The following is a 57,671-nucleotide window of genomic DNA, read 5'->3' as shown; positions in this document are numbered from 1 at the left end:
GCCTCGACGCGCCGTACGCCTACCCCGCACCCAAACTCCTCGCCCACGGCTTCCCGGAGGGTTACGAGGAGGGCCTGATCAGCGAACTCCGCGCCTCCACCCACCAGTTGACCGGAAACGAATGGACCCAGCTGGAGGACTGGAAGGGGTACGGGGCGTCGGTGAGCGGCGGGTTCAGCGGGTCGGCCGTGAGCCTCGCGGACGGCGGCGAGGTGGTCGGCATGGTGTGCGCGATGGAGCCCGTACGGATGGTCTCGGCGCACGTCCTCGCCCGGTCCTGGCCACCGCTGGCCGAGCACGTCCCGACCCCGGGCCACGACCCCGGTGAGAAGCGCGCGCTGGCCGCGCTCGTCGCGCGCGTGCCCGACGGAACGGCCGACCCGGACCGGCTCTTCGGGCAGGCGGTGGGACCGCTCGGGCTCGCGCCGCCGGACGGCGGGTTCGCAAACGTGTGGGAGGCGGTGTGGCATCTGCTGGCCGAGTCGGCACCCCGGGCGGGCGCCTTCCCGCTCGCGGAGTTCGCCGTACGGCTGGCGACGGCGGTCGACGAGGGGCCGTCGCCGGACGCCGCGCTCGGGCGCGAGCTGCGCGCCTGGGCGCAGGCGTACCGGGCCCGCCGCGACGCCCCGGCCGGCGGCGCGGGCGGGCCGGGCCGGGCGCCCGACCTCGGCTGGTCGCCGGTCCTGGTCGACATCAACCGCAGCGGCGAGGGCAGGAACGCGCTCCTGGTCGAGGTGTACGCGTACCGGGACGGCACCCGCAGGCTCGTCGACGCGACCACCGTCACCGGCGAGAAGCAGCTGCGCGACTGGGTGCTCGACCGGGTCGACGACGCCTTCGGCGATCTCGACGACCGGGGCCGGGCGCTCGTCGCCTTCGCGCTGCCGCGCACCTGGCTGAACAAGCCGGTCGACCAGTGGGTGCGCCGCAAGGGCATCGAGCCTCCGCTCGGCTGTGTCTCGCCGGTCGTCGTGATGGACCGGCTGCGCCGCCGCAACCCCAGGCTCCAGTGGACCCTGCGCCAGATGTGGGACGTCCTCGACGGCCGCCGCACCTCTCCGGTGCACCGCATCGAGTGCGGCGCGGCGCCCCGGCCGGACAAGCTCTCCGTACAGCTCCAGGATGTGTACGGGCCGGTGGGGTTCGCCCGGCCGCCGGACCCGGGACGCGCGGCGACCGGCCCGCACGGGGCCGCGCTCGACGCGCCCTCGCCGATCGTGCTGTGGCCGCACACGGGCTGCGCCGGGGCGTCCTGCGACGGCGGCTGCCGGGGCAGCGGCTTCCTGGACGCGCTGGCCGAGCGGCTGACCCGGCTCGCACCCGGCGAACTGCCCGGCCATGTACTGACGTTGCGCAAGGAGGCGTTCGTGCACGACGAGGACGCGCCGCACTGGGCGGCCGGGCTGACGCTGGTCTGGGAGGACCCGCGCCGCTTCCCGCCCGTCACCCCGCCCGACCGCTCCCCGCTGAGCTGAACGACTGGAGCAGCCCGAGATGTCCCTGTGGCCCGTGTACACCGGCGGCGGCGAACCGCACGCCGGGATCGGTCAGTTGCCCCCGCCGCCGCCCTGGCGCGCCTTCAACGGCACACCGCTGCTGCCGCCGCCGTCCGAGGACCCGGACGACGCGTCCGCGTCACCGGACCGCACCCACCGGGCCGAGACCTACGTCGTCACCGACCGGAGCGTCGAACTGGTCAACGCGGCCCTGTACCTGAGACGGCCGCTACTGGTCACCGGCCCGCCCGGCAGCGGCAAGTCGAGCCTGCCGTACGCGGTCGCGCGCGAGCTGATGCTGGGGCCGGTGCTGCGCTGGAACATCACCAGCCGCAGCACACTGACCGACGGGCTGTACCAGTACGACCCGCTGTCGCGGCTGTACGCGTCACGGGAGACCGAGGCGTTCTCGGGGAGCGGCATCGAGGACCATCTGCGGCTCGGCCCGCTCGGCACGGCCCTCCTGCCGTACCGCGACCCGCGCGTCCTGCTGATCGACGAGATCGACAAGGGTGACCTGGACCTGCCGAACGACCTGCTCAACGTCCTGGAGGAGGGCCAGTTCGAGATTCCGGAGCTCGTACGGACCGCTCACCACACCCCCTACGCCGAGGTCCTGATGTCGGGCGGCGACTGGCGGACACGGGTGCACCGGGGCCGGGTGCGGTGCAACGCCTTCCCCTTCGTCGTCCTCACCAGCAACGGCGAGCGCGAGTTCCCGCCCGCGTTCCTGCGCCGATGTGTGACGCTGGAGCTCCGCCAGCCGGACGAGAGCCAGCTCAAGGCGATCGTGGAGGCGCATCTGGGCGAGCTCGACCAGGACGCCCTGGAGCTGGTCGACCGTTTCCTCCGTCGCGCGTCCGGCGGTGAACTGGCGACGGACCAGCTGCTCAACGCAGTGTATCTGACGCGCACTTCGGGGCTTACGGGAACCTCCCGCAGCCGGCTCGCCGAGCACCTGATGCCGTATCTGAGCCAGGGCTTCGAGCCCGGCGAGCCACGGCCCGACGACGCCGACGACTTCTGATGACTTCCGACGAGCCGGACGGTCCGGTTCCTTCCGGGCGGCGGTCGACGGACGCCCTGCGGCGGGTGCTCGGCGCGGCGGGCACCGGCGTGCCCACCGGCCAGGAGATCGCCGAACTGCTGTGGCTGGCCCAGCACATGCGCCCGGAGCCCGAGGTCCGCACCGACGGCGAGCGGCTGCCGCCACCGCGTTTCCCCGAGGACACCCCGCGGCCCGACGCCCCGGCCGCCGACGAGCCACCACCGGCCCCCGCCGAGCGGCCCGACGCACCGGAGCGCGTACCGCTGCGCACCCCTCCACCCGGCCGCCCCGCGCCCGCGCCGGAGCGCGGCGGCGAGCACGCGCCCTTGTTGGCGCCCGCGCCCCCGATGCTGGCGCATCCGCTCGCGCTCCAGCGTGCCGTACGCCCGTTGAAGCGGCGGGTGCCGTCGGCGCACGAGCGGGAGTTCGACGAGACGGCGACCGCGCACCGGGGCGCGCTGTTCGGCGCGCGCCCCGAGTGGTGGCTCCCGGTGCTGCGGCCCCGGCCGGAGCGCTGGCTGCATCTGCGGATCGTCTTCGACGCGGGCCCGACGATGACGATGTGGCGGCCGCTGCTGCGCGATCTGCACCGGGCATTGGCGCAGACGGGCGCGTTCCGTACGGTCGAGACGCTGCCGCTCACCACGGACGGCGGCGTTCCGGTGCGCCCGGCCGCGACGAGCCGCACGGCCGTCCTGGTCCTCAGCGACTGCATGGGCCCGCAGTGGCGAGCCGGTCCGGCCGGGCGCCGCTGGTACCGCACCCTGCGCGGCTGGGCCCGCACGCTGCCGGTCGCCGTCGTCCAGCCACTGCCCGAACGGCTCTGGCAGTACTCCGCGTTCACCCCGACCGCCGGCCTCCTGAGCGCCCCGGGCCCGGGCGCGGCGGGGGCGAACCTGACCTTCCTGCCGTACGACACGGACGCGGCCCCCGCCGTCCCCGGCGCCCTCCCGGTGCCGGTCCTGGAGCCCGCCGCGCGCTGGCTGGGGAACTGGGCGGAGCTGGTGGGAGCGCGGGGCGGGGCCCAGGTGCCGGGCGCGGCGGCCCTGTTGGGGCCGTCGCCACCACCGCCCGCCGAGGCCCGCGAGGCACCCGCGCCCGACCTGCCCGCCGACGAACTCGTCCTGCGCTTCCGTTCGGTGGCCTCCCCGGCGGCGTTCCGGCTCGCGGCGCATCTGGCGGTGGGGTGTGCGCATCTGCCGGTGATGCGGCTCGTCCACGCGGCCGTGGAACCGCACCCGCAGCCGCAGCATCTGGCCGAGGTCGTCCTGAGCGGCATGCTGACGGCGCTGCCGGGCCCGGCGGGCGCGTACGAGTTCCGGCCGGGCGTACGCGACGTGCTGCTCGGCACCCTGCCGCACACCGCCCACGTCCGCACGGCGGGCCTGCTGAGCCGCGTGAACGCCCGGATCGAGGCGCTGGCGGGCGCGGTCCCGGGCGAGTTCCGCGTCCTGGTGGCGGCGCACGGGGGGCCGGTGGGGGCGGTGCCGGGCGACCCGTTCGCGCTGGTCAGCCGGGAGAGCGTGCGGTTGCTGCGGGGGCCTCGGGAGGCGGGAGGCGGGAGGCGCGTGCTGGTGGGGCGGACTCTTCACAACGGGGACGACCTGCGCCTGGTCACCGAACTCGTGCACGCGCCGACGCTGAGCGAGGCGATGCGCGACCACCCGAACGGGTTCCCGGCCGACGTTATCGCGCGCACCGGCCGGGATCTGCTCTCCGCCCTTGAGGACATGCACCAGCTGGGCATCGCGCACGGTCAGGTACGGGCCGAGAACGTCCTGCTCTCGCCCGACCGGGGGGCGCTGCTCTGCGAGCCGGGGGCCTCGGCACCGGGCGTCACGCCCACACCGGAGGACGACCTTCTCGCGGTCGGAAACCTGCTGTACGACATGGCTCTGGGGGCACCGTTCACCGCCGAGCGGCTGGCGACGGAGCCGGTCGAGATCAACCCGGGCGCGGTACGCGCCGGACAGCTGCCCGCCGCCCTCAACGCGGCGATCGCCCAGCTTCTGGACGAGTCCCCCGCGGTACGCCGCCGCGCCGCAGCCGCACTCCTGGCCACCCCCGCCGACGCCCGCCGCGTCTACCGGCTCCTCGGCCCGCCCGAGGCGTGGGTCAACGGCGTCCCGTCCCCCGACGGCGACGGCCCCGAGCTGCGCATGCTGTGCGCGCTGGTCCTCTCGCGCGGCAACCGGGTGAGCGGCACCGAGCTGTGGGAGCCGGAGTGGACGCAGGACGTCCACGCCGTCGCCGCCCGTCTCGTCCGGCAGGGCCATCCCGTCCAGGAGGGGCCCGACTCGACGTACCACCTGCTGCTCCAGGGCATCGACGTCGACCTCTTCAGCGTCGAACAGCTCCTTTCCCAGGCCGAGACGGCCCAGGGCCAGGGCGACCACACGCTGGCCCTGGAGCGGTACGAGACCGCGCTCGGGCTGTGGGCGGGCGAGCCGCTGGAGGGGATGTCCGGCGAGTGGGCGGACCTGTGGCGCGGGGAGCTGGCCGAGCTGCTGCGGACGCTCGCCGAGCGGCGGGACGTGCTGCGCAGCGCCGTGCCGCGCCCGATGGTGGTCATCGAGGTGACGTCGAGCGCCGACGGCAACACGGTCCCCGTCCCCGTCGCGCTGATCCGCATCGTCGAGGAGGTGTTCGGCGTCGCACCCCAGGTCCAGGAGTTGTACCGCGCGACCTACCTCCTCCTGCATCCCGACGGCACGGCGTCGGCCGCGCTGGACCGGCTCGTGCGGTGGCTGCCCCTCGCGCTGCCGAGCAGCGTGCAGAGGGCCGAGCTCGAACCCCTGAGCCTGCGCGCCCTGGTGCAGCTCGATGCGGAGTTCATCCGGTCGAGGTATCTCATGGGCATCCCGCCGGAGCCCCGGGAGACGCCTTTCCCCGGCACGGTCGACGTCTGCGTGCCGGACGCGCTCCACCGCCTACTCGACGAACGCGACGCGGACCAGTACGAGCGCTTCGAGGACGGCGGATTCGTCATCTGGTTCCGGCGGGTCGAAGCCGCCGGGCCCCACACAACCGTCCTCCGGTTCCCCCTCCCCAGTGCCGTCGACAGCCTCGCGTTCACCGCCGACGCGCACGTCACCTGGCGGTCGCAGTACACGCGCGACGGCTCGCGGGCGGAGGAGGTCGAGCGCTGGCTGAGCAGCGAACTCGCCCCCTCGCTGCGCGGCTACGGGCTCGCCCGGCTCGCCGAGGCCCAGGCGTGGGTGGACGAGTACCTGGGCGGTCCGGCGACCTCGCGTCGCAGGCTCGACTTCGTCGCCCGCGTCACGCTGGGCCCCTCACTCGCCCCCCTGCGCACCCTCCTCGCCCCCGTACGCAAGGTCCTCGTCGACCACGACGGCACTCTCGCGCGGCCCCACGCGCGCGAGGCGGTCCGGGCGCTCGTCGGTTCCGGCCGTCAGGTCATCGTCGTCACCGGCGGTACGGAGGAGCCCGTACGCGATGCCCTCGGGCCCGGCCTGGCGGACGTCGCCGTCGACATCCGGGCGCACACCCGGATGGGTGAGGACGCCGTCCTGCAGTCCGTCAGGACCGTCGCCGGGTCGCTGGTGATCGGCCGGATGCCGCACGCCGCGGCCACGGCCGTCCGTCTCGGCGTGCCGTTCGTGGGGCTGGCCGACGATGCCGCCTCGGCGGCGGATCTGCGGGCCGCGGGGGCCACGCTGGTGACCACGTCACTGGGGGCGATCACGGGTGCGCTTGCTGACGCGTGAGCGCGAGCGCTGGCGCTGGCGCTGGCGCTGGCGCTGGCGCTGGCGCTGGCGCTGATAGCCGGGTCCTTTGACTAAGTGACCCGGCACCTACCCCTTGTCCCGGCCCTGCGCGTCCCGTCCCCCGTGCAGCCGGGACTTCACGTCGTCCGGGGGCAGGAAGCGCGACCACCGTTCGGGGTACTCCGACGGCATCCCGGGGTCGCCGAAGTCGAGGTCGTCGGGGTCGTCGGGGTAGGCCGCGCGGGCCTGGGCGGCGCGGGCGACGATCTCGGCGGCCTGGGCGGTCTTGACCCGTTCGTTGGCCGCACGCGCGGCCGCCGTCGCCACCGACGGCCACACGCGGTCGATCGCCGCGTTGACGGCCGCGCCCACCAGGACCGCGAAGGCCGACACGCCGATCCACAGGAGGACGGCCACGGGCGCGGCCAGCGAGCCGTAGATCGTGGGGCCCTCGACCGTGTTGGTGAGGTAGATCCGCAGCAGGAACGACCCGAGCACCCACATCGCCAGCGCCACCAGCGCCCCCGGCACGTCCTCGATCCACGGCGAGCGCACCGGCACCGAGACGTGGAAGAGAGTCGTCAGGAACGCCACCGAAAGGAGGATCATCACCGGCCAGTACAGGACGCTGATCAGGTCCGTCCCCCACGGGACGAGCTCGACCACCCGGTCCGGCCCGACCACCGCCAGCGGCAGCACCAGCGCGCCGATCAGCAGCGCCGCGATGTACAGGAGCAGCGAGAGCATCCGGGTGCGCACGATGCCCCGATGGCCGTCGAGGCCGTACATCACGGTGATCGTGTCGATGAAGACGTTGACCGCCCGCGAGCCCGACCAGAGCGCGAAGGCGAAGCCGAGGGAGACGATTTCCGGACGTTTTCCCTTGGTGACGTCCGCCAGCAGCGGCTCGGCGAAATCGTGGACGCCCCGGTCGGAGAGGACCGACTGGGCGGCGGTGAGGATGTTCGAGTTGATGCTGGCGACGGTGTCCGTGTTGGTCCAGCCGTCCACGTATCCGAGCAGCGCGATGAGGCTGAGCAGCAGCGGGGGCAGCGAGAGCAGGGTGAAGAACGCCGCTTCGGCCGCGAGCCCGAGGATGCGGTACTCGATGCACGAGTTGACGGTGTCCTTCAGGAGCAGCCAGGCCATCTTCCGCTTGGAGACGTTGCGGTAGAGGACGCGGGCCCGGTGGAGTCGGCTCGGGGCCCGGTGGAGTCGGCCCGATGGCCGCTCGGGTGTTTCATTTGCTGGCTGCACCTCCTTACCGTATCGGCATGGCAGCCACCACCCACACAGTGACCAACCAGGCTCCGCCCCTGGTGGGATATGACGTCTTCACGTCCGACCGCGCTCTCGCCGAGGGGGTGGAGCGGCATCTCGCGCCCGAGCTCGTGGACGGCGCGCGGGACGAGCTCAGCGCGCTGGGGCGCACGGCGGGCTCCGCCCAGGCCCAGGAGTGGGGGGTGCTGGCGAACGAGAACCCGCCGAAGCTGCGCACCCACGACCGGTACGGGAACCGGATCGACGAGGTCGACTTCCACCCCAGCTGGCACCGGCTGCTGGGACACGCCGTCTCGGCGGGGCTCACGGACGCCTGGGGGCGGCCGGGCGGGCATGTGCGCCGCGCGGCCGGGTTCCTGGTGTGGACGCAGGCGGAGGCGGGCCACGGGTGCCCGCTGTCGATGACGCACGCGGCCGTCCCGGCGCTGCGGGCCGACCCGGCGCTGGCCGCCGAGTGGGAGCCCCGGCTCACCTCCCATGTGTACGAGGAGGGGCTGCGGCCCGCTTCCCAGAAGGGCGGGGTGCTCTTCGGGATGGGCATGACGGAGAAGCAGGGCGGCAGCGACGTCCGGGCCAACACCACCCAGGCCAGGCCGCTCGGGGACGCGGGTGAGTATCTGCTCACCGGGCACAAGTGGTTCTGCTCGGCGCCGATGTGCGACGGGTTCCTGGTCCTGGCGCAGGCGCCCGGGGGTCTCACCTGCTTCCTGGTGCCCCGCGTCCTGGAGGACGGCACCCGCAACACGTTCCGCATCCAGCGGCTCAAGGACAAGCTCGGCAACAGGTCCAACGCGTCCAGCGAGGTCGAGTTCGACGAGACGTGGGCGCGCCGGGTCGGCGACGAGGGGCGCGGGGTGCGCACCATCATCGAGATGGTGGCGGCGACCCGGCTCGACTGCGTGGTCGGCTCGGCGGCGCTGATGCGCCAGGGCGTGGCGCAGGCGATCCACCACGCGGCGTACCGCAGCGCGTTCGGCGGGCTGCTCATCGAGAAGCCGCTGATGAAGAACGTACTGGCCGATCTGGCCCTGGAGTCGGAGGCGGCGACCACGCTGGCGCTGCGTCTCGCGGCCGCACAGGACGCCGTCCAGAGCACGGATACGGAACAGGAGCGGGCGCTGCTCCGGCTCGCGGTCCCGGCCGCCAAGTACTGGGTGACCAAGCGCTGTACGCCGGTTGTCGCCGAGGCGCTGGAGTGCCTGGGCGGCAACGGCTACGTCGAGGAGTCCGGGCTGCCCCGGCTGCTGCGCGAGTCCCCGCTCAACTCGATCTGGGAGGGCTCGGGCAACGTCCAGGCCCTTGACGTACTCCGGGCGCTCCAGCGCGAGCCGCAGGCGCTCGACGCGTTCCTCCAGGAGGTCGGCAAGGCGCGCGGCGCCGATCACCGGCTGGACGGGGCGATCAAGAACCTGCTGACCGAGCTCGCGGACCTGGACGGCATCGAGGCCCGGGCGCGCCGCCTGGTCGAGCGCATCGCACTGGTGCTCCAGGGCTCGCTCCTGGTGCGCTGGGCGCCCGCCGAGGTCGCGGACGCGTTCTGCGCCTCCCGGCTCGGCGGTGACTGGGGCAGCGCCTTCGGGACGCTGCCGCACACGCTGGACCTGGGCGCCGTGGTGGAGCGGGCGCGGGCCCGGGTCTGATCCCGGGACGACCGCGAGAGGGACCGGAACGTCCGTCGGGGGTGGTGCTGCGCCGACACGGCACCACCCCCGCACTCCCATGCGCCCTCGCGGGCCATGACGACCGGACGTCCGGTGTTCCACCACCTTCGTACACACGCACGGCTGTTCGCGAGAGTTGCAAAGGGTTGCAACCTTGTGCGGCATATCGCCGCGCGCGAACGCCGGGGCGGGCACGATGAATTCGTGACATCCGCGTTCGACTCCCCCTCGGAACGCCGGTGTCGACAGGAGGACCCAGTGCCGCACACCAACGCCCTCGACCCCGCACGGCTGGCCGCGATGGACGTACGGGAGGCCACCCGGCTGCTGAAGGCCATGCGGGCGGCCGCGCTCGCCGGACGGCCCCCGAAACCCGCGCCGCGCGCGGAGATCGACGCGTCGTGGCGCCGGGTGCTCGGCCACGGCGTCGACCCGGACGGCGGCAAGACCGCCGGGCTGCTCTCCCTGGCGGAGGTGGAGCGGCGCCGCAACGCCTCGCCCCTCAAAGAGGTGCTGCCGGTGCTGCGGGACGCGCTGGTCACGGTCGCGGACGCCGCGCAGCACATCATGGTCGTCAGCGACGCCGACGGAATGCTGCTGTGGCGCGAGGGCCACGCCTCCGTCCTCAAGAAGGCGGACGCGCTGGGCTTCGAAGTGGGCGCCGACTGGAGCGAGGGCGCCGTCGGTACGAACGGGGTGGGCACCCCGCTGATCACCCGCCGCCCGATGCAGGTGTACTCGGCCGAGCACTTCGTCTCCAGCCACCATGCCTGGACCTGCGCGGGCGCGCCCATCGTCGACCCGCGCGACGGGCGGCTCCTGGGCGTCGTGGACGTCAGCGGCCCGCTGTCGACGATGCACCCGGCGACCCTGTCGTTCGTCACCTCCGTCTCGCGCCTGGCCGAGGCCGAGCTGCGCGCCCGCCATCTGAGCGCGGTGGAGCGGCTGCGGACGGTCGCGGCCCCGGTGCTCTGCCGCGTCGGCGGCCGGGCGCTCGCGGTGGACACCAACGGCTGGACGGCGGCGGTGACCGGTATGCCGCCGGTGGACCGGCTGCCGCTGCCCAAGTCGTTCCGGGCGGGGCGGGTGTGGCTGCCGTCGTTCGGCATGTGCGCGGTCGAGCCGCTGCCGGGCGGCTGGCTGGTGCAGGTGGTGGGCGACGAGGCGCACGCGGACGCGCTGCCCACCAAGGTGGTGCTCGATCTGAGCCGCCCGCGCCGCTGGTCGGTGACGGTCGCCGGGGACGCGGGCAGCTGGGCCCAGGAGCTGAGCCCGCGCCACGCCGAGCTCCTGTACGTACTGGCCCTGCACCGCACCGGCCGCACCGCCGCCCAGCTGGCCCACGACATCTTCGAGGACCCGACGAGGACGGTGACGGTACGGGCCGAGATGTCCCGGCTGCGGCGCCACCTGGCCGAGGTGCTGGCCCACCGCCCGTACCGCTTCGCCGAGGACGTCGAGGTGGAGGTGATCCGCCCGGCCAACCCGGCGGCCCTGCTGCCGCACTCGACGGCCCCGGCGGTACGGGGCGCCCGGGACCATCCGCACTGACGCGTCGCCGCACTGACCTGCGCTTGAACGCCGGGCCGCCGCCGTGATTCGGTGACGGCATGAACATCCCCGTCACCACCTGGTCCCTGGAGCAGACGTCCCCGGCCGACCTGCGCCCCGCCGCCGGGCCCGCCTCGGACCTCCGGATCGTCCGCGCCGAGGTGCCCTCGCCGGAGTTCAGCCGCTTCCTCTATACGGCGGTGGGCGGCGACATCCGCTGGATCGACCGCCTGTCGTGGTCGTACGCGACCTGGCAGGAGTTCCTGTCCCGGCCGGGCGTGGAGACGTGGGTCGCGTACGAGAACGGCACGCCGGCGGGGTACGTCGAGCTGGAGGCGCAGGACGAGGGCGCGGTGGAGATCGTCTACTTCGGCCTGATCCCGGCGTTCCGCGGCCGCCGCATAGGCGGCCACCTCCTCTCGTACGGCATCGCCCGAGCCTGGGACCTGGCCACCCGCTGGCCGGACCGCACCCCGACGAAGCGGGTATGGCTGCACACCTGCTCCCTGGACGGCGAGCACGCGATGGACAACTACCTGCGACGCGGCTTCCGGCTCTTCGACACGAAGGTGACGGAGGAGGCGGAGGTGGCGGCGCCGGGGCCTTGGCCGGGGGCGCTCGGCTAGGTTCTCCTAGGTTCTCCGGTTGAGGTGTTCGTGGACGAACCGGCGCAGGGGGGTGCCGATGGCGGTGGCGCGGAGGGTGAGGGTGCGGGCTCGCTGGACGAGCACGGTACGGGCCGCGAAGACGGCCCCGGCGATCGCGGCCGCCGCGACGGCGCCCCACCAGTCGTACCAGGCGAGGACCGCGTAGGGGCCGATGGTCGCCAGCAGGACTCTGACGACCGGCGGAGCCGCCCAGGGGTTCCTGAGCACGTCGGCGACGATCAGCCAACTCCACCCCCCGATGCCCAGTACCAGCACGGCCCACCCCGACCAGCTCGGCCCCCACAGCGGCCCGCCGAAGCCCTCGTACGGCGCCTGGACGGCATACACCGCGCGGATGGCAGCGCAGCCGGAGACGGCCAAGGCCACGGCGAGGATGAGCCGATAGTGCCAACTGCGAGCGAAGTAGTAGTGCGGGTGCTCGACGGGGTCGTTGACCCGTTCCCACTCAATGGTGTGGGACGTGCCCTGCTGGCACAGGACGACGATGGCCTCGGCTCGCAGCCAGGGCGGAAGCAGATGGAGAACGCGCCGCTGCGCCAGGGGAAAACCGACCTGTTCCAGGAACCGCTCCCCCAGTTCGAGCGACCGCTCGGACAGGGGGCTCGCCACCAGCAGCCCAGCGATGTCGTCCGGGCCGACTGTCGCCTCCCCGCGCCCCACCTCGTCCACCAGTGTCCGGTCATCCGTCGCCCAGGACGCGTTTCGCTCTTCGTCGGGGAGCCTCGCGAGGCTCAGCGCGGCGAGGACGCGGGGGTCGATCCGTACCCCGGCGGGCGGGTCCCCTCTGCTGACCACGGACGCGATGTAACTGACCAGCTCCATGATCTCCCCGTCACCGTCGGCCGTGAAAGGCTTCCACACCCACGGGTACTCGGGCGCGTAGATGACATGTTGCCGTCGCACGGCCCGCAACGCCTCCTCGATGTCCGGGTCGCGCATCATGTCACCGAGGCGGAACGCGGCCTCCTCTCTGAGGACTTGGTCGGTCGACCGCACCATGGCGTCCCAGAGCTCCACAGCGGCCCGAGGTGTCCACACCGTCCACAGGGCGCGCATCGCCTCCGCCTCGTGCGGCGCCAAGCGCCCCAGCACGGGGACCGCCAGATCCCCCATGTCCGCGAGCGCCGCCCAAGCCCCCGGCACCGTGCGCACCAGCGCGGCCAGGCGTTCCGCCGCGCGCGTGACGTTGGTGGCGGCGAGTGCGGCACACGCCGCGTCCTGCCGTCCGGCGCGTCGGCCGTCGGCCGCGAAGACCGAGAGCATGTCGAAGACCGCCGCACCCCGTGACCGCCGGTCCCCCGCCACCGCCCCGAACGCGGCGATCACCGCCTGTCGGTCCGCGCCCGTCTCGCGGCCCAGGCGGTCCCGGAACATGTTCACGATCTCGTCGGCCAGCGCGTCGTCCACCACCTGCGCGTCCGCCAGGCACTGGAACGCCAGCACGGGGTCGAGGGCGAACACCGCCCGTACGACCTCCGTGCAGTCGCGGGCCTCCGCGCCGCACCACAGCCGTACCGTCTCCCGCCACGCCGCCGGGTCGCGGCGGTAGCGCTCCAGCAGGCCGGACGGGTCGGCGGCGAGGTGGCTCGCGGCCAGGTACTCCTGCAACGTCAGATGCGCGAACTGGTACCGCTCCCCGTTGTCCACCGCCAGCAGCAGCCCGCTCCGCTCGACGATCTCCTCCAGCACCTCCTGCGCCCGCTCGATGGGACGCCCCTGTTCCGCGAGCGTGTCCCGTACATGTGCGAGGACGTCCTTCTCCGGCAGGGCGAGGCGGTCGTGGACGTCCGACGGGATGTCCTGGGCGGCCAGCGCCAGGCGCTGCAGGACCGCCTTCTTCACCGGGTGCGAGAAGCGGGCCTGCCGCTGGCGGTCGCCGAGCAGGCTGTCCGTCACCTGCTTGTAGAAGTCGGCGCGGGTGTGCGGAAGCACCTGGTCCGTGCCCGCGTACACATTGCTGTAGAGGTACGCGATCATCGTCAGGAGCAGCGGGTTGCGGGCCAGCGGCATCAGCTGCGGGGTGTCGCGCAGCGCGCCGAGCAGCTGCTCCACCGTGTCGGCCGCCAGGTGCTGCGGCCAGGGCCAGCCGTGCAGGAAGCGGCGGATCAGCCGCTCGTCGAACTCCTGGACCCGCAGCGTGCGGTCGACGTCCTCGTTGAACTCGCCCCGGTACACCGCGATGCGGCAGGTGATCACGGTCCGGCACTTCGCATGGGTCCGCATGAACTCCCGGATCGCGTCCGCGACCCCTTTGCGCTGGGCCGTCGCGACCTCGTCCAGACCGTCGAAGTACACGGCGAGGCGGCCCTCCGCGAGGGCCCGGTCGATCCACTTCCCGGCACCCGGGAAGTCATGGTCCGCGAAGTGTTTCACTATGTGGTCACGGAGATCCCCCTTGTCCAGGTTCACCTCGTGCAGCTTCAGCAGTACGGGGACGTCGACGAGCTCCCCCAGCTCCGCCTTCGGCGGGCGGTGGCGGCCGTACCAGGTCAGGCGCGGCGGGCCGTCGGGGCGGTAGCGCTCACGGCACCAGGCGAGCACGGTGTGGCGCAGCAGCATCGTCTTGCCCGCGCCCGGCACGCCGAGCACCACGGCGCGGCGGGACTCGTGGAGCGACGCCGCCGCCTCACTCTGCTCGGCGCCCGCGCCGAACCCGGACGCGGTGCGCAGCGGCACGTACACCGAGGCCATGTCCATCGCCTGCGGGTCGTCGACGCGGAAGGAGACGGCGAAGCGCGCGTTGCGCCCGTACGTCTTGGCCGTGTAGCGGCGCAGGGCGGTGCGGGCGAGCAGCGCGCTGCCGGCGAGGCGGTTGTAGAGGAGGGCCGCCGCCTTGTCGACGAGTGTCCTGAACCAGTCCTTCAGCTTGAGTACCAGCACGCCCAGGACGAAGGCCCCCGCCGCCGGGATCCATGACCGAAACTGCTCCCCCATGAGCGTGCCCCCTCGCCCGTGCGCCTCCCCGGCAACAGGCAGGATAGGAGCGGGGCGGGTCCCGCGTCCGGCATACGGCCGAGGTGACCCACAACACACCGTCTCACCCATCGGGACATTGTTGTCCACCATATGGATAGTGGTGGACTGGCCCGAGATGGCCGTGACACGCTTCCGTCATGTCCGGAACTGGAATCGCCTTGGTGAGTCGACGACACGTCGATCTCGGCCGCATGTCCAGCGCCATCTGTCCGGCCCGCTGAGAGACCCAGCACCGCCGCCCCAGTTTTGCTCCACAGTTCCTGCGCACCGCCGCGCCCGCAGCGCGAGTGTGCAGGTCAGAGCCGCCCTCCTGCAGTCCCGAAGGACGTATCCCCATGGCCGCCACCCCTGATAAGCCCGCCCCCGCCACTGCCCGGCGCAAGCCGGGACGCCACCGTGGCGAAGGACAGTGGGCCGTCGGTCACTTCACGCCGCTGAACGGGAACGAGCAGTTCAAGAAGGATGACGACGGTCTCAATGTGCGGACACGTATTGAGACGATTTACTCCAAGCGCGGCTTTGACTCCATCGACCCCAATGACCTGCGCGGACGTATGCGCTGGTGGGGTCTGTACACCCAGCGCAAGCCCGGGATCGACGGTGGCAAGACCGCGGTCCTGGAGCCGGAGGAGCTGGACGACAAGTACTTCATGCTGCGGGTGCGGATCGACGGCGGTCGGCTGACCACCCAGCAGCTGCGCGTCATCGGCGAGATCTCCCAGGAGTTCGCGCGCGGCAGCGCGGACATCACCGACCGGCAGAACATCCAGCTGCACTGGATCCGCATCGAGGACGTCCCGGAGATCTGGGACCGCCTGGAGGCCGTCGGGCTGTCCACCACCGAGGCCTGCGGCGACTGCCCGCGTGTCGTCATCGGCTCGCCGGTCGCCGGTATCGCCGAGGACGAGATCATCGACGGCACCTGGGCCATCGACGAGATCCAGCGGCGGTACATCGGCAGCAAGGAATTCTCCAACCTGCCGCGCAAGTTCAAGTCCGCGATCTCCGGTTCACCGCTGCTCGACGTGGTGCACGAGATCAACGACATCGCGTTCGTCGGCGTCGAGCACCCCGAGCACGGGCCGGGCTTCGACCTGTGGGTCGGCGGCGGTCTGTCCACCAACCCGAAGATCGGCGTCCGGCTCGGCGCCTGGGTCCCGCTGGAGGAGGTGCCGGACGTCTGGGCGGGCGTGATCGGCATCTTCCGCGACTACGGCTACCGGCGCCTGCGCACCAGGGCCCGGCTGAAGTTCCTGGTCGCGGACTGGGGCCCGGAGAAATTCCGCCGGATCCTGGAGGACGAGTACCTCAAGCGCGCCCTGGTGGACGGCCCCGCGCCCGCCGAGCCCACGCAGCGCTGGCGCGACCACGTCGGCGTGCACCGGCAGCGGGACGGCCGTTTCTACGTCGGCTTCGCCCCGCGCGTCGGCCGCGTCGACGGCGCCATGCTGACGAAGATCGCCGAGGTCGCGGAGGCCCATGGCTCGGGCCGGGTCCGTACCACGGTCGAGCAGAAGATGATCGTCCTCGACATCGAGGAGACGCAGGTCGAGTCGCTGGTCGAGGCCCTTCAGGCGCTGGACCTGACCGCCCGGCCGTCGCCGTTCCGCCGGGGCACCATGGCCTGCACCGGGATCGAGTACTGCAAGCTGGCGATCGTCGAGACCAAGGCGCGCGGCGCCGCGCTCATCGACGAACTGGAGCGCCGCATCCCGGACTTCGACGAGCCGATCACCATCAACCTCAACGGCTGCCCGAACGCCTGCGCCCGTATCCAGGTCGCGGACATCGGCCTCAAGGGCCAGCTGGTGCTCGACGACGAGGGCAACCAGGTCGAGGGCTACCAGGTGCACCTGGGCGGCGCGCTCGGCCTGGAGGCGGGCTTCGGCCGCAAGGTCCGCGGCCTGAAGGTCACTTCGGCCGAGCTGCCGGACTACGTCGAGCGGGTCCTCAAGCGCTTCGAGGCGGAGCGCGAGACCGGCGAGCGGTTCGCCACCTGGGCCGCGCGCGCCAGCGAGGAGGCCCTGTCGTGAGCGAGCGAGCGGCGCCCTTCTACTGCCCGTACTGCGGCGACGAGGACCTCCGGCCGTCCGAGGAGGGCCACGGGGCGTGGGAATGCGCGAGCTGCAACCGCGCATTCCAGTTGAAGTTCCTCGGGCTCCTCGCCCGGGGTCTTCGACTCAACGACGGTGGAAGGGAAGAGATATGACGACCACTCAGGCAAGGGAGCTGTCGGCCGACGAGCTGAAGGCGCTCGCCGAGCAGGCCGGGCGGGACCTCGAAGAGGCGTCCGCGCCGGAGATCCTGCGCTGGGCGGCCGACACCTTCGGCAAGCGCTTCTGCGTCACCTCCTCGATGGAGGACGCGGTCGTCGCCCATCTCGCCTCGCGCGCGATGCCCGGCGTGGACGTGGTGTTCCTGGACACCGGCTACCACTTCCCGGAGACCATCGGCACCCGGGACGCGGTCGCCGCCGTCCTGGACGTCAACGTCATCACGCTGACCCCGCGTCAGACCGTGGCCGAGCAGGACGCCGAGTACGGCCCGAGGCTGCACGACCGCGATCCGGACCTGTGCTGCGCCCTGCGCAAGGTCAAGCCGCTCGAAGAGGGCCTGGCCTCGTACGCGGCGTGGGCCACGGGGCTGCGCCGCGACGAGTCCCCGTCCCGGGCGAACACCCCGGTGGTCGGCTGGGACGAGAAGCGGCAGAAGGTCAAGGTCTCGCCGATCGCCCGCTGGACGCAGCACGACGTGGACGCGTACGTCGCGGAGCACGGCGTGATCACCAACCTGCTGCTCATGGACGGCTACCCGTCCATCGGCTGCGCGCCCTGCACCCGCCGCGTCGCCGAGGGCGAGGACGTGCGGTCCGGACGCTGGGCCGGACGCGACAAGACCGAGTGCGGGCTGCACGGATGACGAACACTCAGGAGAACCACGTGAGCGGCGCCGGCACCGCGGCCACCACCACCGGAGCCACCGTGTGGCTCACCGGGCTGCCCAGCGCGGGCAAGACCACCCTCGCGTACGAGCTGGCGGGGCGGCTGCGCGCGGAGGGCCACCGGGTCGAGGTGCTCGACGGCGACGAGATCCGCGAGTTCCTCTCGGCGGGCCTCGGCTTCAGCCGCGAGGACCGGCACACCAATGTGCAGCGCATCGGCTTCGTCGCCGAGGTGCTCGCCTCGCACGGCGTCAAGGCGCTGGTGCCGGTGATCGCCCCCTACGCCGACAGCCGCGACGCGGTCCGCAAGCGCCACCGGAGCGAGGGCACGCCCTATCTGGAGGTGCATGTCGCCACCCCGGTGGAGGTCTGCTCCGTACGCGATGTGAAGGGTCTGTACGCCAAGCAGGCGGCCGGCGAGATCAGCGGTCTCACCGGGGTCGACGACCCCTATGAGGCGCCCGAGTCGCCCGACCTGCGGATCGAGTCGCACCAGCAGAGCGTCCACGAGTCCGCCGCCGCGCTCCACGCACTGCTCACCGAGAGGGGTCTCGCATGACGACGACCGCCGCCGCCCTGGCCGAGGGCACCGACAGCCCGTACGCGCTCAGCCACCTCGACGCCCTGGAGTCCGAGGCGGTGCACATCTTCCGCGAGGTGGCGGGCGAGTTCGAGCGGCCGGTGATCCTCTTCTCCGGTGGCAAGGACTCGATCGTCATGCTGCATCTGGCGCTGAAGGCGTTCGCCCCCGCGGCGATCCCCTTCAGGCTGCTGCATGTGGACACGGGACACAACTTCCCCGAGGTCCTTGAGTACCGCGACCGTGTGATCGCCGCACATGGGCTGCGCCTGCATGTGGCCTCCGTACAGGACTACATTGACCGCGGTGTGCTGCGCGAACGTCCCGACGGGACGCGCAATCCGCTGCAGACCGTGCCGCTGACCGAGGCCATCCAGCAGCACCGCTTCGACGCCGTGTTCGGCGGCGGGCGGCGCGACGAGGAGAAGGCGCGCGCCAAGGAGCGGGTGTTCTCGCTGCGGGACGAGTTCTCCCAGTGGGACCCGCGCCGCCAGCGCCCCGAGCTGTGGCAGCTCTACAACGGCCGGCACGCGCCGGGCGAGCACGTCCGGGTCTTCCCGCTCTCCAACTGGACCGAGCTGGACGTGTGGCAGTACATCGCCCGCGAGGAGATCGAGCTGCCCGAGATCTACTTCGCGCACGAGCGCGAGGTGTTCCAGCGCTCCGGCATGTGGCTGACCGCGGGCGAGTGGGGCGGGCCCAAGTCCGGCGAGCACGTGGAGAAGCGCCTGGTGCGCTACCGCACGGTCGGCGACATGTCCTGCACCGGCGCCGTCGACTCCGACGCGACGACGCTCGACGCCGTGATCGCCGAGATCGCCGCCTCCCGGCTCACCGAGCGCGGGGCGACGCGCGCCGACGACAAGATGTCCGAGGCCGCGATGGAAGACCGCAAGCGCGAGGGGTACTTCTAAATGACCAGCACCACCGAGCAGTCGGCCGAGCTGGCCGAGCTCTCGGCCACCACCCTGCTGCGCTTCGCGACCGCCGGGTCCGTCGACGACGGCAAGTCCACCCTGGTGGGCCGGCTCCTGCACGACTCCAAGTCGGTCCTCACCGACCAGCTGGAGGCCGTCGAGGCCGCCTCCGCCAGGCGCGGCCAGGACGCCCCCGACCTGGCGCTGCTCACCGACGGCCTGCGGGCCGAGCGCGAGCAGGGCATCACCATCGACGTCGCCTACCGCTACTTCGCCACGCCCCGGCGCCGGTTCATCCTGGCCGACACCCCCGGGCATGTGCAGTACACCCGGAACATGGTGACCGGCGCCTCCACCGCCGACCTCGCCCTGGTCCTGGTCGACGCCCGCAACGGCGTCGTCGAGCAGACCCGGCGGCACGCCGCGGTCGCCGCCCTGCTGCGCGTCCCGCACGTGGTGCTCGCGGTCAACAAGATGGACCTGGTCGGGTACGAGGAGAAGGTCTTCGCGGCGATCGCCGAGGAGTTCACCGCGTACGCGGGCGAGCTGGGCGTCCCGGAGATCACCGCGATCCCGATCTCGGCGCTCGCCGGCGACAACGTGGTGGAGCCGTCCGCCCACATGGACTGGTACGGCGGCCCCACCGTCCTGGAGCACCTGGAGACGGTCCCGGTCAGCCATGACCTCACCGGCTGCCACGCCCGCCTCCCCGTGCAGTACGTGATCCGCCCGCAGACCGCCGAGCACCCCGACTACCGGGGCTACGCGGGCCAGATCGCGGCCGGCACGTTCCGCGTCGGCGAGTCCGTGACCGTGCTGCCCTCGGGCCGTACGACCACGGTGTCCGGGATCGATCTGCTCGGCGAGCCCGTGGACGTCGCCTGGACGCCGCAGTCGGTGACGCTGCTCCTTGAGGACGACGTCGACATCTCGCGCGGCGATCTGATCGTGCCGAGCGGGGACGCGCCCGCGACCACCCAGGACGTGGCGGCGACCGTCTGCCATGTCGCCGACCAGCCGCTCACGGTGGGCCAGCGCGTCCTGCTCAAGCACACCACCCGGACGGTCAAGGCGATCGTCAAGGAGATCCCGTCCCGGCTCACCCTGGACGACCTCTCCCAGCACCCCGAGCCCGGCCTGCTCGTCGCCAACGACATCGGCCGGGTGCGGATCCGCACCGCCGAGCCGGTGGCGCTCGACGCGTACGCCGACTCGCGCCGCACCGGCTCCTTCCTGCTGATCGACCCGGCGGACGGCACCACGCTCACGGCCGGCATGGCCGGCGAGTCGTTCGCGACGGCCAAGGCGACGGTCGCGGCGGACGAGGACGGGTGGGACTTCTGATGGCCGACGTGTACGCCACGTTCGCCAAGGAGGGCGGCCGCGTCGGCAGCGGCGCCCTCGGCAGCGGACAGGGCGGGGTCGGGCGATGTGCGCGATGACGTACGCGCACCGCTCGCGCGCCCAGCGGCTCCACCCGCACCGCCGTTTCAGACGAAGACGAAGACCCGCCGACTTCCCGGCCAATACCCTTGCCCCCAGGGGTAGTTGACCGCCGGGCCAACGAGAGGAACCCTCCCGTGCCTGCCATCCGCTCCCAGCTCCTGCGCCGCGGCGTGGTCGCCGCCGCCGCTCTCCCCGTGCTCCTCGGCACGCTGGCCGCGTGCAGCTACGGCTCCGAGAAGAAGTCCGACGGCCAGAACGCCGGGGCCGTCGCCGACGGCAAGAAGCTCTCGGCCGACAGCGTGAAGATCGGCTACTTCCCGAACCTCACCCACTCCACCGCGCTCGTCGGCGTCCAGGAGGGCTTGTTCCAGAAGGAGCTGGGCGGCACACAGCTGAAGACCTCCACCTTCAACGCGGGCCCCTCGGAGATCGAGGCGCTCAACGCCGGTGCGATCGACATCGGCTGGATCGGCCCCTCCCCGTCGGTCAACGGGTACACCAAGTCCAAGGGCCAGAACCTGCGCATCATCGCCGGTTCCGCCTCGGGCGGGGTGAAGCTGGTGGTGAACCCGGAAAAGATCAAGTCCCTGGACGACGTCAAGGGCAAGAAGATCGCCACCCCGCAGCTCGGCAACACGCAGGACGTGGCCCTCCTCAACTGGATCGCGAGCAAGGGCTGGAAGGTCGACGCCCAGAGCGGCAAGGGCGACGTCTCCGTCGTCCGTACGGACAACAAGATCACCCCGGACGCCTACAAGTCCGGCTCCATCGACGGGGCCTGGGTGCCGGAGCCGACCGCGTCCAAGCTGGTCTCGCAGGGCGCCAAGGTGCTGCTGGACGAGGCGGACCTGTGGGCCGACAAGGAGTTCGTGATCACGAACGTCATCGTGTCGCAGAAGTTCCTCAAGGCCCACCCGGACGTCGTCGAGGCGGTGCTGCGGGGCTCGGTGAAGACCAACGAGTGGATCACGGCCAACCCGGACAAGGCCAAGGCGTCCGCCAACACCGCCCTGAAGACCCTCAGCGGCAAGGCGCTCCCGGCGAACGTCCTCGACCCGGCGTGGCAGTCCATCAAGACCACCGACGACCCGCTGGCCGCCACCCTCGGCCTTGAGGCCGACCACGCGGTCAAGGCCGGTCTGCTCAAGAAGCCCGACCTGGACGGCATCTACGACCTGGCCCCGCTCAACAAGGTCCTCAAGTCCCTGGGCCGGCCCCAGGTCGCCGACGCCGGTTTCGGCCCCAAGTAAGTCCGCAACCGCACCAGTTCCCAGGAGGTGACGACCATGGCCACAGCCCTCGCCAAGGCCGAGGACCGCGAGACGGTCCAGTACGCCGCCCGGATCGGACACGTATCGAAGTCCTTCTCCGGACCGGCCGGCCCGCAGCTCGTGCTCGACGACATCACCCTCGATGTCGCGCCGGGCGAGTTCGTCACCCTCCTGGGAGCCTCCGGGTGCGGCAAGTCGACCCTGCTCAACCTGGTCGCCGGGCTCGACAAGCCGACCTCGGGATCGATCGAGACGCCCGGCGGCAGGCCCGCCCTGATGTTCCAGGAGCACGCGCTGTTCCCGTGGCTGACGGCGGGCAAGAACATCGAGCTGGCGCTGCGCCTGCGGGGCGTGGCCAAGGCGGAGCGGCGCACCCGCGCCGAGGAGCTGCTTGAGCTGGTGCGACTGAACGGCGCGTACGGCAAGCGGGTGCACGAGCTGTCCGGCGGTATGCGCCAGCGGGTGGCGATGGCCCGCGCGATCGCCCAGGACAGCCAACTGCTGCTGATGGACGAGCCGTTCGCGGCCCTCGACGCGATCACCCGCGACGTGCTGCACGACGAGCTGACCCGCATCTGGCGCGAGACGAACCTGTCGGTCCTGTTCGTCACGCACAACGTGCGCGAAGCCGTCCGGCTCGCCCAGCGCGTGGTACTGCTCTCGTCCCGGCCCGGCCGGGTGGCCCACCAGTGGACCGTGGACATTCCGCAGCCGCGCCGCATCGAGGACTCCGCCGTCGCGGAGCTCTCCGTAGAGATCACCGAACAACTGCGTGGGGAGATCCGCCGCCATGGCCAGCACTGAGACCGACACGGTCGAGGAGTCCCCGGACCGCGAGGCCCAGGACTCCGGGACCCGCGACGACCTCGCGGGTCTGGAGGCGGGTCTCGACGCGCTGGACACCGTGCAGTGGCACCGCACGCCCGTGCGCGAGGTGCTGCTCAAGAAGGTGCTGCCGCCGCTGACCGCGATCGCGCTCGTCCTGGTGGTCTGGCAGGGCCTGGTGTGGGCGAAGGTCACCGACGACACCAAGCTGCCCTCGCCGTCCGCTGTCTGGTCGGGCCTGCGGGACCTGTGGCTCCAGGGCACCCTGCTCGACATCGTGTGGACCAGCATTTCGCGCGGTCTGCTCGGCTTCCTGCTCGCGCTGGCGATCGGCACCCCGCTGGGTCTGATCGTGGCCCGGGTGAAGTTCGTCCGCGCGGCGATCGGCCCGATCCTGTCCGGACTCCAGTCGCTGCCGTCGGTGGCCTGGGTGCCCCCGGCGGTGATCTGGCTGGGGCTCAACAACTCGATGATGTACGCGGTGATCCTGCTCGGCGCGGTGCCGTCGATCGCCAACGGTCTGGTCTCCGGCGTCGACCAGGTCCCGCCGCTCTTCCTGCGCGCGGGCCGCACCCTGGGCGCCACGGGGCTGCGCGGCACCTGGCACATCGTGATGCCCGCCGCCCTGCCCGGCTATCTGGCGGGTCTGAAGCAGGGCTGGGCGTTCTCCTGGCGTTCCCTGATGGCCGCCGAGATCATCGCCTCGTCGCCCGATCTCGGCCTGGGGCTCGGCCAGTTGCTGGAGAACGGCCGCAACAACTCCGACATGCCGGGCGTCTTCCTCGCCATCTTCCTCATCCTGGCCGTCGGCATCGCCATCGACCTGCTGATCTTCAGCCCGCTGGAGCGCTATGTGCTGCGCAGCCGCGGTCTCCTGGTGAAGGGCTGATCCCGATGTCCGCCCCGGTCCTCCTCGTCATCGCCCACGGCAGCCGTGATCCGCGGCACGCGGCGACCGTGCACGCCCTGGTGCGGCGGGTGCGGTCGCTGCGGCCGGGGGTGCGCGTGGAGACCGGCTTCCTGGACTTCAACGCACCGGCCGTACCGCAGGTGCTGGAACGTCTCGCCTTCGAAGGGGTACGGGACGTGGTGGCGCTGCCGCTGCTGCTGACCCGCGCCTTCCACGCCAAGGCCGACATCCCGGCCGTGCTCGACCAGGCCCCGGCGCGCCTCGACATCGCGCTCGCCGATGTCCTCGGCCCCTCCCCGCTGCTGCTCGCGACGCTGGAGCGGCGGCTGGACGAGGCCTTCGGGCGGGCGGGGCTCGCCCCCGCCGACAAGCGCTCGACCGGGCTCGTCCTGGCCTCGGCGGGCTCCACCGACCCGGAGGCGATCGCAGTGATCGCTGAAATCGCGCGGGAGCTGCGGCACACCGGTTGGTGCGCCGTGCGACCTGCGTTCGCCTCCGCTGCTCTGCCCCGTACGCAGGACGCCGTACGGGAACTGAAGGCGATGGGTGTACGAAAGGTCGCCGTCGCCCCGTACGTCATCGCCCCCGGCTTCCTGCCGGACCGCATCGCCCGGGGCGCCGAGGACGCGGACGTCCTGGCCGATGTCCTGGGCGCGGCCCCGGAGGTGGCCCGGCTGCTGCTCGTACGGTACGACGAGGCACGGCTGCGGGGGCGGCGCCCGCAGACACTCAGCGCCTGACCGTGCGGCTGCGGGAGCGGGCGGGCGGTCCGGCGGCGCTCGGTGGCTGCCGCCGCACGCGTGCGGCCGGACGGTGCAAGGCCGCCCACCACGGCTTCACCCCCTGACCAGTTCCTCCCCGAGCGCCGTGCGCGCGTACTCCACGCCCCGGCCGCGCCGGGCCCGGTGCAGCAGCCCCGCGTCGTAGAGCACGGACAGGTGCTGGCTCACCGCGCCCGGGGTGACATCGAGGCGGCGGGCGAGCTCGGTGGTGGTGGCCGGTTCCGTGAGCAGGGTCAGCAGGCGCGCCCGGGCCGGGCCGAGCAGCCGGACCAGGGCGCGGTCACTGACCGGCGGCGGTGTCTCGCAGAGCGTTCCCCGGCCGTGCGCCGGGTAGTTGAGCACCGGCGGAAGGGTGGCGTCGACGGTGGTCATGGCGCCGCGCGCGAACGTCGTCGGGATCAGCACCATGCCCCGGCCGGCCACCTGGATATCGGCCGCGGGCCACTTGTCCGGGACCGGGTGCCGCAGCCGCAGCACGCCGGCGCGCCAGGTCAGCCGCTTGTCGAGGTCCGAGAAGAGCCCGGCCGCCCCCTGCTCGGCCAGCACCCGTGACTGATGCGCGAGATCGGCCTCCAGGACCGCCCTGACCCTGGGCCACCAGTCGGGGGCGAGGCATTCGTGCCAGTACTGGTCGAACGCCGAGGCGATCCGCTCCAGAAGGGCGGCCGGGTCGGCGAGCCCTTCGCCGATGACCGGCGGGAGCTCCGCATCAGGGCCGAACGTACGCCGGAAGTCCGGCTCGATCACCTCAAGCGGCGTGGCCCGCAACTGCGCCAACTGCTCGGCGAACGACGGCCGTACCCGCTCCGGCCGAGGCGTGAGGAAGTCCGGGATGAAGCCGTGCGGGGCGATGAGCGCGGCGAACAGCTCGGTGTCCTGACGCTCGTACGACGGCCTCAGCCGACGCAGCCACGGCCGCTGATGCGGGAACCGGGAGACGTCCCACCAGCCCCACAGCGAGAAGACCGTCTCCTGGAAGGGCGAGTACGCGAACGACGTACTGGCCAGATCCCCCACACCGAACCTGAACTCGATCACTCCCGGCCGCCCCCCGCGCCCCGACCCTTTAGCCGGAGACTAAATGAATGCCCCTGGCCTGTACACAGCGGGTTGAGTGGCCGCATGACCGCCACCACGGGGACCCGCCCCCGCTCCACGGCCGGATCCGCCGTCCTGCCCACCGAGCCGGCGCTGCGCCGCCTCGCTCTGATGACCGGCCTCAACTCCTTCGGCAACGGCCTCTTCTTCCCGGTCAGCGTGCTCTACTTCACCCGCATCTGCGGCATCGGGGCGACCCAGGTCGGCTTCGGCCTGACCATCGCCGGGCTGTTCGGCGTCGCGGCCGGCATCCCGGCCGGGCGCGCCTCGGACCGCTGGGGCAGCCGCCGGGTGATCGCGGTGCTGTGGCTGGGCAGCGGAGTGGCGATGGCCGGGTACTCCCTGGTCCACGGGTACGCGGGCTTCCTGGTGGCGGCCGTGTGCTTCGGTGCGCTCAACCAGGCCGGCTGGGGCGTAAAGGGCGCGCTCTTCGCGGACGTCCTGCCCGCCGCGACCCGGGTCGAGGCGCGCGGCTATCTGCGGATGGTCACCAACGTGGCGATGGGCCTGGGCGGCGCGATCGGCGCGGTGGCCCTCCAGCTCGACACCCGGGGCGCCTATGTCGCCCTGATCCTCTTCGACGCGGCGACCTTCGTGCTCCCCGCCGTTCTCGTCCGTACGCTGCCGCTCAACGAGGCCGCCACGGCAGCGCGCGGCGCGGACGGCAAGGCCGACACCCCGGCCGGGAGCCGCTGGCGGGCGGTCCGCGACCTGCCGTATCTGACGGTGACCATGCTCAACGCCGTCACGATGCTCCAGTTCAGCCTCCTTGAGGTCGGCATGCCGCTGTGGATCGCCGAGAACACCGAGGCCCCGCGCTGGACGGTCGCGCTGGTGATGATCGTCAACTGCGTGCTGGTGGCGCTGCTCCAGGTGCGCGCCACCCGGGGCGTCTCGGACGTGGCGGGATCGGTACGGGCGATGGGCCGGGCGGGGCTGCTGCTGGGCGCGGCCTGTGTGGTCTTCGCCCTGTCCGCCGGGCTCTCCCCGATGTGGGCGGTGGCCGTGCTCGCGGCGGGCTCGGTGATCCAGGTGTTCGGCGAGGTGCTGTCCTCGGCGGGCGGCTGGACCCTGGGCTACGAACTCGCCGACTCCCGCGCCCACGGCGTCTACCAGGGCGTGTTCAGCTCGGGCGCGGCCGCCGCGATGATGGCTGGCCCGGCCCTGGTCACGGTCACGGCGGTGGGCCACGGCTTCGCGGGCTGGGCGTTCCTGGCCGCCCTGTTCGCGGCGGCGGGCCTCGGCATCCGCCCCGCGGTGCGCTGGGCACAGCGGGACGGGGAGTGGCGGGGGGAGAAGGCGGGGTGAGGCGCCCCGCGAGGGGCGCGGGGCCACCGAGCGTCAGTCGAAGTTCAAAGACCCCGTACGGGTGCGCTTCAGCTCGAAGAAGTCCGGGTACCCCGCGATGACCCGGAAGCTGTCGAAGAGGCGCGCCGCCTCCTCACCGCGCGGGATCGAGCTCAGCACGGGCCCGAAGTAGACCGTGCCGTCCAGGTGCATGGTCGGCGTACCGACATACCCGTCCGCCTCCGGGTCCTTGCCCGCGTCGTGGCTGGCGCGGACCGACTCGTCGTACGCCGGGTCGTACGCGGCGTCGGCGAGCTCGGCGGGCAGGCCCAGCTCCGCGAGGGATTCGGCGATGACCGCGTCGAAGTCCTTGTTCTTCTGCTGATGGATCCGCGTGCCGAACGCGGTGTAGAGATCCCGCAGCACCCCGTCCCCGTGCGCCTGCGCGGCCGCGACCGCCACCCGGACCGGCCGTATCGAGTTGTCGACCAATTCCCGGTACCAGTCCGGGAGTTCATTGCCGATGTTGTGCAGATACAGGCTCATCACCCGGAACCGAAGGTCGATGTTCCGGTGCGGCTCGACCTCCAGCATCCAACGGGAGGTGATCCAGGCGAACGGGCAGGCGGGGTCGAAGTAGAAGTCGACGGTGGTGGCGGTGTTGTCCGTGGTGTTCATGGATAGACCGTAGCCGCACAATGGCGCGGACGTACGGGCCATTTACGCATCGCCGGACTGGGCCACTTCGGGACCCGGATCCTCCGGATCGGACCGGCCGAACGGCGTCGCCTGATGGAAGTAGAGCAGCCACCCCGCATCCGTGTGCCGCCACAGGGAACTCCGGTGGGCGAGCTGTCCGTTGTACTCGGTGTCGAAGGTCAGATGCACCAGGTCGGGGGCGAGCTGCACCCCGTTCATATGGGAGGTGGTGACAGGGCGGACCCAGTTGGTGACCTCACTCGCGGGCACGGCGAGGATCGACGCCCGGTCCCACCGCCGCCCGGACGCGCCGAACTCGGTGAACTCCGGATGCAGATACGCCCCCATCAGCTCGGGCGAGGCGCGGACATCGGGGTCGAGCAGCCGCAGCTCGCCCTCGATGGCGGCGTCCACGGCCGGGGTGAACCCGTCGGCGTGGGCGGGCTCGGGCTCGGGATCCGCGGACGGCGTGGGCTCAGCCATGGGTCATCTCCACGAGCGCCTTCACGGTGTTCCAGTTGCGGGAGGTGGCGTCGATGCCCTTGAGGACGGACGGCTTGTTCAGCGCCTCCGCCAGCTTGGACCTGCCGAGCCCGTCGGGCGCGTAGAGGTAGAGGACCTGGTCGCCCAGCCGGAACTCCTCGGGCGCGAACGCCTTCGGGTCGATCCCCGCGAAGCGCTCCGGCTCGGCCGGGCCGGAGAAGAACGTGGCGTGCAGCTGCTTGCCCTCAAGCTCCTCGGCGGGAAAGGGGCAGGAGTCGGCGACGGCCTTCAGATAGCTGCCGGTGCGCACTATGCAGGCGACCTCGAAGCCGAAGCGCTTCGCGATGGCCCGCTCCAGGTCGGCGGCGAGCGCGTCCGTGTCGTCGGACTCGCTGCTGAAGACGGCGTTCCCGCTGTTCAGATAGGTGCGTACGGCGCCGTGGCCCAGCTCGCCCAGCAGCGTTCTGAGCTCCGCCATCGGGACCTTCTTGGCGCCGCCCACATTGATACCGCGCAGCAGTGCGGCGTACATCGTCGTCATGCGCACACGATAGGACGGCCCCCGTGCCTCGTGGGGGATGGCACGGGGACCGCCGGTCACGTCTGCCGGGGAACGGTTACTCGACGATCTTCAGCAGCTTGTTCGGGGTTCCCGCGCCCGGGTTGGAGATCTTGTCCGGGGTGGCGCCACCGGTGAGCGCCGCCGAGACCTGGGCCGGGGTGGCGTCCTTGTGGCCCGCGAGGTAGACGGCCGCCGCGCCGACCACGTGCGGGGTCGCCATGGACGTGCCCGAGATGGTCTTGGTGGCGTTGTCGTCGGTGTTCCAGTCGGAGGTGATGTCCGAGCCGGGGGCGTAGAGGTCCACGACGGAGCCGAAGTTGGAGAAGTCGGACTGCTTGTCGTCCTTGGTGGAGGAGGCCACGGTGATCGCCTCCGGCACCCGGGCCGGCGAGCCCTGGCCCGCGTCGGTGGACTCGTTGCCCGCCGCCACGGCGAAGGTGACACCGGAGGCGATCGCCTTCTGCACGGCCGCGTCCAGCGCCGGGTCGGCCGAGCCGCCGAGGCTCATATTGGCGACCGAGGGGCCCTTGTGGTTCTTGGTGACCCAGTCGATGCCCGCGACGACCTGGTCGGTGCTGCCGGAGCCCTGGTTGTCGAGGACGCGGACGGCGACGATCTTCGCCTTCTTGGCGACACCGTGCGCGGCTCCGGCGATGGTGCCGGCCACGTGCGTGCCGTGGCCGTTGCCGTCGTCGGCCTTGTCGTTGTTGTCCACCGCGTTGAAGCCGTACGAGGCACGGCCGCCGAAGTCCTTGTGGCTGATCCGGACGCCGGTGTCGATGACATACGCGGTGACACCGTCGCCCGCGCTGTCCGGGTAGGTGTACTTGCCGTCACCGGCGGTCTCGGCCTGGTCGATCCGGTCCAGCCCCCAGGACGGCGGGTTGGCCTGCGTGGCCTCGATGTGGAACTTCTTGTTCTGGACGACCTTGCCGACGGCCGGGTCGGCGGCCAGCCGCTTGGCATCCTTCTCCGAAAGCCCGCTGGCGGAGAAGCCGTTGACCGCCGAGTAGTCGCGCTGGAGCTTGCCGCCGTACTCGTCGGCGAGCTTCTTCTTGGCGTCCGGGGAAGCCTGCCCGTCCATGAGGACGATGTAGCTTCCGTCGATGGCGCCCTTGGCGTCGAGCCCGTAGACCGTGCCCTCGGCCGGCGCGGCGCCGGCGAGCTCGGACGTCATGACCGTCACTCCGGCCGCGGCCGCCACGGCGGTTATCGCGGCAGTGAGCTTAAGACGGCTTTTGCGCTTGTGAGTTGCCATGAAGAGGGTTCTCCTCGTCATTCTTTGTGGGGGGTTTGCTTACCGGACGGAAAGTTTCCGGGGCTGCCTCGAAACCCTTGCCGATTGATGAGCACAGATCAAGGGCTCCAGGCAGCTGTGACTTAGGCAACAAGGCTTCGTAATAAAAATTCGGCCAGGCCGGGGCAACTCGGGCCTTGTGCAGGCTTGGTGGATACTCTGTGTTGATACGGAACCGGAACGTCCTCCTCAATCGGCTTTACGTGTAAGGGGCTTCAATCCGACTTCTAGGGGATTCCCCCCCACCGCAAGGAGTAGATACCGGGCCACCGGTTCACCGAGAAGCACGACGAGACGGCCGGATAGTGCCCCTAACGTCGTAGGGGGATGGCGGCGAGAGGCTGCCACCGCTCGACAGGGGGGCTTGCTCGTCATGGTCAATGGGGTCACAAGAGTGCGCGGCGTGGCCGCGCGGGCCGGCGGCTGGAGCGCCCGGCACCGCTGGGCGGCAGTGGTGATCTGGGTGCTCTTCGTCGTCCTCGCCATGGGCATCGGCTCGGCGACCGGACGGGTCAACGTCAAGGACAACCAGCTCCCCGGCGAGGTCGGCCAGGCGCAGAAGATCATCGATGACGCGGGTCTCAAGGAACCGGCCGGCGAAACCGTCTTCATCCAGGCGACCGACAGCACGACGAAGGCGACCGACCCGGCGTTCCGCTCCGCCGTCGACGCCGTGATCAAGGCGGTCGACGGCACCGGTCAGGTGACCAAGGTGACCTCGCCGTACACCGCGAAGACCCTCTCCAAGGACGGCCGCAGCGCGCTGGTCCAGTTCGACGTGCGCGGCGACGCCGACACCGCGCCCGAGCGAATAGCTCCCGTACTCGACGCGGTGAAGAAGGTGCAGGGCGAGCACCAGGGGCTGCGGATCGAGGAGATCGGCAGCGCCAGCATGGGCAAGACGTTCAAGGACGCCTTCGGTGACGACTTCAAGAAGGCCGAGTACTCGGCGGTGCCCGTCGCCCTCGGCATCCTGCTCATCGCCTTCGGCGCCCTGGTCGCGGCGCTGCTCCCGGTCGCCCTGGCGCTCACGGCGATCATCGCCACCATGGGTCTGATGGCCATCGTCAGCCACCTCCAGGCGATGAGCGACACCGCCAACTCCGTGATGCTCCTGGTCGGTCTCGCCGTCGGCGTCGACTACTGCCTCTTCTATCTGCGCCGCGAACGCGAGGAGCGCGCCGCCGGCCGCGACGCCCAGACGGCGCTGCGCATCGCGGCCGCGACCAGTGGACGCGCGATCATCGTCTCCGGTGTGACCGTCTGTGTCGCCATGGCGGGCATGCTCTTCACCGGGCTCGCCGAGTTCGAGGCGATGGGTCTGGCCTCCCTGATGGTCGTCGCGGTGGCGATGGTCGGCTCCGTGACCGTGCTGCCCGCCCTGCTGTCACTGCTCGGCGAGCGCGTCGAGAAGGGCCGGCTGCCGTTCCTCAACCGCATCAAGCGCGGCAAGCGCGAGCGCGACCGCAATGGCGAGAGCCGGATCTGGCGCGCGGTCCTCGGCGCCGTACTGCGCCGCCCCAAGGCGGCCCTCGTGATCGCCGCCGGTGCGCTCATCGCGATCGCCGTTCCGGCGGTCGGCATGCACACCCAGAACCTCACGCTGGACCAGGAGTTCGGCAACTCGCTGCCGATCGTCGGCACCTACGACCGGGTCAACGAGACGTTCCCCGGCGGCGCCAGCCCGGCCAACGTGGTGATCAAGGCCGCCGACATCAACGCCCCGGAGGTCAAGCAGGCCATCGCCGACTTCCGTACGCAGGCGATCAGCCGGGGCGCCTCGGACGGCCCGGTGAAGGTCACCGTGCACAACGCCGAGAACGTCGCCGTCGTCGATGTCCCGCTGATCGGCGGCTCCGACCAGAAGAAGGCGGAGAAGAGCCTGAACCTGCTCCGCGACCACGTCCGCCCGGACACCCTGGGCAAGGTGCACGGCCTGGACGCGCCGATCACCGGTCAGGTCGCCGGCTCCAAGGACTTCAACGCCCGCATCGTCGGCGCGGTGACCCCGGTCTTCGCCTTCGTCGTGGTCTTCGCCTTCCTGCTGATGCTGCTCTGCTTCCGCTCGCTGACGATCGCCATCACCTCGATCGTGCTCAACCTCCTTTCGGTGGGCGCCGCGTACGGCATCCTGACCGCTGTCTTCCAGCACGGCTGGGGCGCCTCGCTGGTGGGCGCCGCAGGTGTCGGCGCGATCGTGTCCTGGCTGCCGCTCTTCCTCTTCGTGATCCTGTTCGGCCTGTCGATGGACTACCACGTGTTCGTGGTGTCGCGGATCCGGGAGGCCAAGCTCCAGGGCCGCACCACCCGCGACGCGATCCAGCACGGTGTGGTGACGACGGCGGGCGTGGTGACGAGTGCGGCGATCATCATGGTGGCGGTGTTCGCGATCTTCGGCACGCTGTCGATGCAGTCCATGAAGCAGATGGGCGTGGGCCTCGCCACCGCCGTACTGATCGACGCCACGATCATCCGGGGTGTACTGCTCCCGGCGGTCATGGCCCTGCTGGACGAGCGCAACTGGTACCTGCCGAAGTGGCTGCGCTGGCTGCCGGACATGACCCACGACGAGTCCGTCGCGGTGCCGCCGACGGTCACTCCCTACGGCGACGAGGACCGGGACCGGGTGGCCCACGTCTGACCCGTCGGGGTGTCACGAGTACTACGGGCGTTACGGGCAGGGGCTCGGGGAGCAGGATTCCCCGGGCTCCTGGCCGTTGGGGGGTGCGGGGGCGCTGCCACGTCGTCCGGGATCCCAGCTGGTCGGGGCCGTTGGGATGTTGGGGCCGTTGGGGTCCGCCGCCAGCTCGGGTCGGGTCGGGTCGGGTCGGGTCACCGCAACCCGCCCGGCCCGCGACCCCGTCACCCCCGCAACTCCGCCTCGATCAGGTCCGCCGCCCGGCGGGTGCCGCCCTCGTCCGCCATCGCCCGGCGCACCGCCTGTGCCCGCTCGGCCACCTCGGGGTCGTCGACCAGAGCCAGGACCGCGGCGCGCAGGGTCTGGGCCGTGGCTTCCTCCATCGGTACATGCCGGGCGACGCCGAGCGACTGGAGCATGTCCGCGTTGCCGAACTGGTCGACGGCCTGCGGGACCGCCACCATCGGCGTCGCGGTGGCCAGCCCCTCCTGGCTGCCGCCCGCGCCCGCGTGCGTGATGAACGCGTCGGCCTGACGCAGGACCGCCAGCTGCGGCACCCAGTGGTGCACCTCCACATTGGCCGGGACCTCGCCGATCTCGGAGACGTCGACGAACTTGCCTATCTGCAGCACCACATGCCACCCGGGCAGGTCCCCGAAGGCCTTCACGCACTCCCGGTAGAAGCCCGGCTGCTTGGTGAAGGTGGAGCCGAGGGAGACCAGGAGCACCTTCTCGACCCCGGCCGGCCGCTGCCACTCGCCCTGTTCGGCCCGGTCGCCCTGGCAGGCGCCGACGAAGGTGTAGACGGAGTCGTCGACCCGGTCGGCGTGCGGCTGGAGCACGCGAGGGATCAGGACGAGCGACCGGGCCGGGCGGCCGACGAGCCGGTCGGGGTCGGTGTGGTCCATCCCGTGCTCGTCCAACCACGCCCGGTACCGGGCGTAGTAGGCCTTGCCCCGCTCGGAGGCACGGAGCTCGGCGAACATCGGGTCCGCCACCTCCTCCTCGTATCCCTCCCATGCCACGAGGTTCGGTGAGAGCTGGAGATACGGGACACCCCAGCGGTGGGCGAGCACCGGGGCCGGGTACGAGGTGATGTCGCTGATGACGACGTCGGGCCGGTCGTCGTCGAAGGCCTCCGCCAGCTGCGGAAATGCCTGGATGGCGTCGTCGAGGAACGGCTCGATGTTGTCGATCAGTTCGGTCCCCCACGCCTCGGGGTGCTCCTCCGTCGGCAGGGTCGATCGGTAGATCACCGGCTCGGCGCCGGTCCGGGCGACCTTGTCGGCGAAGGACGCGGGGATCGCGTAACTCACGCGGTGCCCACGGGAGACGAGTTCCCGGATGACCTCAAGGCTCGGGTTCACATGCCCGTGGGCGGCGATGGAGAACATGGCGATGTGGGCACGCTTCGATTCGCTCATGCAGTGACCGTAAACAAGACGAGACGTCTCGTGCAAGCTTTTTTGGATCACCCGTTCGGGTGCGAGACTTGAGCGGTACGGAACGATCACCGGGAGACAACAGTGGACGAGGCACGGGCGCGCGAGGTGCTGGCCGCGGCGGGGCTCGGCACGGCGACCGCGGGCAGGGCGACCGCGGGCGGGGCGACGGCCGGCCCGGCGACCGCCGGCGGCGGCCACCCGGAACTGCTGGCGCTCGGCGAGAACGCGGTCTTCGCCGTGGGCGACCTGGTGGTCAAGGTCGGCCGGGACTCCACCCACCACCCCGAGCTCCTCGCGCGCGCGGAGCGCGAAGTGGCCATCGCGGGCTGGCTAGCGGAGTGCGGCGTCCCTGCCGTGCGAGCCGCCGAGACCGCGCCCCGGCTGGTGGCCGGGCACCCGGTGACGGTCTGGCACCGCCTGCCCGCCGCGCTCCGCCCCGCCGGGCCGCGCGACCTCGCCGCACTGCTGCGGCTCGTCCACTCCCTTCCCTCGCCCCCGTTCACCCTGCCCCCGCGTGAACTGCTCGGCGGAGTCGAGCGCTGGCTGCGCCTCGCCGGGGACGCCATCGACCCCGCCGACGCGGCCTATCTGCGGGCCCGCCGGGACGGCTTCGCCGACGCGGCCGCCGCGCTCACCCCCCGTCTCCCCCTCGGCCCGATCCACGGCGACGCGCTGCCGCGCAACGTCCACATCGGCCCCGACGGCCCGGTCCTGGTCGACCTGGAGACCTTCTCCGCTGACTTCCGCGAGCACGACCTGGTGGTCATGGCGCTGTCCCGGGACCGCTATGGAATGCCGACCGAGCAGTACGACGCGTTCGTCGAGGCGTACGGCTGGGACGTGCGGGAGTGGGACGGGTGCGCGGTGCTGCGCGGCGCCCGGGAGACGGCCAGCTGCGCCTGGGTCGCCCAGCACGCCCCGGCCAACCCCAAGGCCCTCGACGAGTTCCGCCGCCGGGTCGCCTCGCTGCGGGACGGGGACACCGAGGTGCGCTGGTACCCGTTCTGAGCGCCGCGCGGCCAGTGCTCGCCGCCGGGGTTCGCCCGCGGCCCGCCGATACCCGTGTCAGCCCCTTGCCGGGGTCAACTCCCGTATCGGCCAGGCCGGGTCGACCGTCGCGTCCGGCGTGCCCTTCCTGCGCAGGAACCGCTGGAAGTCGGCGGCCCACTCCGCGTACCACTGGACCTGCCGGTCGTGCAGCTCCGCCGGAGGCAGCCCGGCCACCTGCGGGTGGCGGTCGGCTATCGCGACGGCCACCCGGACCGCCGCCAGCGCGTCCGCGCCCGCCTCGTGGGCGCCGTCGAGCACCACGCCGTACTCGACGCAGACCGCCTCCAGCGTCCGCTTGCCCTTGCGGTACCGGTCGACCGCGCGGTCGATGGTGTACGGGTCGACGACCGGGCCCGTTCCCGCGCCCCCGAGGCGGTCGGTGAGCGACGGCAGCCCGTGCCGCTGGAGCTCGGCGGCGAGCAGCGTGAGGTCGAAGGCCGCGTTGTACGCCACGATCGGCACGCCCTGCGCCCAGTACCCCGTGATCGTCTCGGCTATCTCGTCGGCCACCTCGCGCACCGGGCGGCCCTCCGCGGTCGCCCGCTCGTTGCTGATGCCGTGGATCGCCGAGGCCTGGGCCGGGATACGGATCCCGGGATCGGCCAGCCAGCTGCGCTGCCGGACCGCCTCGCCCTCGCGGACGCCGACGATCGCCGCCGTCACGATCCGCGCTTCCAGCGGGTCCGTACCGGTCGTCTCCAGATCGAATCCGACCAGCGGTGCATGGTGCCACCCCATGTTGGCCCTCCCTTGTGGTGCTCTCCCCCAGTTGACGACCAGCCTCGCACGCACCACTGACATCGGGGTCCCGGACCGCCCGACCACGGCTCAGGAGACGGGCCGGGAGTCGGCCCACACCGACTCGAACTCCTCGCGATATGTCTGGAAAAGCCCGTTTTCATCATCGTGATCCGGGCGCACGACACCGCGCCGCGCGCCCCCGCGCAACACCAGAACCGGCGCCTCCATCCCGCGCGCCCGCCGCAAGTACGACTGCACCACGGCGAGTCCGTCCGTGCCGTCCCCGTCGACCAGATACGCCGTGAAGCGCGGTGTCTCGTCGAAGACCTGGATCTCGAAGGCCCCGGGGTCGCACAGCCGGGCGCGCACCCGCCGCATGTGCAGGATGTTCATCTCGACCGAACGGCTCAGCTCGCCCTTCTTCAGACCCAGTTCGCGCTCGCGCCGCTTGACCGCGCTGCTCGCCGGGTTGAGGAAGAGCAGCCGGACACGGCAGCCCGACTCGGCGAGCCGGACCAGCCGGCGGCCCGAGTAGTTCTGGACCAGCAGGTTCAGCCCGATGCCTATCGCGTCGAGGCGGCGGGCGTTGCTGAACAGGTCCTCGGCCGGAAGCTGGCGCTGCAGCCGCACCCGGTCGGAGTGGACCGAGACCACGTCGGCGTACCGGTCGCCGACCAGGTCCTCGACCGCGTCGATGGGCAGCCGGTGGGCGGCGGGCGCCCCGGATCCGCCGCCCAGGACGTCGAGCAGCCGGGCCGAGGCCCGCTCGGCCTGGGCCAGGACCGCCTCGTTGAGCGCACGGTTGCGGGAGACCACGTTGCGCGCGACCTCCAGCTCGTCCAGGGCGAGTTCGACATCGCGCCGGTCGTCCACGTACGGCTCGAAGCACGGCCAGTGCTGCACCATCAGCTCGCGCAGCTGCGGCAGTGTGAGGAAGCTCAGCACGTTGTCGTCGGCCGGGTCGAGCAGATAGCCCTTGCGGCGCGAGACCTCCCGCACGGCGACGGCCCGCTGCACCCACTCCTGCCCCGCCGGGCCCGCCGCCGCGACCACCCAGTCGTCACCGTGGACCGGTTCGTAGATGGGCCGGAGCACCGCGGCCACCACCGCCCGCAGCCGCTGTTCCACCAGATTCAGCCAGATGTAGGCACGTCCGGCCCGCTGCGCGCGCGTACGCACCTCGCTCCAGGCGTCCGCGCCCCAGTCCAGTTCCGCCCCGATCTCCACCGGCCGTGCGAGGGAGACCGCCCCGGGCGGGATGTCGCCGGACTCTCCCTCGTGACTGGCGTCACCAGGGGGAAGCTCCAGCCCTCCCGAGCTCACCCGCGCACCGCCTTCCGGTCCCCCTCCAACGATCAAGGAAGAGTACTCCGGGAGCGGGAGGCGGTGCAGCCGGATGGAGAGGCTGGTTTCTCAACTGCCGTGTTGACCCGACGCGTTCCCCGGACCCGCTTCGGGGGGAGTGAGCGGATTCATAGCGGTTCCACCAGGGCCGGGACCGCCGCCGCCCCCGTCCGATGGCCGGATCGGGCCGCGAATGCCGTCCGGATCACCTCGGGTGCCACCGCCCCCGACCTGGGTCCCCGCCCGCGGATCACCCTCCGGAGCACTCCGGCGTCCTATGGGACGGCCGTCTTTTCCGGAAGGATCTGCGTCAAGTGCCCCTCAGTACCCGGATCAGAAGTGGAAGAGTCTTGCCCATGCAGGTGTGGCCGGGACAGGCGTACCCACTCGGCGCCACGTACGACGGCGCCGGGACCAACTTCGCGGTCTTCTCGGAGGCCGCCCGCCGGATCGAGTTGTGCCTGCTGCACGACGACGGCTCGGAGACGGCGGTGGAGCTGCGCGAGAGCGACGCGTTCGTACGGCACGCCTATCTGCCCGGAGTGATGCCCGGCCAGCGCTACGGCTTCCGTGTGCACGGCCCGTACGAGCCGCACAAAGGACACCGCTGCAACTCGGCGAAGCTGCTTCTCGACCCCTACGCGCGCGCGGTCAGCGGCAGCGTCGAATGGGGCGAGGCGGTGTACGGCTACTACTTCGACCGCCCCGAGGCCCGCAACGACATGGACTCGGCGCCGCACACCATGACATCCGTCGTGGTCAACCCGTACTTCGACTGGGGGGACGACCGGCCGCCGCGCACCGAGTACCACCGGACCGTGCTCTACGAGGCCCATGTGAAGGGCCTGACCATGCTCCATCCGGCGCTCCCCCAGGAGATGCGCGGCACCTACGCGGCGCTGGCGCACCCGGCCGTCATCGGACATCTGACGGAACTGGGCGTCACCGCTCTGGAGTTGATGCCGGTGCACCAGTTCGTCAACGACCACCGGCTGGCGGACGAGGGGATGTCCAACTACTGGGGTTACAACACGATCGGATTCTTCGCCCCGCACAACGCCTATGCCTCCTGGGGCGACCGGGGCCAGCAGGTCCTGGAGTTCAAGCAGGCCGTACGGGCGCTGCACCAGGCGGGCATCGAGGTCATCCTCGACGTCGTCTACAACCACACGGCGGAGGGCAACCACCTGGGCCCCACGCTCTCCTTCCGGGGCCTGGACAACGCGCAGTACTACCGCCTGGCCGAGGACCCGCGCTACTACGAGGACACCACCGGCACCGGGAACTCCCTCCTGATGCGCTCCCCGCACGTCCTCCAGCTGATCATGGACTCACTGCGGTACTGGGTCACCGAGATGCATGTGGACGGCTTCCGCTTCGACCTCGCGGCGACGCTGGCGCGGCAGTTCCACGAGGTGGACCGGCTGTCCTCGTTCTTCGACCTGGTGCAGCAGGACCCGGTGGTGAGCCAGGTCAAGCTGATCGCCGAGCCCTGGGACGTCGGCGAGGGCGGCTACCAGGTGGGCAACTTCCCGCCGCTGTGGACCGAGTGGAACGGCAAGTTCCGCGACACGGTACGGGACTTGTGGCGCGGCGAGCCGCGTACGCTCGCCGAGTTCGCCGGACGGCTCACCGGCTCCTCCGACCTCTACCAGGACGACGGCCGGCGGCCGCTGGCCTCCATCAACTTCCACACCTGCCACGACGGATTCACCCTGCACGACCTCGTCTCGTACAACGACAAGCACAACGAGGCCAACAAGGAGGGCAACCGGGACGGCGAGAGCCACAACCGCTCGTGGAACTGCGGCGCCGAGGGCGACACGGACGACGAGGCGGTCCTGGAGCTGCGCGAGCGCCAGATGCGCAACTTCATCGCCACGCTGATGCTCTCGCAGGGCGTGCCGATGCTCAGCCATGGCGACGAGTTCGCCCGCACCCAGCACGGCAACAACAACGCCTACTGCCAGGACAGCGAGCTGACCTGGGTGAAGTGGCCCGACGCGGGCGGCGACACGGAGGGAACGCTGCTGGCCTTCACCCGGACGATGGTGTGGCTGCGGCGCGACCACCCGGTCTTCCGCCGCCGCCGCTTCTTCCACGGCCGGCCGGTGCAGGGCACGCACGACGAGCTGTCCGACATCGCCTGGTTCACCCCGGAGGGTGAGGAGATGACACAGCAGGACTGGCAGGCGGCCAGTGCCAAGGCCCTCACCGTGTTCCTCAACGGCAACGCGATCTCCGAACCCGGCCCGCGCGGCGAGCGGATCGCTGACGACTCCTTTCTGCTGATGTTCAACGCGAGCGCCGACGTCATCGACTTCCTGGTCCCGGTCAACCACGGCAGGCAGTGGCAGGTGGTGGTGGACACCGGCCGCCCGGAAGGGGTACCGCCGGGCGAGGGCCCCAAGGTGACAGCCGGTGAGCGGATCACCTTGGTGGGCCGGAGCCTGGCGGTGCTGCAACGCCCGGCGTGAGCGGTTGCGGTAGCGGTTGCCTGCCCAGGAAGGAGACGACGGGGAGTGCGGGCCCGGTGAAGGCGATGACCTTGCGATAGGTGTGCAGCGCTCCGGACATCGGGCGAAGCTGACGCGGCAGACGGGTGCGGACGCATGGCCCGAAGGCACAGAAGCCGCCTGACGGGGTACGTACGTTCGCATGACACCCACCGCCACCTACCGGCTGCAGCTCCAGCCGGATTTCCCGTTCCGTGCCGCCGAGCGCGCCGTGCCCTATATCGCCTCGCTCGGGGTGTCCCATCTGCATCTGTCGCCGGTCCTGGAGGCGGTGCCGGGGTCGACGCACGGCTATGACGTCGTCGACCACGCGCGCGTACGTGCGGAGCTGGGCGGCGAGGAGGGACTGCGGCGGCTCGCCCGCACCGCGCGGGCGGCCGGGCTCGGCCTGGTGCTCGACATCGTGCCGAATCACATGGCGGCGGTGCCCCGCCACAACCGGCAGCTCTGGGAGGTGCTGCGCGACGGTCCCGACTCGCGGTACGCCAAGTGGTTCGACATCGACTGGGCGGCGGGCGACGGCAAAGTGCTGCTGCCGGTGCTGGCCGGGCACATCGGGAGCGAGCTGGACCGGCTCACGGTGGACCGCCGGAAGGGTGTGCTGGCGTACGGCGAGGCGCATGAGTTCCCGCTGCGCGCCGGTACGCAGGCGCTGGCGCTGCCTGAGCTGCTCGATGCCCAGTGGTACCGGCTCGGCTGGTGGCGGCTCGCCCGCACCGAACTCAACTACCGTCGCTTCTTCACCATTTCGGAGCTCATCGGCCTCCGGGTGGAGGACGAGGAGGTCTTCGCCGCCACCCACGCCAAGGTGCTGGAGCTGATCCGGGACGGCGTGGTGGACGGGCTGCGGGTAGACCACCCGGACGGGCTGGCCGACCCCGAAACGTATCTGCGGCGGCTGAGCGAGGCGACGGACGGCTGCTGGACCGTGGTCGAGAAGATCCTCGCGCGCGTGGAGCCGCTGCCGGCGGGATGGAGGGTCGCCGGCACCACCGGCTACGACGCGCTCGGCCGGATCGACGGCCTCTTCACCGATCCGGCCGGGCACGAGGAACTTCTGGCCCTCTACCGGGAGTTCATCGGTGCTGACGACGACCGGGGCGGACGCTGGCAGCCGACCGCGCGCCGCGCCGCCCACGAAGTCGTCACGCATGAGCTGGCCGCCGAAGTGGACCACCTCACGCGCGCGGCGGCGCGCCTGTGCGCCCGCGAGCCCGCGCTGCGCGACCACGCGCCCTGGGCCCTGCGGCTCGCCCTGCGCGAGCTCCTGGTCCGGATCCCGGTCTACCGGCCGTACGGGCTCGGCGCCGAGGACGTGCTGACCACGGACATGGCACGCCGAGCGAGGCGGGCGTTCGCCGTCCCGGAGGAGGCCACGGCGGTCGACGCCGTACGCAACCTGGCGCTCGGGCGGTACGGCGACGGCCCCGGGCACCGCGCCTTCCGGGTCCGCTTCGCGCAGACGGCCTCGGCGCTGCGGGCCAAGTCCCTGGAAGACAGGGCGTTCTACCGCTACGTACCGCTGCTCTCGGCCAATGAGGTGGGCGGCGCCCCCGACCGGCCCGCCGTCGCCCCGGAGGAGTTCCATGCCTTCTGCGCCCGGATCGCCCGCGACTGGCCGACCACCGGGACCGTGCTGTCCACGCACGACACCAAGCGCAGCGCCGACGTACGGGCGCGGATCGCGGCGCTGTCCGAGTGCCCGGGACGCTGGGCGGCCCTTCTCGACCGGCTCTCCACCGCGCGCGTACCGGATGCGCCCGCACCCGATCCGCACCTGGCGTGGACGGCCTGGCAGACGGCGGTGGGCCTGGGCGGCGCCAACGTCACGGAGGAGCGGTTCAGCGGCGTCCTGCTCAAGTCCGCGCGCGAGGCCGGGCTGCACACCAGCTGGACCGAACAGGACACGGAGTACGAGCGCGCGCTGACCCGCTTCGCGGCGGCGGGGCCTGCGGGGCCGCTCTCGGCGGAGATCGAGGAGTTCTCCCGCGGCCTGACCGCCGCCACGCGCGCGAACGTGCTGGGTGCCGCACTCGTGCACCTGACGATGCCGGGGGTGCCGGACGTCTATCAGGGCACGGAGTCCGAGTATCTGACACTGGTCGATCCCGACAATCGGCGACCGGTGGACTTCCCGGCATCCGCTCCGGGGTCCGGGCCTCAGTCCGCTCCCGACGAGAAGTGGAAGATCTCGGTCGAAGCTCTTCGGCTGCGCCGGGAACTTCCACGGGTGTTCGGGGAGTTGGGTACGTACGAGCCACTGACCGCCACGGGTCCGGCGGCCGCACACTGCTTCGCGTTCTGCCGCTCCGGCGAGGTGGTGACGGCGGCGACCCGGCTGTCGCTGCGGCTGGCCGAGTCGGGCGGCTGGGGCACGACAGCGCTGCCGCTGCCCGCAGGCGTGTGGGCGGATGTCCTGTGCGCCGGGCGGGAGTTCACGGGGGCGGTGGGACTGGGCACCCTGTTCGCCGACCGTCCCGTCGCGCTGCTCAGGCGGGTCGCCGCGAGCGGGGCCTAGCAACCGGCCGCAGCTGACTCGTCCTTGCCTCCGTACGGCGCCGACCCGCGCAGCAGACCGGTGAACGCGGCGGCGGCCCCGGTCAGCTCCACGCGCGAGAAGACCGCCAGGGCCCGGCTCCAGGGCGGGTCGACCGGCAGCACCACGCAGTCCTCCCCGATCCCGCCCCGTACGACGTGCGAGGGGGCCGCGACGATACCGACGCCCGCCGCGGCCATCCGTACCGCCGTCGAGGTGTGCTCGGTGCGCAGGGCGGTGCGGGGCGTGAAGCCCGCCCGGCCGCAGACCAGGTCGAGGAACGGCACCCCCTCGACGACCGGCTCCATCGCGCACCGCACCCAGTTGTGGTCGGCCAGCTCCTCCAGCCGCACCGAGGAACGCTCGGCGAGCGGGTCGTCGAAGGGGACGATCAGCGCGATCTCCTCCTGGCCGACCTCCACGACGGGTCCGTCCCAGCGACGCGGCCGGGGCCCCACCGCGAGGTCGGCGGTGCCGCGTTCGAGCTCCTCCTCCAGCGCCTCGGTGGACGCGTACTCGTGCAGGACGAGCCCCACCCCGGGGTGTTCGCGGCGCCACCGCGCGAAGACGTCGGGGAGTATCCCCACGGCGACCGAGTGCACCGACGCGATGTGCAGCTCACCGCCCGCCGCCCCGGCGCTCGCCCGGGCGGCTCGCTGAGCCCGCGCGGCGCTGCGCACGGCGAGCTGGGCGTGCGGCAGATAGGCGCGGCCCATGGGGGTGAGGCGCACGCCGCGCGAAAGCCGTTCGAGCAAGTCGCCCCCGACGGATTTCTCCAACGCCTTGATCTGGTGCGAGAGCGCGGGCTGGGTGACATGCAACAGCTCGGCCGCGCGCGTGAAGGAGGATTCCTCGACGACGGCCACGAAGTACTCCATCTGCCGCAGGCTCACTTCGCCCCCACCCCTCCCATAAGCGTTGTGCATCGACCCCACAAGAACATTGCCTTGGACTCATGACAAGGCCCGGCCGGAAGCTGGACCCATGACCGAGAACCCTGTGAACCCCGTGGCGGACGACAACCGAGTGGCCGATGTGATCGTGATCGGGGGCGGCACCGGTGGATACTCCACCGCCCTGCGCGCCGCCGCCCTCGGCCTGACCGTCGTCCTCGCCGAGCGCGACAAGGTCGGCGGCACCTGCCTGCACCGCGGCTGCATCCCGAGCAAGGCGATGCTGCACGCCGCCGAACTCGTCGACGGCATCGCCGAGGCCCGCGAGCGCTGGGGAGTGAAGGCCACGCTCGACTCGGTGGACTGGCCCGCCCTGGTGGCCACCCGCGACGACATCGTCTCCCGCAACCACAAGGGCGTGGCGGGCCACCTCTCGCACGCGGGGGTCCACGTGGTCCAGGGCAGCGCCCGGCTGACCGGCACACGCACCGTGCACGTCGATGGGCACGGCGAGTTCACCGCCCGGCGCGGCATCGTCCTCGCCACCGGCTCCCGACCCCGGATGCTGCCGGGCCTGGAGGCCGACGGGCGGCGCGTGGTCACCAGCGACGACGCGCTGTTCGCCCCCGGACTGCCGCAGTCCGTCCTCGTCCTCGGCGGCGGCGCCATCGGGGTCGAGTACGCCTCCTTCCACCGCTCGATGGGCGCCGACGTCACCCTGATCGAGGCCGCCGACCGGCTCGTACCGCTCGAAGACACCGATGTGAGCCGCCACTTGGCCCGTGGTCTGAAGAAGCGCGGCATCGATGTGCAGACGGGCGCCCGCTTCCTCGCCGCCGAGCTGCTGGAGAACGGCATACGGGCGACCGTGCGCACCTCACGCGGCGAGACCCGGACCGTGGAGGCGGAGCGGCTGCTGGTGGCCGTGGGCCGCGCCCCGGTGACCGGCGGCCTCGGCCTGGCGGCAGCCGGACTGACCACGGACGAGCGGGGGTTCGTGGCCCCCGCCGACTGGGCGCGCCTGGAAACCCAGGCCGCCGGGATCCATGTCGTCGGCGATCTGCTGCCTCCCCCCTCCCTGGGCCTGGCCCATGCCTCGTTCGCCGAGGGCCTGCTCGTGGCCGAAACCCTCGCCGGTCTGGCGTCACCGCCGGTCGACTACGCGGCGGTGCCCCGTGTCACGTACTCCTCTCCGCAGACCGCCTCCGTCGGGCTGAGCGAGGCGGACGCCCGCAACCGCGGGCACGACGTGGTCGTCAACGCGATGCCTCTCACGGCCGTCGCCAAGGGGATGGTGCACGGCCAGGGCGGTGTGGTGAAGGTCGTCGCCGAGCGCGACGGCCAGGTCCTCGGTGTCCATCTCGTCGGCCCGAACGTCTCCGAGATGATCGCCGAGTCCCAGTTGATCGTCGGCTGGGACGCCGAACCGTCCGATGTGGCCCGCCACATCCATGCCCACCCGACCCTGTCGGAAGCGGTCGGCGAGACGTTCCTGACCCTCGCGGGCCGCGGTCTCCACCAGCAGTGAGCGCCGGTCGAGCGGGACCGCTCGAAGGGCTTGGTCGCGGTGACGCGTCCGAGGCCCCCGTTACGCGTCCGCGTCGGCGGGCAGGGCGTAGCGGATCTTCTCGCGGCCGGTCGCGCCTATTCGGTCGTAGAACCGGCGCGCCCCCTCGCTCCAGACCGGCGTCTGCCACTGCACCTCGGTGATGCCCAGCACCCGCGCCTCGGCCTTCACCGCGTCGACAAGGAGCGCGCCGAGGCCGAGGCCCCGGTGGCCGTCGCGGAGGAAAAGGCAGTCCATGTGCAGATACTCACGCGCCTGCCAGGTGGAGAACTCGGGGGCGCAGCTCGCGTATCCGACCACCTCGCCGTCCGGGGTCTCGGCGACCAGACAGCGCACCCGGGAAGTCTCCGGGCCGAAGAGCAGGGCTTCCAGCCGCTCCGCGAGGTCGGGCGCGGGCGGCGCGGCCTTCTCGTACACCGCGTGCTCCGCGGCGAGTTCGGCCAGGCGCGGCAGATCGGCGGGGCGGGCGCGCCGCACCCGGGGCTGCTGGTCGTCGTTCATACCGCCATGATGAGGGGCGCCACTGACAACGGCCCGGGCGGGGGCGTTCTCGCAGGTCAGGTTCCCGGCTCGGGCGTTCGTGGCTCAGTTCGTGGCGAGCCGGAAGCTCATCCGCCCGAAGCTCACCTGGTCCCCGTCGTGGACGACCACCGCGCCGGTCACGCGGCGCCCGTTGACGCTGGTGCCGTTGGTGGAGCCGAGGTCCCGCAGCACCCACACGCCGGACTGGTGGGTCAGCTCCGCGTGCACCCGGGAAACCGTCTCGTGGCTGAGCCGCAGCCCGTTGTGCGGATCACGGCCGATGCGCAGCGGGTAGGGCCCCGGCACCGGGAACAGCAGCTTCGGCAGCCGCTCGGACTGCCACGCCCGGCGCATGGCGACGGTGAACCCGGAAACGCGGCTCACCGCGCCGTACAGCGCCCGGGACCAGCGGCTCTCCGACTCCAGATCGGCGGTGAGCGCGGCCAGTTCCTCGGGCCGGCGCGCGGACAGCGCCAGTTCCATCCGCCGCAGGAAGGTGTCGTGCGAGAGCTTGCCCTGGGCGGCGCCCTCTCTGAGCACGTCGAGCACACGGTCGCGCTCGGCGTCGGAGAGCCGCGAAGCGGGATACGTGTGGAACTCGAAGGACGACGTCACAGCAGAGATTGTCGGGCCGACGGCCTCGGCGTGTCCAGCAGAGCCGCGGTTTGCCGGTCGGCGCCGCCATCCCCACTGACCTGCGTAATCCCCTTGCCCGGCGCCCGGGCGCTGGTGTTGGGTTCTGCCGACCGTTACACCTCTGAGGGGAACCCCTTGACGACTTCCGCGTCGGACATCACTTTCCGTCCGCTCGCCGGGCCCGAGGAACTCGGGCTCTTCCAGCAGCTTTCCTACGTGCTCGACCACGAGGTCGAAGACGATCTGACCACCGGCCGCCGCCGTCCCGAGTGGATGTGGGTGGCACTGCGCGGGGACCGCGTGCTGGCCCGCCTCTCCTGGTGGACACCGCCGGACCACGAAGCCCCGTACACCCTCGACTTCTTCGACGTCGACGACACCCTTGCGCCCGCCGAGCGCCACGCCGTCGGACTGCGGCTCCTGGAGACCGCCACCGCCGCGGTGATCCCGGCCGGCGCGCCGCGTCCCGAGTACGGCCGCTTCGCTCCCGGCGACTGGCGCGAGGACCCGCACGCGCGCGAGGTGGTCGAGACACGGATGAACATCCTGGCCGAGACCGGCGCGCGCGTACTCGTCGAGCGGCTGCGCCTGGAGTGGCGCGCGGGAAGCGCGGTACCCGCGCCCTCCGCCCGGCTCACGTTCCGCCCGGCGACGGACCGCGAAGAGCTCCTGTCCCTGATGACGCTGGTCCTGGAGGGCACGCTCGACGAGCACAGCCGTACGGAACTGCTCACCATGACACCGCGCGAGTCGGCCGAGCTGATGTACGAGGAGGAGTTCGCCACCTTCCGGACGCCCCGGGAGTGGTGGCGGATCGCCGAACTCCCGGACGGCGGCGGCCCGGTGGGCTTCGTCATCGCGGCCCGCAACAACTACCACCCGATCATCGCGTACGTCGGCGTACTGCCCGCCCACCGCGGCCAGGGCTACATCGACGACATCCTGGGCGAGGGCACCCGCGTCCTGGCCGCCGAGGACGTCCCGCGCATCCGTGCCTCGACGGACCTCGGCAACGTGCCGATGGCGAACGCCTTCGCGCGCGCGGGTTACGTGACCTTCGAGCGTGCGATCAACATGGTCTGGACAGAGCGGTAGGTGAACCTGACATGAGTGCCGCGGCGGCGGCACTCCTGGGCTCACCGTGCGGCGCGCTGGGCGCGGATCGCGTCCCGGTACCACCGGTAGGAGTCCTTCGGGGTGCGCCGCAGCGTCTCGTAGTCGACATGGACGAGCCCGAAGCGCTGTGATGACCCCTCGATCCACTCGATGTTGTCGGTGAGCGACCAGACGAAGTACCCACGTACGTCGACGCCTTCGGCGATGGCCGTGTGCAGGGCGCGCAGATGTCCGTCGAGGTAGCGGATGCGGCCGTCGTCCTCGACGCCCTCGTAGGAGCAGCCGTTCTCGGTGATGTACACCGGCGGCAGGCGGTCCCCGTACCGCTCCTTCAGCTGTACGAGCATCTCGCGCAGGCCGTCGGGGACGACCGGCCACCCGAAGGCGGTGGTCTCGTACCCCTCGATCTCCCTGATGCCGAAGGGCAGTTCGGCGGGCATCCTAAAGCCGGCGAAGGAGTCGACGGCCTCGGGCGCGGGCGCGCCCACGCGCGTGGGGTTGTAGTAGTTCACTCCGTACCAGTCGAGGGGCGTCGAGATGACGGCGAGGTCGTCGGCGAGCGGGCCCGGCATCAGGGACGCGAAGCCGTCGTCGGGGTAGCGGCCGGTCAGGATGGGGTCGGCGAACATCCAGTTGCTGATGGTGTCGTACAGATCCGCGCCGAAACGGTCCTCCTCGCTCTCGCCGGCCGCCCAGACCGGTGTGTGCGAGACGGCGACGCCTATGTTGTCGGCGCCCGCCGAGCGCAGCGCACCGACCGCGAGGCCATGGGCCAGCAGCTGGTGGTGGGCGGCGGGCAGCGCGTCGAAGAGCAGCTTCTTTCCGGGAGCGTGCTCGCCCAGCGCGTAGCCGAGCAGAGTGACCTCGGCGGGCTCGTTGATGGTGATCCACATGGGGACGCGGTCGGCGAGTCTGTCGGCCACTACGCGCGCGTAGTCGGCGAAGCGGTACGCGGTGTCGCGGTCGAGCCAGCCGCCCCGCTCCTCCAGCTCCAGCGGTGTGTCCCAGTGGTAGAGCGTCGACGCGGGGGCGATGCCCTGGGCGCACAGTTCGTCGACGAGCCGGTCGTAGAAGTCGAGCCCGGCGGCGTTGACCGGGCCGGTGCCGCCTGGGACGACACGCGGCCAGCTGACGGAGAAGCGGAAGGCTCCGGCACCCAGGCCCGCGAGCAGGGCGACGTCCTCGCGGTAGCGGGCGTGGAAGCCGGTGGCCCGCGAGGCGTCGGAGCCGTCCTTGATCCGCCCCGGCTCGGCGGCGAAGACGTCCCAGCCGGAGGGGCCCTTGCCCTCGGCTGCGGCGGCTCCCTCGGTCTGGAAGGCTGAAGCGGAGGCTCCCCAGAGGAAGCCGTGCGGGAACGGCGGCAGGGTCATGGATCGGGACCTTAACGGCCGGTAACCACAACCTCTAGCCCTTGATCCCGCCTTCCGCCGACCAATGGATGCCCTGTTCCACGGTTGGCGGTACGCGGGCAACGGAAGGTATGGAGCATGTTGTTCGAGGTGTGGGCACCGCAGGCGGACCGGGTCGGCCTCCAGCTGGCGGGCGCGCGTCATGACATGGAGCCGCATCCGGTCCGGCCGGGGTGGTGGCTGGCCGAGGCCGAGGCCCGGGACGGCGACCGTTACGGGTACGTCGTCGACGGCGGCCCGCCGCTGCCCGATCCCCGCTCGCGCCGCCAGCCGGGCGGGCCCGACGGCCTCAGTGCCGTCGTCGACCACGACCTCTTCGGCTGGCAGAACCCCTGGCCGGGCCGCAGGCTGCCCACGGCGGTCCTCTACGAGCTGCACATCGGGACGTACACCGAGGAGGGCACCTTCGACGCGGCGGCCGCCCGGCTCACCCATTTGGCGGAACTGGGGGTCACGCATGTGGAGCTCATGCCGGTGTGCCCCTTCCCGGGGCGGCACGGCTGGGGCTACGACGGCGTGTCGCCCTGGGCCGTGCACGAGCCGTACGGCGGCCCCGACGGGCTGAAACGATTTGTCGACGCGGCGCACGGACACGGCCTCGGGGTCGTCCTCGATGTCGTGCACAACCACCTCGGCCCGTCCGGCAACCACCTCCCCGCCTTCGGCCCGTACTTCACCGAAACCCACCACACGCCCTGGGGCGCCGCCGTCAACCTGGACGCCGCCGGGTCGGACGAGGTGCGGGCGTACTTCCTGGAGAGCGCGCTCGCCTGGCTGCGCGACTACCGGCTCGACGGACTGCGTCTGGACGCCGTGCACGCGCTCGCCGACACGCGCGCGTTGCCGTTCCTCGAAGAGCTCTCCGCGGCCGTCGACGTGCTCTCCGTCCAGCTCGGCCGCCCGCTCTTCCTCATCGCCGAGTCCGACCGGTGCGACCCGCGCACCACCGCCCCGCGCGCCGAGGCGGGGCTCGGGCTGCACGCCCAGTGGAACGACGACTTCCACCACGCCCTGCACACCGCGCTCACCGGCGAGTCGCAGGGCTATTACGCCGACTTCGCGCGCGCCCCGCTCGCCGCCGTCGCCAAGACGCTCACCCGCGTCTTCTTCCATGACGGCACCTATTCGAGCTTCAGGGGCCGCACTCACGGACGCCGCGTCGACCGCGCCAGAACCCCCGCCCACCGCTTCCTCGGCTACTCCCAGACCCATGACCAGATCGGCAACAGGGCGCTCGGGGACCGGCTCTCGGCCACCCTCTCCCCCGGGCTGCTGGCCTGCGCCGCCGCGCTGGTCCTGACCGGGCCATACCCCCCGATGATCTTCATGGGCGAGGAGTGGGGCGCCCGCACGCCCTGGCAGTACTTCACCGACCACCCGGATCCGGAGCTCGCCGAGGCCGTACGCAGCGGCAGGCGGCGGGAGTTCGCGGCGCACGGGTGGGCCGAGGAGGACATCCCCGACCCACAGGACCCGGCCACCAGGGCGCGCTCCTGTCTGGACTGGAGCGAGCTCGCGAACGAGCCCCACGCGCGCGTGCTCGCCTGGTACCGCGAGCTGATCGCGCTGCGGCGCTCTCGGCCCGACCTCACCGACCCCGACATCGCCGCCGTCAAGGTCGTCCACGACGAGGAGGCGCGCTGGCTCACCTTCCGGCGCGGCGACCTCAGAACCGCGGTCAACCTCGGCAAGGAGCCCGCGGTGATCCCCCTGGGCAGGAACAACTGCCGGGTGCTCGCCGCGTGGGAGCCGGTGCAACCGCCGCGCCCGGACGGCGGGTTCCTGCTGCCGCCCGAGAGCTGCGCGGTGCTCGGCCCCGTGAACGGTTGACTATTCGACGACTGCCATCTCGCGCGCGGTGTTGTTGAAACTGCGGCCGCCGTCCGCGGTGACCGTGACGATGTCCTCGATCCGCACGCCGAAACGGCCCGGCAGATAGATGCCCGGCTCGATGGAGAAGCACATGCCCGGCACAAGCGGCTGCTCCTCGCCCTCGATCATGTAGGGCGGCTCATGGGTCGTGACACCGATGCCGTGGCCGGTGCGGTGGATGAAGTACTCGCCGTATCCGGCCTCCTCGATCACCGCGCGCGCCGCCCGGTCGACGTCCTGACAGGCCACCCCCGGCCGCACCGCCTCGAACCCCGCCCGCTGGGCCTCACGGACTACGTCGTGGACGCGCTGTTCGGCGGCGCTGGGCTCGCCGACGTGGACGGTACGGGTGGTGTCCGAGCCGTAGCCGTGCTTGAGGCCGCCGAAGTCGAGGACGACCATGTCGCCGTGCGCGATGGTCCGGTCGCCCGCCTCGTGGTGCGGATTGGCGCCGTTGGGCCCCGAGCCGACGACCGTGAAGTCCACCTGTGAGTGGCCGTACTCGATGAGCAGAGCGGCCAGATCCGCCGCGACGTCCGTCTCCTTGCGGCCCGCGAACCGGACCTTCAGGATCGCTCCGTACGCCTCGTCCGCCGCTGCCCCGGCCGCCTCCAGCCGCGCCAGCTCGTGCTCGTCCTTGACCGCCCGCAGCATCGGCAGCGCCTCGGTGAGCGCCGTGAAGGAAGTCTCCGGAAGCCGCTGCTGCAAGCCGAGCAGGTGCAACGCCCAGGCGTTGTCGCTGACCCCGAACCGGCGTGCGGAACCGGCGGTCCGGGAAGGCGCGAGGAGGGGCGCGGTCAGGGCGTACGGGTCGACGGCGTCGGTCCAGTCCCGCAGGGTGAGCGCGGCGGCCCCGGGGGCGTGCTCCGCGTCGGGCGCCTCCAGCTTCGGCACGACGAGGACCGGGTCCTGTCCGGCCGCGAGGACCAGGACGGTCAGCCGCTCGGTGATCGCGGTCGGCTGATAGCCGGTCAGATAGACCAGGTCGGGCCCGGGCGCGACGAGCAGACCGGCCAGTCCGGCAGCGGCGGCGGACTCGGTGGCACGAGCCATCCGGGCGCGGTAGTCGTCGGCGGTGAACGGCGCGGGTGCGGGTGTGATCGACATGGCCTCATCCTGCCCTCGCGCCGTGGCGAACGCGATCGGGATTTCGGGTCACAAAGCCGGGCGCGCGCATGGTTCGCGCAGATCCGCGCCGACGCCGGCTCAGGCGCCTTCTTGGCTGTCCCCCACCAGTCGCTCCAGGAGCTCCTGGAAGTCGTCTCCGACGACGATCCGCAGCCCGTCGCCGTGGTCCTCGCGGTCGCTGAGCTGCGTCAGCGTGCCGTCGCGCCACCAGTAGACGAACGGGCTGATGGAGCCGGGGGTGTCCTCGAAACCGGACGCGGCGAACGACGCCATGGCGTTGAGGGCGGGGATCATGCCGGAGTCGCGGATGACGTGGAACGCGAGCTGGTGGCGGAACGGCATGGCGACGAGGGCCCCGTCCGGCGTCAGTTCGCGGCCGGTGAGCCGCGGCACCAGGGCATCCAGCGCGAGCACCCGGCTGGCCGTGTAGAACGAGTCGCCGACGACCACCTCGAACCGCATGCCGTCCTCGCCCTTGACGGTCTCGTGCGACTCGACGGGCAGATTCCGCAGGTTGGCCAGGGCCTGGGCGCGCAGTTCGGGGATCGGGCCCAGCGGTTCCAGCGCCTCGTCGGTGAGCATCATGACGCTCTCCGGGAGGTCGAGCGCGAGGATCTCGTACAGGCCGGGGGCGATACCGCGCGCGTAGCTGAAGGTCTGTGGGTCGAGACCCGTCTGGCTGATCACGCGCGGGTAGAGCTGCGCGCGGATCTGCTCGGGCGAGAGGGTGTCGAGCGCGGAGGGCCCGTCCATGGTGCGCAGCACCATGCCGACATGGCGACGAATCAGTTCCGGCCACACACGCGGTCCGCGGCGGTCGTTGTGGCAGACCGCGGCGAGGTTTCCGAGGCCGAACTGGCGGCCGCCGCTGTCCTTGACGAAGTCGGCGTAGACGGTCACCTCCAGGCCCTGTTCGGCGAACGCCTCGCGCGCGTGGGCACGGAAGCGCGAGCCCTCGTCGGCCGAGAAATAGCCGAACTCCGCGTCGCGGGGCGTGTCGCTCCGGTCGCGCTTCGGCCCTCGTCGGAATATCCCCACGTCAGCTGCCTTCCGTCACACGGGTCACACGGTAGCCCCGTGGTAGATCCCTACGCTGTTCCCACGCCCGGTGAAGGCCGAGCCTACCCAGCACCTGCGGTGCTCACGACAAGATCCGCACGGTCCCGGCCACCGGCCACTACGCGCGCGTTGGCCTCGTCGGACTCCCTGACCCATCGCTCGGCGTACGGGCGGGCCTTCCCGAACCGGACATGCCGCTCGACGAGCCTGCGCACCCGCTCCTCCCCGTCGACGTCCAGGTACCAGACTTCGTCGAGCAGACCTCTGACCGGTGCCCACGCGCCTTGGTCGTGCAGCAGGTAGTTGCCCTCTGTCACCACCAGAGGTACCGCGGGGTCGACCGGGATACTCCCGGCGACCGGCTCTTCCAGCGAGCGGTCGAAGGCCGGCGCGTACACCACCGTGCCGGGCTCGGGGGTGCGCAGCCGGGTGAGCAGGGCGGCGTACCCGGCGGCGTCGAAGGTGTCCGGTGCGCCCTTGCGACCGGCGCGCCCGAGGCGGACCAGTTCGGCCTGGGCGAGATGGAAGCCGTCCATGGGCACGAGCACGGCCCGCCCTCCCAGCCGTTCGACCAGCCGCCCGGCCAGGGTGGACTTCCCGGCTCCGGGCGGCCCGGCGATGCCGAGCACGCGTCGGCGGCCGGGCACGGCGAGCAGCCGGGCGCGCTCGACGAGACGATCGAGGTGGACGGGCTCCATGTGCGGCATTGTTCCAGCACCGAACAGGCTACTGATTCCAGCCCCTGGGGAGCTCCGGCTCGTGGCGGCTTGGCCCGGCCGGAGTCATACGTATAACCTCATGCCATGTCCCATATCGCGCTCATCGCCCTCGTCGTCCGCGACTACGACGAAGCCATCGCGTTCTACACCGACGCGGTCGGATTCGAACTGGTCGAGGACACCGATCGCGGGGACGGCTCCCGCTGGGTGGTGGTCCGGCCGCGTGGCACCGGCACCGCGTCCCTGCTGCTGGCCCGCGCCAAGAACGAGACCGAGCGCGCGAGCATCGGCGCGCAGACCGGCGGCCGGGTCGGCTTCTTCCTCCACACCGAGGACTTCGCGGCCGACCACGCACGGATGACGGCCGCCGGTGTGCGCTTCCTGGAGGACCCCCGGCACGAGGTGTACGGGTCGGTCGCGGTCTTCGAGGACCTGTACGGCAACCGCTGGGACCTGCTCCAGCCCGCGTAGAACCCCTCCGGCAGCGGCTGCACAACGGCGTTGTCAGTGGGGGCTGTTACGTTCTGTGACATGACCGATCACGCACTGGACCTGCTGCGACAGCGACCCGACCTGGCCGAACTGGCCGCGTACCCCTTCAACTTCGACCTGGACCGGGCCGATCACGTGGAAGCGGTCCGGCTGGCCTCGGGGGGCTCTCTGGTGCCGATAGCGGGCGACGACACCGGCGGCACGTTCTTCGTGTGCGACGGCGGGCGTGTGCTGTACGCGTCGTCGGAGGGCCAGGCCGGGCTGATCGGCGACAGTGTCACCGAGGCGCTGGAGGTGATCGTCGGACTGCCCTCCTGGCACGACTGCGTCTCGCTGGCCCCGGCGGACAGTCCGGACGGCGAACAGCGGATCCGGGACGACCTGGCTGAGCTGGAGGAGGAGTTCCTTGAGTATGTTCCGGAACTCGCCACCTTCCGAGCCGACTTGCGCGCCGGGCTCGGGCTGCCCGAGCGCTCCCCCACCGAACTGGTCGCCCGGCTCTACGACGCGCTGATCCGCACCGAGCCCGAATATCTGCTGCTCAACGCCGATGAACTGCTTGCCTACGAGCCGCTGGACCGGCATCCCCGTCCGCCGCTCTGGCAGACCGTCCTCGGTCCGGGCCGCGCGGACCTGGCGCTGCTGCGGGCAGATCCGGCCGCCTGGGAGGAGGTGGCCGGGGACGGCACCCGTCGGGCCGTGGTGCTGCGGGCGGCGCAGTACGACCGCCGGGAGGAGGACCTGCCGTTCCTTCGCCAGCTGATGAAGCGCGAGGCGGACGAGGCCGGGATGAGCGACGAACTGCGCCTCGCCGTCGTCCTGGTGGGTCTGCGCGGACTGCCGGAGGATCTGCCGCTGCTGCGCGAGGTCCATGAGACGACGTACGACACGTGGTGCGGCCTCGGTGGTATGCCGCAGGACGCGGCGGCGCTGGCGAATTGGGCCAGGGACCTCGACGAGTCCGAGTACGGGACGGACCCGGCCGACGAGGGCGAGCTGGCCTGGATCGCGCTCGCCGACCGCCAGGGTCTCACCGAGCACGCCCGGGCCGCGCTGATACGGATGCTGGACGACACCGGGCCGGACGCCGAGATACTGCGCTCCTTGCGCCAGGGGCGCGAGCCCGGGCCGTACTCGGGCGCCGACCGGCCCCGGCTCCGCACGCTCAGCCACGAGTTGGAGCTGATCGGCGACCTGGCTCAGGCAGCCCGCGCCCAGCGGCTCTATGTCTCCCTCCAGGACACGGCGTGGAGCAGGGCGTCGGAGGGATGCACCCTCGCCCGGCTGGAGCGGGAGAGGGAATCCCTGGAATCGGCCGCGGCCGCACTGCGCGGCGTGGTGACCGCGCTCGGGGCGGATGATCCGCGGGCGGCGTCGCTCGGACCGGGGACAGTCTCGGAGCCGGTGCAGACGGCGCTCGACGTCCCGATAGCGGAGGCCGGGCCGGATGCTGCCGAGGACACGAGTGCTCAGGGCTGGCACAACTACGGGCTGGGGATGAGTGTCGTCGGGGAGCACTTCCGGCTGGCGATAGCAGCCGGGGAGGCGGGCGTTCCCGTCCTCGCCTCCGCCGCCTACGCCACCGGCGAGCGGTTGCTGCGACAGCTGATTCCGGCGGGCCGCGCGGGCTGCGCCGAGCTGGCCAAGGAGGCGGAGGCCGTGGCGAGGACGGCGGCGGGCGCGTCCGTGCCCGCCGCTCCCGACGCTCCCGACGCCGCCACCTGACAGAACCCCCGGTCCGCAGCTCTCTGTCACTACGGCCTCCACTCCGCAGCCGCCCGATCGCCAGAGGACGACCGAGCGGCCAGGACAAGGAGCGACAGCCTAAGCCACGTACTCACGGAGGTGACGCGCGGTCAAAGTATCCGCATCCGAGATCAGTTCGGCCGGGGTGCCGGTGAAGACGACCTGGCCGCCGTCGTGGCCGGCGCCGGGGCCGAGGTCCACGATCCAGTCGGCGTGGGCCATCACCGCCTGATGGTGCTCGATGGCGATGACGGTGTTACCGGAGTCGACCAGCCGGTCGAGCAGGGCCAGCAGTTGGTCGACATCGGCGAGATGGAGGCCGGTGGTCGGCTCGTCCAGGACGTACACCGAGCGGTCCTCCGCCATGTGGATCGCGAGCTTGAGCCGCTGACGCTCGCCGCCGGACAGGGTGTTCAGGGGCTGGCCGAGGCGCAGGTAGCCGAGGCCGACGTCCGCGAGGCGGGAGACGATGGCGTGTGCCTGGCCGGAGGGGAAGAACTCGACGGCCTCCTCCACCGGCATGCCCAGCACCTCGCTGATGTTCTTGCCGTTCAGGGTGTACGTCAGCACCTCGGGCGTGAACCGTAGCCCCTCGCACTGCTCGCACACCGAGGCGACCTGGCCCATCATCGCCACATCGGTGAAGATCAGGCCGAGGCCGTTGCAGGTGGGGCAGGCACCTTCGGAGTTGGCGCTGAACAGAGCCGCCTTGACCCCGTTGGCCTTCGCGAAGGCGTTACGGACCGGGTTGAGCAGTCCGGTGTACGTGGCCGGGTTGCTGCGCCGGGAGCCGCGGATGGGTGACTGATCGGCGACGACCACACCGTCGCGGCCGGCCAGATTGCCGTGGATCAGCGAGCTCTTGCCCGAGCCCGCCACACCGGTGACGACGGTCAGCACACCGAGCGGGATCTCCACGTCGACGTCGCGGAGGTTGTGCTGGGCCGCTCCCTTGATCGAGAGGTGACCACTCGGCTCGCGGAACGTCTCGCGCAGCCGTGCCCGGTGGTCGAGGTGCCGGCCGGTCAGCGTGCCGGAGGCGCGCAGCCCGGCGACATCGCCGCCGTAGCAGATCTCGCCGCCGTGCTGGCCCGCGCCCGGCCCGAGGTCGACGACATGGTCGGCGATCTCGATGACCTCCGGCTTGTGCTCGACCACGAGCACCGTGTTGCCCTTGTCCCGCAGCCGGATCAGCAGGTCGTTCATCCGGGCGATGTCATGCGGGTGCAGTCCGGTGGTGGGCTCGTCGAACACGTACGTCACATCGGTCAGGCTGGAGCCCAAGTGCCGCACCATCTTGACCCGTTGGGCCTCGCCGCCGGAGAGAGTGCCGGTGCTCCGGTCGAGGCTGAGGTAGCCGAGTCCGATCTCGACGAGGGAGTCCAGCAGGCCGATGAGGTTGACGAGCAACGGGGCTACGGACGGCTCGTCGAGCCCCCGTACGAACGCGGCGAGGTCGCTGATTTGCATGGCCGCGCACTCGGCGATGTTCACGCCCTTGATACGGGAGCCGAGAGCGGCCTGGCTCAGGCGGCTGCCGCCGCAGTCGGGGCAGTCCGCGAAGGACACGGCGCGGTCCGCGAAGGCGCGGATGTGCGGCTGCATGGCCTCACGGTCCTTGTTGAGATAGACCCGCTGGATCTTTACGACCAGGCCCTCGTAGTTGAAGCTCTTGGTGCCGATCTTCACCTTGGTCGCCGGCTTGTAGAGGAAGTCCTCCCATTCGGCGTCCGTGTAGTCCTTCAGCTTCTTGTCCGGGTCGAACAGGCCGGTGCTGGCGAAGGTCTCCCAGTTGTAGGTGCCGACGCCCATGTTGGGGACGGTGATCGCGTCCTCGTTGAGGGACTTCTCCCGGTCGACGAGCTGGTCGGGGTCCATGGCGGTGACCTCGCCCATGCCTTCGCAGCGCGGGCACATGCCTTCGGGGGTGTTGAAGCTGAAGGCGCTGGACGTTCCCACGTGCGGGTCACCGAGACGGCTGAAGACGATCCGGAGCATCGTGAAGGCATCGGTGGCGGTGCCCACGGTGGAGCGCGAATTGGCGCCCATCCGCTCCTGGTCGAGCACGATGGCCGTGGTCAGGTTGTGCAGGGCGTCGACGTCCGGGCGGGCGGCGCTGGTCATGAAGGACTGCACGAAGGCGGTGTACGTCTCGTTGATCAACCGCTGCGACTCGGCGGCGATGGTGCCGAAGACCAGCGAGGACTTGCCCGAGCCCGATACGCCGGTAAAGACGGTTAACCGCCGCTTCGGGATGTCTACGTCGACGCCTTTGAGATTGTTCTCCCGTGCTCCTCGCACTTGGATCTCGTGGTGACCGTCTGCCGCGCGCTGCGTCATTCTCGGGGCTCCTCGTTCGTCCGGCACGATGGGGCCCCAGGCTAGACGGACGGCAGCCGTCGATGATGCCGGAACGCAAAAAAGCCCCGCACCGCGATCCATTTCGGATCTTGGTGCGGGGCTTCCCGCAATGATTGTTCGGCGGCGTCCTACTCTCCCACAGGGTCCCCCCTGCAGTACCATCGGCGCTGAAAGGCTTAGCTTCCGGGTTCGGAATGTAACCGGGCGTTTCCCTAACGCTATGACCACCGAAACACTATGAAATTAACGAAACCGGGCAACAACACGGCCGTTCGTTATTTCAGAACTAACACAGTGGACGCGAGCAACTGAGGACAAGCCCTCGGCCTATTAGTACCAGTCAGCTCCACCCCTTACGAGGCTTCCACATCTGG

Annotated in this window: 45 protein-coding genes and 1 rRNA gene (1 of these 46 running past the window's edge); 27 read left to right on the top strand and 19 right to left on the bottom strand. The window is 71.5% G+C overall.

Annotation, left to right across the window (positions count from 1 at the left end; translation table 11 throughout):
* The 3 genes in view from ACGFRG_RS14195 to ACGFRG_RS14185 are tightly spaced (at most 19 nt apart) and all read left to right on the top strand, a layout consistent with a single transcriptional unit that may run on beyond the window.
* Positions 1–1,475 carry the 3' portion of a trypsin-like peptidase domain-containing protein gene (locus tag ACGFRG_RS14195; protein WP_361424640.1) on the top strand. 271 nt of this gene lie to the left of the window's left edge, so the window shows 1,475 of its 1,746 coding nt (coding positions 272–1,746); the start codon falls outside the window, past its left edge; the stop codon is at positions 1,473–1,475.
* 19 nt (positions 1,476–1,494) lie between these two features.
* Complete coding sequence (locus ACGFRG_RS14190) at positions 1,495–2,523, top strand: MoxR family ATPase (RefSeq protein ID WP_361424637.1); 1,029 nt, start codon at positions 1,495–1,497, stop codon at positions 2,521–2,523.
* Positions 2,523–6,272 carry an SAV_2336 N-terminal domain-related protein gene (locus tag ACGFRG_RS14185; protein WP_393263834.1) on the top strand — a complete coding sequence of 1,250 codons (3,750 nt, stop codon included), beginning with the start codon at positions 2,523–2,525 and terminating at the stop codon, positions 6,270–6,272. Before ACGFRG_RS14190 ends, ACGFRG_RS14185 begins: the two co-directional genes overlap by 1 nt.
* 87 nt (positions 6,273–6,359) lie before the next feature.
* Here ACGFRG_RS14185 and ACGFRG_RS14180 read toward each other — a convergent pair whose 3' ends face one another.
* Positions 6,360–7,529, bottom strand: coding sequence for a YihY/virulence factor BrkB family protein (locus tag ACGFRG_RS14180; RefSeq protein WP_361424631.1), 1,170 nt, complete (start codon positions 7,527–7,529; stop codon positions 6,360–6,362).
* A 17-nt stretch (positions 7,530–7,546) separates the two neighbouring features.
* Between ACGFRG_RS14180 and ACGFRG_RS14175 the strand changes: the two genes are divergently transcribed.
* The 3 genes from ACGFRG_RS14175 (at position 7,547) to ACGFRG_RS14165 (ending at position 11,391) form a co-directional block, all read left to right on the top strand.
* Positions 7,547–9,193, top strand: coding sequence for an acyl-CoA dehydrogenase family protein (locus ACGFRG_RS14175; protein WP_393263832.1), 1,647 nt, complete (start codon positions 7,547–7,549; stop codon positions 9,191–9,193).
* Between the two features lie 321 nt (positions 9,194–9,514).
* Entirely contained in the window at positions 9,515–10,765 is a 1,251-nt protein-coding gene (locus ACGFRG_RS14170; protein ID WP_393264394.1) for a GAF domain-containing protein, read from the top strand.
* A gap of 59 nt (positions 10,766–10,824) precedes the next feature.
* Positions 10,825–11,391 (top strand): GNAT family N-acetyltransferase, encoded by a 567-nt coding sequence (locus ACGFRG_RS14165; RefSeq protein WP_361424625.1) that lies wholly within the window; start codon positions 10,825–10,827, stop codon positions 11,389–11,391.
* Between the two features lie 6 nt (positions 11,392–11,397).
* Here ACGFRG_RS14165 and ACGFRG_RS14160 read toward each other — a convergent pair whose 3' ends face one another.
* Positions 11,398–14,367 (bottom strand): NACHT domain-containing protein, encoded by a 2,970-nt coding sequence (locus tag ACGFRG_RS14160; RefSeq protein WP_393263830.1) that lies wholly within the window; start codon positions 14,365–14,367, stop codon positions 11,398–11,400.
* A 179-nt stretch (positions 14,368–14,546) separates the two neighbouring features.
* On the opposite strand from ACGFRG_RS14160, the gene ACGFRG_RS14155 reads away from it, so the two are divergent.
* The 11 genes from ACGFRG_RS14155 (at position 14,547) to ACGFRG_RS14105 (ending at position 24,039) form a co-directional block, all read left to right on the top strand.
* Positions 14,547–14,630 carry a putative leader peptide gene (locus tag ACGFRG_RS14155; protein WP_310591794.1) on the top strand — a complete coding sequence of 28 codons (84 nt, stop codon included), beginning with the start codon at positions 14,547–14,549 and terminating at the stop codon, positions 14,628–14,630.
* A gap of 114 nt (positions 14,631–14,744) precedes the next feature.
* Positions 14,745–16,442, top strand: coding sequence for a nitrite/sulfite reductase (locus tag ACGFRG_RS14150; RefSeq protein WP_361424619.1), 1,698 nt, complete (start codon positions 14,745–14,747; stop codon positions 16,440–16,442).
* Complete coding sequence (locus ACGFRG_RS14145) at positions 16,439–16,618, top strand: hypothetical protein (protein WP_361424616.1); 180 nt, start codon at positions 16,439–16,441, stop codon at positions 16,616–16,618. Before ACGFRG_RS14150 ends, ACGFRG_RS14145 begins: the two co-directional genes overlap by 4 nt.
* Positions 16,615–17,328 (top strand): phosphoadenylyl-sulfate reductase, encoded by a 714-nt coding sequence (locus ACGFRG_RS14140; RefSeq protein ID WP_393263827.1) that lies wholly within the window; start codon positions 16,615–16,617, stop codon positions 17,326–17,328. The genes ACGFRG_RS14145 and ACGFRG_RS14140 overlap by 4 nt, the downstream gene beginning before the upstream one ends.
* A complete protein-coding gene (cysC, locus tag ACGFRG_RS14135) occupies positions 17,325–17,909 on the top strand; it encodes an adenylyl-sulfate kinase (protein WP_361424610.1) in 585 nt (194 codons plus the stop codon). Before ACGFRG_RS14140 ends, cysC begins: the two co-directional genes overlap by 4 nt.
* Positions 17,906–18,844, top strand: coding sequence for a sulfate adenylyltransferase subunit CysD (gene cysD / locus ACGFRG_RS14130; RefSeq protein ID WP_393263825.1), 939 nt, complete (start codon positions 17,906–17,908; stop codon positions 18,842–18,844). The genes cysC and cysD overlap by 4 nt, the downstream gene beginning before the upstream one ends.
* Entirely contained in the window at positions 18,845–20,191 is a 1,347-nt protein-coding gene (locus tag ACGFRG_RS14125) for a sulfate adenylyltransferase subunit 1 (RefSeq protein ID WP_393263823.1), read from the top strand. It abuts the gene before it with no gap.
* 236 nt (positions 20,192–20,427) lie between these two features.
* Positions 20,428–21,543: an aliphatic sulfonate ABC transporter substrate-binding protein gene (locus tag ACGFRG_RS14120; protein ID WP_393263821.1), complete on the top strand. Its 1,116-nt coding sequence runs from the start codon at positions 20,428–20,430 to the stop codon at positions 21,541–21,543.
* 36 nt (positions 21,544–21,579) lie between these two features.
* Positions 21,580–22,368 carry an ABC transporter ATP-binding protein gene (locus ACGFRG_RS14115; protein ID WP_393263819.1) on the top strand — a complete coding sequence of 263 codons (789 nt, stop codon included), beginning with the start codon at positions 21,580–21,582 and terminating at the stop codon, positions 22,366–22,368.
* Positions 22,355–23,278: an ABC transporter permease gene (locus ACGFRG_RS14110; RefSeq protein ID WP_361424595.1), complete on the top strand. Its 924-nt coding sequence runs from the start codon at positions 22,355–22,357 to the stop codon at positions 23,276–23,278. Before ACGFRG_RS14115 ends, ACGFRG_RS14110 begins: the two co-directional genes overlap by 14 nt.
* A gap of 5 nt (positions 23,279–23,283) precedes the next feature.
* Positions 23,284–24,039: a sirohydrochlorin chelatase gene (locus ACGFRG_RS14105; RefSeq protein WP_393263817.1), complete on the top strand. Its 756-nt coding sequence runs from the start codon at positions 23,284–23,286 to the stop codon at positions 24,037–24,039.
* 96 nt (positions 24,040–24,135) lie between these two features.
* On the opposite strand, the gene ACGFRG_RS14100 is transcribed toward ACGFRG_RS14105, so the two are convergent.
* Positions 24,136–25,119 carry a DUF5937 family protein gene (locus ACGFRG_RS14100; protein WP_361424589.1) on the bottom strand — a complete coding sequence of 328 codons (984 nt, stop codon included), beginning with the start codon at positions 25,117–25,119 and terminating at the stop codon, positions 24,136–24,138.
* Positions 25,120–25,203: 84 nt separating this feature from the next.
* Between ACGFRG_RS14100 and ACGFRG_RS14095 the strand changes: the two genes are divergently transcribed.
* Entirely contained in the window at positions 25,204–26,487 is a 1,284-nt protein-coding gene (locus ACGFRG_RS14095; protein ID WP_393263815.1) for an MFS transporter, read from the top strand.
* Positions 26,488–26,520: 33 nt separating this feature from the next.
* Here the strand turns inward: ACGFRG_RS14095 and ACGFRG_RS14090 are convergent, their stop codons facing one another.
* From ACGFRG_RS14090 to ACGFRG_RS14075, 4 genes are all read right to left on the bottom strand, one after another.
* Positions 26,521–27,144, bottom strand: coding sequence for a DsbA family protein (locus ACGFRG_RS14090; RefSeq protein ID WP_361424583.1), 624 nt, complete (start codon positions 27,142–27,144; stop codon positions 26,521–26,523).
* 42 nt (positions 27,145–27,186) lie between these two features.
* Positions 27,187–27,648: a DUF4440 domain-containing protein gene (locus ACGFRG_RS14085; protein ID WP_393263813.1), complete on the bottom strand. Its 462-nt coding sequence runs from the start codon at positions 27,646–27,648 to the stop codon at positions 27,187–27,189.
* Positions 27,641–28,189: a DUF1697 domain-containing protein gene (locus ACGFRG_RS14080; RefSeq protein ID WP_393263811.1), complete on the bottom strand. Its 549-nt coding sequence runs from the start codon at positions 28,187–28,189 to the stop codon at positions 27,641–27,643. Before ACGFRG_RS14080 ends, ACGFRG_RS14085 begins: the two co-directional genes overlap by 8 nt.
* A 76-nt stretch (positions 28,190–28,265) precedes the next feature.
* On the bottom strand, positions 28,266–29,468 hold the full coding sequence (locus ACGFRG_RS14075) for a S8 family peptidase (protein ID WP_361424574.1): 1,203 nt from the start codon (positions 29,466–29,468) through the stop codon (positions 28,266–28,268).
* A gap of 412 nt (positions 29,469–29,880) precedes the next feature.
* Between ACGFRG_RS14075 and ACGFRG_RS14070 the strand changes: the two genes are divergently transcribed.
* Positions 29,881–32,148 (top strand): MMPL family transporter, encoded by a 2,268-nt coding sequence (locus ACGFRG_RS14070; protein WP_361424571.1) that lies wholly within the window; start codon positions 29,881–29,883, stop codon positions 32,146–32,148.
* A gap of 221 nt (positions 32,149–32,369) precedes the next feature.
* Here the strand turns inward: ACGFRG_RS14070 and mgt are convergent, their stop codons facing one another.
* Positions 32,370–33,569, bottom strand: coding sequence for a macrolide-inactivating glycosyltransferase (gene mgt, locus ACGFRG_RS14065; RefSeq protein ID WP_393263808.1), 1,200 nt, complete (start codon positions 33,567–33,569; stop codon positions 32,370–32,372).
* Positions 33,570–33,671: 102 nt separating this feature from the next.
* On the opposite strand from mgt, the gene ACGFRG_RS14060 reads away from it, so the two are divergent.
* On the top strand, positions 33,672–34,598 hold the full coding sequence (locus ACGFRG_RS14060; RefSeq protein ID WP_393263806.1) for a phosphotransferase enzyme family protein: 927 nt from the start codon (positions 33,672–33,674) through the stop codon (positions 34,596–34,598).
* A 57-nt stretch (positions 34,599–34,655) separates the two neighbouring features.
* Here ACGFRG_RS14060 and ACGFRG_RS14055 read toward each other — a convergent pair whose 3' ends face one another.
* Entirely contained in the window at positions 34,656–35,378 is a 723-nt protein-coding gene (locus ACGFRG_RS14055) for a 3'-5' exonuclease (protein ID WP_361424565.1), read from the bottom strand.
* A gap of 90 nt (positions 35,379–35,468) precedes the next feature.
* Entirely contained in the window at positions 35,469–36,704 is a 1,236-nt protein-coding gene (locus tag ACGFRG_RS14050) for an SAV2148 family HEPN domain-containing protein (RefSeq protein ID WP_393263804.1), read from the bottom strand.
* A gap of 377 nt (positions 36,705–37,081) precedes the next feature.
* Between ACGFRG_RS14050 and glgX the strand changes: the two genes are divergently transcribed.
* On the top strand, positions 37,082–39,202 hold the full coding sequence (glgX, locus tag ACGFRG_RS14045) for a glycogen debranching protein GlgX (protein WP_393263802.1): 2,121 nt from the start codon (positions 37,082–37,084) through the stop codon (positions 39,200–39,202).
* A 181-nt stretch (positions 39,203–39,383) separates the two neighbouring features.
* Entirely contained in the window at positions 39,384–41,759 is a 2,376-nt protein-coding gene (treY, locus tag ACGFRG_RS14040) for a malto-oligosyltrehalose synthase (protein WP_393263800.1), read from the top strand.
* Here the strand turns inward: treY and ACGFRG_RS14035 are convergent.
* Entirely contained in the window at positions 41,756–42,655 is a 900-nt protein-coding gene (locus ACGFRG_RS14035) for a LysR family transcriptional regulator (RefSeq protein ID WP_361424980.1), read from the bottom strand. The genes treY and ACGFRG_RS14035 overlap by 4 nt on opposite strands.
* Before the next feature lie 106 nt (positions 42,656–42,761).
* Between ACGFRG_RS14035 and lpdA the strand changes: the two genes are divergently transcribed.
* Positions 42,762–44,198, top strand: coding sequence for a dihydrolipoyl dehydrogenase (gene lpdA / locus ACGFRG_RS14030; protein ID WP_393263798.1), 1,437 nt, complete (start codon positions 42,762–42,764; stop codon positions 44,196–44,198).
* Between the two features lie 60 nt (positions 44,199–44,258).
* Here the strand turns inward: lpdA and ACGFRG_RS14025 are convergent, their stop codons facing one another.
* Both ACGFRG_RS14025 and ACGFRG_RS14020 read right to left on the bottom strand, forming a co-directional pair.
* Positions 44,259–44,738 carry a GNAT family N-acetyltransferase gene (locus ACGFRG_RS14025; protein WP_393263796.1) on the bottom strand — a complete coding sequence of 160 codons (480 nt, stop codon included), beginning with the start codon at positions 44,736–44,738 and terminating at the stop codon, positions 44,259–44,261.
* An 84-nt stretch (positions 44,739–44,822) separates the two neighbouring features.
* On the bottom strand, positions 44,823–45,374 hold the full coding sequence (locus ACGFRG_RS14020; protein ID WP_361424547.1) for a DUF1707 and FHA domain-containing protein: 552 nt from the start codon (positions 45,372–45,374) through the stop codon (positions 44,823–44,825).
* Between the two features lie 156 nt (positions 45,375–45,530).
* Here ACGFRG_RS14020 and ACGFRG_RS14015 point away from each other — a divergent pair, with 156 nt between their 5' ends.
* Entirely contained in the window at positions 45,531–46,490 is a 960-nt protein-coding gene (locus ACGFRG_RS14015; RefSeq protein ID WP_393263793.1) for a GNAT family N-acetyltransferase, read from the top strand.
* Positions 46,491–46,531: 41 nt separating this feature from the next.
* Here ACGFRG_RS14015 and ACGFRG_RS14010 read toward each other — a convergent pair whose 3' ends face one another.
* The gene (locus tag ACGFRG_RS14010) at positions 46,532–47,881 is read right to left on the bottom strand and encodes a GH1 family beta-glucosidase (RefSeq protein ID WP_393263791.1); all 1,350 of its coding nucleotides are present in this window, start codon (positions 47,879–47,881) and stop codon (positions 46,532–46,534) included.
* 117 nt (positions 47,882–47,998) lie between these two features.
* On the opposite strand from ACGFRG_RS14010, the gene treZ reads away from it, so the two are divergent.
* Positions 47,999–49,750 (top strand): malto-oligosyltrehalose trehalohydrolase, encoded by a 1,752-nt coding sequence (gene treZ / locus ACGFRG_RS14005; protein ID WP_393263789.1) that lies wholly within the window; start codon positions 47,999–48,001, stop codon positions 49,748–49,750.
* Here treZ and ACGFRG_RS14000 read toward each other — a convergent pair whose 3' ends face one another.
* From ACGFRG_RS14000 to ACGFRG_RS13990, 3 genes are all read right to left on the bottom strand, one after another.
* Positions 49,751–50,899, bottom strand: a complete 1,149-nt coding sequence (locus ACGFRG_RS14000; protein ID WP_361424535.1) for an aminopeptidase P family protein — start codon at positions 50,897–50,899, stop codon at positions 49,751–49,753.
* Between the two features lie 99 nt (positions 50,900–50,998).
* A complete protein-coding gene (locus ACGFRG_RS13995) occupies positions 50,999–51,958 on the bottom strand; it encodes a hypothetical protein (RefSeq protein ID WP_361424532.1) in 960 nt (319 codons plus the stop codon).
* Positions 51,959–52,041: 83 nt separating this feature from the next.
* On the bottom strand, positions 52,042–52,677 hold the full coding sequence (locus ACGFRG_RS13990; RefSeq protein WP_361424529.1) for a nucleoside/nucleotide kinase family protein: 636 nt from the start codon (positions 52,675–52,677) through the stop codon (positions 52,042–52,044).
* Positions 52,678–52,782: 105 nt separating this feature from the next.
* On the opposite strand from ACGFRG_RS13990, the gene ACGFRG_RS13985 reads away from it, so the two are divergent.
* Together ACGFRG_RS13985 and ACGFRG_RS13980 are read left to right on the top strand one after the other, a co-directional pair.
* Positions 52,783–53,169: a VOC family protein gene (locus tag ACGFRG_RS13985; protein ID WP_393263787.1), complete on the top strand. Its 387-nt coding sequence runs from the start codon at positions 52,783–52,785 to the stop codon at positions 53,167–53,169.
* Between the two features lie 60 nt (positions 53,170–53,229).
* On the top strand, positions 53,230–54,915 hold the full coding sequence (locus ACGFRG_RS13980; protein ID WP_393263785.1) for a hypothetical protein: 1,686 nt from the start codon (positions 53,230–53,232) through the stop codon (positions 54,913–54,915).
* A gap of 99 nt (positions 54,916–55,014) precedes the next feature.
* Here ACGFRG_RS13980 and ACGFRG_RS13975 read toward each other — a convergent pair whose 3' ends face one another.
* A complete protein-coding gene (locus ACGFRG_RS13975) occupies positions 55,015–57,276 on the bottom strand; it encodes an ATP-binding cassette domain-containing protein (protein ID WP_393263783.1) in 2,262 nt (753 codons plus the stop codon).
* A gap of 136 nt (positions 57,277–57,412) precedes the next feature.
* Positions 57,413–57,529 (bottom strand): 5S ribosomal RNA (gene rrf / locus ACGFRG_RS13970).
* Between the last annotated feature and the right edge of the window lie 142 nt (positions 57,530–57,671).

The organism is Streptomyces sp. NPDC048696, from assembly GCF_043198895.1.
Lineage (GTDB): Bacteria > Actinomycetota > Actinomycetes > Streptomycetales > Streptomycetaceae > Streptomyces.
The sequence above is the reverse complement of the archived record's forward strand: the minus strand, read 5'-3'. Positions and strand labels throughout refer to the sequence as shown.

Bases quoted from the DNA above. Each gene is read 5' to 3' on its own strand.
- ACGFRG_RS14190 (WP_361424637.1), top strand. From the start codon at position 1,495: ATGTCCCTGTGGCCCGTGTACACCGGCGGCGGCGAACCGCACGCCGGG.
- ACGFRG_RS14185 (WP_393263834.1), top strand. From the start codon at position 2,523: ATGACTTCCGACGAGCCGGACGGTCCGGTTCCTTCCGGGCGGCGGTCG.
- ACGFRG_RS14175 (WP_393263832.1), top strand. From the start codon at position 7,547: ATGGCAGCCACCACCCACACAGTGACCAACCAGGCTCCGCCCCTGGTG.
- ACGFRG_RS14170 (WP_393264394.1), top strand. From the start codon at position 9,515: ATGGACGTACGGGAGGCCACCCGGCTGCTGAAGGCCATGCGGGCGGCC.
- ACGFRG_RS14165 (WP_361424625.1), top strand. From the start codon at position 10,825: ATGAACATCCCCGTCACCACCTGGTCCCTGGAGCAGACGTCCCCGGCC.
- ACGFRG_RS14160 (WP_393263830.1), bottom strand. From the start codon at position 14,367: ATGGGGGAGCAGTTTCGGTCATGGATCCCGGCGGCGGGGGCCTTCGTC.
- ACGFRG_RS14155 (WP_310591794.1), top strand. From the start codon at position 14,547: ATGTCCGGAACTGGAATCGCCTTGGTGAGTCGACGACACGTCGATCTC.
- ACGFRG_RS14150 (WP_361424619.1), top strand. From the start codon at position 14,745: ATGGCCGCCACCCCTGATAAGCCCGCCCCCGCCACTGCCCGGCGCAAG.
- ACGFRG_RS14140 (WP_393263827.1), top strand. From the start codon at position 16,615: ATGACGACCACTCAGGCAAGGGAGCTGTCGGCCGACGAGCTGAAGGCG.
- cysC (WP_361424610.1), top strand. From the start codon at position 17,325: ATGACGAACACTCAGGAGAACCACGTGAGCGGCGCCGGCACCGCGGCC.
- cysD (WP_393263825.1), top strand. From the start codon at position 17,906: ATGACGACGACCGCCGCCGCCCTGGCCGAGGGCACCGACAGCCCGTAC.
- ACGFRG_RS14125 (WP_393263823.1), top strand. From the start codon at position 18,845: ATGACCAGCACCACCGAGCAGTCGGCCGAGCTGGCCGAGCTCTCGGCC.
- ACGFRG_RS14115 (WP_393263819.1), top strand. From the start codon at position 21,580: ATGGCCACAGCCCTCGCCAAGGCCGAGGACCGCGAGACGGTCCAGTAC.
- ACGFRG_RS14110 (WP_361424595.1), top strand. From the start codon at position 22,355: ATGGCCAGCACTGAGACCGACACGGTCGAGGAGTCCCCGGACCGCGAG.
- ACGFRG_RS14105 (WP_393263817.1), top strand. From the start codon at position 23,284: ATGTCCGCCCCGGTCCTCCTCGTCATCGCCCACGGCAGCCGTGATCCG.
- ACGFRG_RS14095 (WP_393263815.1), top strand. From the start codon at position 25,204: ATGACCGCCACCACGGGGACCCGCCCCCGCTCCACGGCCGGATCCGCC.
- ACGFRG_RS14090 (WP_361424583.1), bottom strand. From the start codon at position 27,144: ATGAACACCACGGACAACACCGCCACCACCGTCGACTTCTACTTCGAC.
- ACGFRG_RS14085 (WP_393263813.1), bottom strand. From the start codon at position 27,648: ATGGCTGAGCCCACGCCGTCCGCGGATCCCGAGCCCGAGCCCGCCCAC.
- ACGFRG_RS14080 (WP_393263811.1), bottom strand. From the start codon at position 28,189: ATGACGACGATGTACGCCGCACTGCTGCGCGGTATCAATGTGGGCGGC.
- ACGFRG_RS14075 (WP_361424574.1), bottom strand. From the start codon at position 29,468: ATGGCAACTCACAAGCGCAAAAGCCGTCTTAAGCTCACTGCCGCGATA.
- ACGFRG_RS14070 (WP_361424571.1), top strand. From the start codon at position 29,881: ATGGTCAATGGGGTCACAAGAGTGCGCGGCGTGGCCGCGCGGGCCGGC.
- mgt (WP_393263808.1), bottom strand. From the start codon at position 33,569: ATGAGCGAATCGAAGCGTGCCCACATCGCCATGTTCTCCATCGCCGCC.
- ACGFRG_RS14055 (WP_361424565.1), bottom strand. From the start codon at position 35,378: ATGGGGTGGCACCATGCACCGCTGGTCGGATTCGATCTGGAGACGACC.
- glgX (WP_393263802.1), top strand. From the start codon at position 37,082: ATGCAGGTGTGGCCGGGACAGGCGTACCCACTCGGCGCCACGTACGAC.
- treY (WP_393263800.1), top strand. From the start codon at position 39,384: ATGACACCCACCGCCACCTACCGGCTGCAGCTCCAGCCGGATTTCCCG.
- ACGFRG_RS14035 (WP_361424980.1), bottom strand. From the start codon at position 42,655: ATGGAGTACTTCGTGGCCGTCGTCGAGGAATCCTCCTTCACGCGCGCG.
- lpdA (WP_393263798.1), top strand. From the start codon at position 42,762: ATGACCGAGAACCCTGTGAACCCCGTGGCGGACGACAACCGAGTGGCC.
- ACGFRG_RS14025 (WP_393263796.1), bottom strand. From the start codon at position 44,738: ATGAACGACGACCAGCAGCCCCGGGTGCGGCGCGCCCGCCCCGCCGAT.
- ACGFRG_RS14010 (WP_393263791.1), bottom strand. From the start codon at position 47,881: ATGACCCTGCCGCCGTTCCCGCACGGCTTCCTCTGGGGAGCCTCCGCT.
- treZ (WP_393263789.1), top strand. From the start codon at position 47,999: ATGTTGTTCGAGGTGTGGGCACCGCAGGCGGACCGGGTCGGCCTCCAG.
- ACGFRG_RS14000 (WP_361424535.1), bottom strand. From the start codon at position 50,899: ATGTCGATCACACCCGCACCCGCGCCGTTCACCGCCGACGACTACCGC.
- ACGFRG_RS13990 (WP_361424529.1), bottom strand. From the start codon at position 52,677: ATGGAGCCCGTCCACCTCGATCGTCTCGTCGAGCGCGCCCGGCTGCTC.
- ACGFRG_RS13985 (WP_393263787.1), top strand. From the start codon at position 52,783: ATGTCCCATATCGCGCTCATCGCCCTCGTCGTCCGCGACTACGACGAA.
- ACGFRG_RS13980 (WP_393263785.1), top strand. From the start codon at position 53,230: ATGACCGATCACGCACTGGACCTGCTGCGACAGCGACCCGACCTGGCC.
- ACGFRG_RS13975 (WP_393263783.1), bottom strand. From the start codon at position 57,276: ATGACGCAGCGCGCGGCAGACGGTCACCACGAGATCCAAGTGCGAGGA.